Origin of the sequence: Acinetobacter sp. YH01025, from assembly GCF_013420185.1 — a bacterium.
Lineage (GTDB): Bacteria > Pseudomonadota > Gammaproteobacteria > Pseudomonadales > Moraxellaceae > Acinetobacter > Acinetobacter indicus.
On the sequence record NZ_VOYR01000003.1, the window covers coordinates 57,672 to 115,342 of the forward strand.

A 57,671-nucleotide genomic window follows, 5' to 3' on the forward strand; every position below is an offset into this window, starting at 1 on the left:
CCGCCTACCTTGCCATAACCAATCACGGTAAAAGCCATATGATCCAGCGTACAGCGCTGGCCTTCAGCATCCAGCGGGAAACCATGTTTTTTCGCGGTAATCTGATAAGCCAGATGCAAAGCAGCATTGACTGACACTTCGGCAATATCGGTGAGCGCATCGGAAACTTTCATCAGCGGACTTTCGGCCAGCACATCACTGGCTGCCACTGCCAGTACATTGGATTTTTTAAACAGGCGCAGTACCCGCATCTGGTCTTCGACCTGATCGACCTCAATCCGTAGCAATTGCTGACGCAAGGAATCTTCCAGATCCTGACGTTTCGGCAATTCAAAATCCATCGACAGAAATTCATCCAGCAGCACCGGATAATGGGTCAGCTCTTCACAAATCCATGGACTGACGGTGGCCATTTTTACCAGACGTTGCAATGCGCCTTTGCTTTCAATCAGCATCACCAGATACACGGTACGGCGCATTACCGATTCCACCAACGGCATCAACCGTACCAGCGCAACTTGCGGCATATCTGACTGCAACACTGCTTCGACCAGATGCGGCCAGAAGGTTTTCAGACGCTGTACCGCTTTGGCCGGTAATTTTTTCAGCGCATGTCCATACCAGAATTCATGCACCAGATTTTTGGCCTGATCATCCAGCACTTCATTCAGGCGCTGTTCCAGCTGGCTAAAACTTTCGACCAGCGGATCAGGTTCTTTTTCTTTAATTAAATGCTCAAACTGATAGATGACCTTGGCGCGTTTTTCATCTAGAAAAGCCATAAAATCTGGCCAGCTCGCAAAACCTAAAGTGCTGATCAAACGCTGACGCAATTCTGGCTCGGTCGGTAAGGACTGGGTTTGCTGGTCATTCAGCGCCTGAATCGCATGTTCAACCCGGCGCAGAAATAAATAGGCATCTTCCAGCTCGGCCACGGCTTTGCTGTCCAGCAATTCAGCTTCATCCAGATGATTCAGGCTGACCAGACATTGCCGGTCTTGTAGCTCCAGCTTGTACCCACCATAAATCAGTTGAAACACCTGCACAATAAACTCAACTTCACGAATCCCGCCAGCGCCGAGTTTAATATCATCTTCCAGATGACGACGCTGCACTTCGCGCTCAATCATGGCCTTCATTTCACGCATGGCTTCAAAGGCAGTGTAATCAACATATTTGCGGAATACGAACGGCCGGGTCATCTCCAGCAGTTCATCCCCTTCTTTGCCTCCGGTGACAATGCGTGCCTTGATCCAGGCATAGCGTTCCCATTCACGGCCGTGCTGGCTTAAATATTTTTCCAGCGCCACATGGCTAATCGCTAGGGCCGAACCATCGCCCCAGGGACGCAGGCGCATATCGACCCGGAACACAAAGCCATCGGCGGTGATATGGTCGAGCAGATAAATCAGTTTCTGTCCCCATAAAATACAGAACTGCTGCACATCAATACATTTACGACCGTTGGTTTCGCCCTGCTCATCGAAGGCAAAAATCAGGTCAATATCGCTGGATAAATTCAGTTCCTGCGCGCCATGTTTACCCATGGCAATCACAATCAGGTCCTGTACTTTACCGTTATAGCCCACCGGCTCGCCATGCTTGGCCACCAAGGGAGCCCGGGCAAAATCTTTGGCTGCTGTTACACAGACATCGGCGAAATCGGACAGTTCACGGGTTAGGGTGACCACATCGGTTAACTGGTTGGCATCTTGCCAGATCCAGCGAAACATCAACCGGGCACGTAAGATCCGCAGACTACGCATCCACTCGGTTTCATCCTGAATATCCTGCAAGGTCGTTTGCACGGTGTGCTGAATCTGCTGGGTGCTTAAAGGGGTTAAAAACCGGTCAACTGCATAATCTTGTTCTAAGAGGGGTTGGTGCTTGGCCAATACCTGTTCTGCATATTGGCTGGCACCTAAGGTTTTGCGCAATTGTTCCGTATTCATTCACACACCCAAAGCTGACTGTTTTTTCTAGTTATATCAGGAGTCTGGCTAGAGGGGAAAAGAAAATTGCGTTTTCTACATTTTTACTTTTTCGAACTGTATATCTTCCGGCATTAAAGCCTGATGCGCGCTGGTGGCCTGCGGCAAGGTCACAATAAAGGTGGTTCCTTCGCCTTCATTAGATTCCACCACAATTTCGCCTTTGTTCAGGTCGACAAAACGTTTACACAGTACCAGGCCCAGACCGGTACCTTTTTCACCCGCCGTACCTTTACTACTGGCCGTGACCGCAGCCTGGAACAGCTGATCCATTTGCGACTGGCTCATGCCCAGGCCGGTATCCTGAATATAGATGTGTACGCTATCGTCTGCCTGTTCGGCGCGTAAAGTCACCTTGCCGGTACCATCTGTCGGGGTGAATTTCAGCGCATTCGACACCAGGTTCTGGATAACCGAGGTAATCATATTAATGTCGGCATAGACTTTAATGTCATCATCAATCTGGTTAATCAGCTGAATATTCTTTTTCACCGCCAGACTGTTCAGCACATCACAGACAATTTTCGACGACTGTTGCAGCTTAAAGTTAATTGGATGATAGATAAAGCGGCCGCCTTCTGCCATGGCCCAGTTCAACAGGCTTTCCAGCAGGTTATAGGTCGATTGCGCAGTATCATATAAATAGTCGGCAATATTCTGCACACTGGAATCATCTAGCGTTTCGCGTTCTTGTGCCAGAACTTCGGAAAAACCGAGCAAGCCATGAAACGGCGCTCTTAAGTCATGCGCAATAATCTGAAAAAATTTGGTTTTACTGAAATTCAGTGCAGCCTGCTGCTCATACATTTCTTTCAGCTCGGTATGGTCGGCTTTTAACTCCAGATAATTCACCAGGTTGGTGGCCAGATCACTGAGAATTTCAATCGCCTGTAGCGAAAAAGACTGCTCGTTCTGGTCGAAAAACAGAATCTGTCCAATCGAGCGACCATCGGACATTTTCAGATCAAAGGCCATAAAGCGTTTTGCTTCTACGCCTAAAGAGCCAACACGCTCAACCAGTTGTATATAGTGGGGATGCTCGGTATGAATGCAGTCCTGACCATCAAACAGTTCGACAATCTGGATATGATCGGGTGCAATAAAGGCTTTAAAACAGTCCTGATGGGCATACCATAAATAGGGTTCGCCCTCGAAGGCCAGTGCGGAATGCTCTACCCCTAAAATTTTACGGGCAGATGATAAAAAACGCTCAATCTGATTGGTGGCAGTAAATACCCCCAATAACAGAGACAACCTGCATGCACTCAGCTGTTCAGTTTCTGAACCTATTTCAAGCAACTGCAACTTCATATCTGCCTCATCCGAGATCCATTCTTATAGAATATTTAGGCCATTTTTAAAGCCGATTGCTCAGCCCGGTTAACAAACTTTAACAGAGAATATAACACCAAACCCAAAAGAATAAACCAAACTCCTTCATTAATTTGTAACCTGAAAAAATTTTAAAAAAAGGTATATTTTCATTACATTTATTAAATAAATTCACTACTTTTTGTTTATCTCTTTTTAAACAGCAAGCTACTTTAACTGATTTTGGTTAAAAATAAATTGGCACATTTTATACACTTTTTTCAGTGTTATGATAGGTATGATTTCTGTAAATTCATCGGATTTTTAAGGGAATTTCCTGGTTAATTTTCACCGGATAATGGGTTTACCACGTTACTTTAGTTTTACATCTTCTGTTCATGTTTTTGGACGATAATATATCCGCCTGATCAGTGAATCGTCATCACATGATCAATCTGTCTTATTGGTATTGAAAAAATCAGGTTAATCATTCAAATCTAATACGCAGATGTGCTGGATGGAATGATCGAGTTTGAAGGAAAAAAGGCGGCTCTTTGAGTGTTTTTCTTCCCCAAACAGGCAAGTGTGGATTCAAATCAGGCACAAATATCACGAATTAAAATGCATCATTTTTCAGCGAAATGTCGTTATCACGGATATTACGTTGACTGAAAAGGCTTGAGGGTCGATACTCTCAAGGTTTTACTTAAGCAAACCGGTTCGCAGGGGCTGATTCATCACTTTCACCCCCTCAAAACTCAATCAACGCAAGGGGCTATATATGGCTGGTGGAAAGTCAACCATCATTTACACACTGACTGACGAGGCGCCATTACTGGCGACTTATTCGCTGCTGCCGATTATTGAGACCTTTACTAAGCCGGCCGGCGTAGAGATCGTTAAAAGTGACATCTCCGTGGCCGCACGCGTGCTCGCAGAATTTTCTGACTACCTCACCGACGAGCAAAAGGTCACTGACAACCTCGCAGAGCTAGGTCGTCTTACACAAGATCCAGATACGAACATCATCAAACTTCCAAACATCAGTGCTTCTGTTGCTCAGTTGACTGCATGTATCAAAGAACTTCAGTCTAAAGGCTATGCGGTTCCTGATTACCCTGAAAACCCGACCACTGAGGAAGAAAAGGCAATCAAGACCCGTTATGGCAAATGCCTGGGCTCTGCAGTAAACCCGGTATTACGTGAAGGTAACTCTGACCGTCGCGCACCAACTGCAGTAAAGAACTACGCGAAGAAAAACCCGCACTCAATGAGCGAGTGGAAACAGTGGTCACAAACTCACGTTTCTCACATGGACGAAGGCGACTTCTACCATGGCGAAAAGTCCATGACTTTAGACCGCGCGCGTAACGTGAAAATGGAACTGATCACCAAGTCAGGTGAAACCATTGTTCTGAAGCCAAAAGTTGCGCTGCAAGACGGTGAAATCATCGACTCGATGTTCATGAGCAAAAAAGCGCTTTGCGACTTCTATGAAAAAGAATTGGATGACTGTAAAGAAGCCGGCATCCTGTTCTCTTTACACGTAAAAGCGACCATGATGAAAGTTTCACACCCGATCGTATTCGGTCACTGTGTGAAAATTTACTACAAAGATGCTTTCGAAAAACATGGCAAACTGTTCGACGAGTTAGGCATTAATGTCAATAATGGTATGGCCGGTCTTTACGAGAAGATCGAAACCCTGCCAACTTCTTTACGTGAAGAAATCATCGAAGACCTGCACGCGTGTCAAGAACACCGTCCTGCACTGGCGATGGTGGATTCTGCAAAAGGCATCACTAACTTCCACTCTCCGAACGACGTAATTGTTGACGCATCTATGCCAGCAATGATCCGTTCTGGCGGTAAAATGTGGGGTGCTGACGGCAAGCCTTACGACTGTAAAGCAGTAATGCCAGAATCGACTTTCGCGCGTATTTACCAGGAAATGATCAACTTCTGTAAATGGAATGGTAACTTCGACCCACGTACCATGGGTACTGTGCCTAACGTTGGTCTGATGGCGCAAAAAGCGGAAGAATACGGTTCACACGACAAGACTTTCGAAATTCCTGAAGCGGGTGTTGCCAACATCACGGATCTGGAAACAGGTGAAGTGTTGATGTCTCAAAACGTGGAAGAAGGCGACATCTGGCGTATGTGTCAGGTGAAAGATGCACCAATCCGCGACTGGGTGAAACTGGCTGTTACACGTGCACGTAACTCTGGTATGCCAGCTATCTTCTGGTTAGACCCGTACCGTCCACACGAAAATGAACTGATCAAGAAAGTACAAAAATACCTGAAAGATCACGATACAGACGGTTTAGACATCCAGATCATGTCACAAGTCCGTGCAATGCGTTATACGCTTGAGCGCGTTGCTCGTGGCCTGGATACCATTTCTGTAACCGGTAACATCTTACGTGACTACCTGACTGACCTGTTCCCGATTATGGAACTAGGTACATCTGCGAAGATGCTGTCAATCGTGCCGTTAATGGCTGGTGGCGGTATGTACGAAACAGGTGCTGGTGGTTCTGCGCCGAAACACGTACAACAGCTGGTTGAAGAAAACCACTTACGTTGGGATTCTTTAGGTGAGTTCCTGGCACTGGCGGTATCTCTAGAAGAGCTTGGCATTAAAGAAGACAACGCGAAAGCGAAACTTCTGGCGAAGACTTTAGATGCTGCAACAGGCAAGCTGCTGGACAACGACAAGTCTCCATCACGTCGTACTGGCGAGCTGGACAACCGTGGCAGCCACTTCTACCTGGCAAAATTCTGGGCAGAAGAACTTGCTGCACAAGACGAAGATGCTGAACTGAAAGCGAAATTTGCTCCACTTGCACAAGCTTTAGCTGCAAATGAAGAGAAAATCGTGGCTGAACTTGCAGAAGTCCAAGGCAAATCAGTAGATATCGGCGGTTACTACGCGGTAGATCAAACGAAAGTAAATGCCGTGATGCGTCCAAGCGAAACCTTGAATGCAACGCTGGCTTCATTACAAGCTTAAATTGAATTTGACTGACCTTTGTTAGTCAGCTCATAAAAAAACCGGTGCTAAGGCGCCGGTTTTTTATGTTTAATACCATTAGATTAACAAGCGATCAGGGATGAATTTAACCATTCAGTGATGCCGTAAAAGGTGGAGCTATTTACTTATATCTTGATAGGTATCTTGATTATTCATCCTTTCCACGTTACGACACCCGAACATTTTTTAGAATAATCTGATTCTTCTTATTTTTCAGGCAATAAAAAACCCCAAGTCTGAATATGCTTGGGGTTCTTTAGAATCTGTGGTCCCGAGGGTCGGAGGTTTTGTAATTTTAGCCATCTGATTTCACCATGAAAAACAAGGGAAAATCAGGTACTCATTTAGGGACTTATTTGCCAGAATGACCACCTGAAATCAGGCTAATGAAGTCATTGAGTTTTGAACGAATGGTTAACGCAGATTATTTATTTTAAACAATAAAAAAAGGCTCTAAGTCTTAATGTGCTTAGAGCCTTTTTAGGTAACTGGTCCCGAGGGTCGGACTCGAACCGACACGTCATCTCTGACAGCGGATTTTGAGTCCGCCGCGTCTACCAATTTCACCACCTCGGGAAGGTGTTGATGCGTATAATAAACTGTTTCACCCGCTTGTCAACGCTCGCCTCCCATATTTGTTTAAAAATAAATCAACCCGATTTTTTTTGTCTTATAATTAGGCAATTTCAGCGATAAAACCAAAAAACGCATATACTACGCCCAATCCTGTTATTGTTTTGCGCATTTATTTAACCATGCAACTTTCTGATTTTAATTTCGATCTCCCTGATGAACTGATTGCCCGTTACCCGCTGGAACAGCGCAGCGCCTCACGCCTGCTGCATGTCAATGCCGAAGGTCAGTATCAAGACCATCAATTTACCGATCTTGTCGACTTACTTGAAGCTGGCGATGTGCTGGTCTTAAATGACACCAAAGTCATGAAAGCTCGCCTGAGAGGGAAACGTGCTACCGGTGGTGCTGTGGAAGTGCTGGTCGAACGCATGCAAGATCAGTTTATTGCGCATTGTCATATTAAAGCCAGCAATTCTCCAAAAGCCGGTGCTGAACTCTTCATTGGTCCAGATGAAGTGAAAGTCACGGTACAAGGCCGGCATGAGAACCTGTTTATTGTCGAGTTTTCCCAGCCCATTCTAGAGGTGCTGGATCGCTACGGCGCCCTGCCCATTCCGCCGTACTTTAACCGTGAAGCAGAAGCGATTGATACCGAACGCTATCAAACTGTATTTAATGATCCAACCAAACTGGCCAGTGTTGCCGCCCCGACTGCCAGCCTGCATTTTGATGCCGAACTGCTGGCCAAGCTTGAAGCCAAAGGCATTCAAAAAACCTTTGTAACCTTGCACGTGGGCGCTGGAACCTTCCTGCCGGTACGCACCACTGATATTGAAAACCATATCATGCACAGCGAATGGTGTGATGTACCAGCCGCCGCTGTGGAGATGATCCAGCAGGCCAAAGCACGTGGCAATAAAGTCATTTCAGTTGGTACCACAGCCACCCGTGCGGTCGAAAGTGCAGCACAGGCACATGGCGGCACACTGGCCGCCTGGACCGGTGATACCCAGATTTTCATTTATCCGGGCTATAAATTTAAAGTGGTGGATCGTTTGATCACCAATTTCCACTTGCCTGAATCCACCTTATTAATGTTGGTGTCTGCGCTTTCGAGCCGTGAAAATGTCATGCGGGCGTATCAACATGCTGTGGCTGAACGCTATCGTTTCTTTAGTTATGGCGATGCCATGCTGATTGATCAAGCTCAGTCTTAATTTTCAAACTGTAAAAGATATCGCCATGCCGCTCGATACCGTGAAACACTCCATTCATATTCGACGTAAGAAGAATCAGCGGGTATTTCGCAATATCGCTCGGTTATGGGATATAGGAAAAAAAGCGCAAAGCCATCAAGAAATTTTGGATGGTTTGCACCCTTGGCAAGATGACATCACCCTCAAGTTTGAAAATGTTTTGCCTATTTTGCTTGGTATTATAGGGGTGTTGTTCTGCTTATTGCTCTTGATTCAACCGAGCAATATTTGGCTGCAATTTTGTTTACTGATTGGTGTAGTCTGTATTTTTTGGGCATTTATTACCTATGAGCAAGACGACCCCATTGAAGAAGTTATCACTTTTTTAGAACAGGAAAGCATTGCGCAACGCTATCAACTGGCATGGCAGCAACCGCCGCAACATCTTTCCCGCACCTTACAACCCGTTTATTTGATTGCTCATTTAAAAAGTCTGTTTCCCTTATTTAATTTAGGGAATCTGTCTAATGAAATTCGCCGTTACGCCAGTACTGTTTGGCAAGATGAACAAGGCAAGCAGCATCAGGTTTTGGTGTTTGAATATCGCTATGTCAGCGAAACCCGCATTAAAGATCAAAATGGCAATGACTACAAAGTTCGTGAAGTCGTGCGCTATTTATCGGGCGTATTTGTCTTTGATGTGCAACTACAAGGTTTAGCAGTGACCTCAAACAATAAATCCTTTGGTGCGCCTTATCATGTGCCGTGGCATACCAGTGATATTTGTCTAAATCAAAAACTCAATTTTTTTGGTAGTGATGCAATTCAACTGGCGCGTACGCTCAGCCCTGCAATGGTGTTAAAACTAGATGATTTTTTTCAGCATCAACAAGGTGATTTGTTATTTCACCCTGAGCGTAACACGCTGTGTTTTTTAGGCAATCGCAACCTGTTTGAAATTTCCAGTAGAGCAAAAAATATTCAAGATATTTCCGCATTGCGTGGACACTTACGCACTTTTAAATTACCTTATTTAGAACAATTACAGACAGATCTGGTCGATTTTCTAGACTAAGAAAATCATCTTGGGGCAAAGCATGGGTATCGCAATTTTTCTTTTGGTTGTTATCATATTGGTGATTCTAGGTATCATGATTCGTAACAATATCGTACGCCACCACAACGCTACTATCCGCGCTTGGGCAGATGTGACAAGTTTTGAACGACAGAAATTAAAAACACTCGAAGAACTTGCGCCAGTGGTCGAACAATATGCAGGCATGGAAAAAGGTACTTTAGAAAAAGTGACTGAACTGCGTCAAAATATTATGAACCTAAACATCACCAATGCTGATGTTCATCAATTACAACGTGTTGAAGCCTTAAGCAAAGAATTGATGCGCAGCTTGAATGTGGTGGTCGAAAATTATCCTGAGTTAAAAGCCGATCAACTGTATTTAAAAATGATGCATGAAATTGATGAGCAGAATGAAAATGTCGGTGCTGCAATTACTATTTATAACCGCAATGTCGAACTATTTAATAATTATATTCAGGTCTTTCCTAACAACATGATCAATACGGCAACCACAGCCAAAAAACCAGTGCGCGCTTTTCGTGATAACAGTGCAGCGCAAAGTTTTGATTATCGTCCAAACTTTTAAGTTATTTTTGATAGGTCAATAAAACAGCAAGCACGAAGCTTGCTGTTTTTTTCAGATTTCAACTAAACACTTGACTGTGTCAGATACTGCACCTGATTACGCCCCTTATTTTTTGCCAAATACAATAATTCATCGGCTGAATGCAGAAAATCGACCACATTGTGATACTGCTGATTTTGATGATAGCTATTTGCGCCAATACTCACAGTGACTTGGGTGATTTCCCCCGTCTTGGTATGTGGAATTTCCAGTGCATATACTGCCTGCCTAAAGTTTTCAGCAAGTTGCACGGCATCTGCCAGCGGCGTTTCAAGCAATAGCACCACGAATTCTTCACCACCAAAGCGAGCCACAAAGTCAGATGCACGCGCAAAGTGTTGTTTAAGCAACTGCGCCACGCTAATCAAACAGTGATCACCCTGCAAATGCCCATAATTGTCGTTATAAGGCTTAAAATGGTCGATGTCGATAAACAGCATAGACAAGGCATGTTGATGACGTGAAGCTCGTTTAAATTCATTCTCTATACACTCGCTGAGCGCCTTTCGATTAGCAACCAAGGTCAGCGGGTCTTGTAAGCTCAAAGCCAGATTTTTACGACTCAATGCTTCGAGTTCCAACTCCATCTGTTTACGTGCAGAAATATCAAACATAAACTCGATAATCGCTACAGTTTCATCATTTTCACGAATCACATGCACCACATCACGAATCCAGACATAATCTCCTGTAGCGGTTAAGGCACGATAATCAGCTTCGTGGTCTGTACCTTGATCAGACAAACTCACACACATATTTACGGTCTTATCTCGATCTTCAGGATGCATCCGATCAATCCAATCTTGTGCAGTTTTCCAACTGTCTTGCGTCCAACCCAGTAAAGGCTCAATTTGTGGACCGATGTAGCTAAAAGCTTTGGTTTTCCAGTTAATCTGCCAGGGAATTGCATTCGTGGTTTCCAAAAGCGTTTTATAGAATTGGTCTTCTTTTAATGCACTGTTTATTTCACTCATAGCCCACCCTATGAATTTATTTTAATTACAATGTAACAACTTAAGTGAGCTTTGACTACAATTTGTTCTGTCTTATTGACATTTTCTTCTTCAGCTTTGACACAACCATGTAGTTGAGCAAAAATAAATAAAACTTACTCACAATATAAAATCAAAATAAAGTAAACCAATAAAGAAGAAATTACCCGCATATTCAGAAATTTACGCCATATAAGCACAATGAATTTGAGCAAAATATTCACTCGTAATTTTTACCAAGGAAAACGTATCTCAACTGGTAATTCCGTGCATAATCTAGGAAAATAGTCCACTTTTAGCATGAACAATCAGCGAACTGTTTTTTCGCCTTGATTTGGAACATATATGAAGTTTGAGAAATTAGGTCAGTCGGGGCGCGCCCGTCGTGGTCGTTTAACTCTTGAACATGGTGTGGTGGAAACCCCTGTGTTTATGCCTGTCGGCACCTATGGCACCGTTAAAGGCATGCTCCCGCGTGATATTGAAGACATTCAAGCACAAATTATTTTAGGCAACACCTTCCATCTGTATTTGCGTCCAGGTCTGGATGTCATTAAAGAACATGGTGGCCTGCACGAATTCATGAAATGGGACAAGCCGATTCTGACCGATTCTGGCGGTTTCCAGGTCTTTAGTCTGGGTGCCATGCGCAAGATTAAAGAAGAAGGCGTGACTTTCCGTTCACCAATTGACGGCTCCAAAGTATTCCTTTCTCCAGAAATTTCCATGGAAATCCAGAAGGTTCTGAACTCAGACATCGTCATGATTTTTGATGAATGTACGCCGTATCCAGCGACCCATGAAGAAGCACAGAAATCTTTACAGCTGTCGTTACGCTGGGCCAAACGCTGTAAAGAACATCATCACAATGTCCTTGAAAATAAAAATGCCCTGTTCGGGATTATTCAGGGCGGGATGTATGAAGATTTACGTGATGAGTCTTTAAATGGTCTGCTAGAAGTCGGTTTTGATGGTTATGCCATTGGCGGTCTGTCAGTCGGTGAACCAAAAGAAGAAATGATCAAGGTACTGGATTATCTGCCGAACAAAATGCCGGAAGATAAACCACGTTACCTGATGGGTGTCGGCAAACCGGAAGATATCGTGGAAGGGATTCGCCGCGGTGTCGATATGTTTGACTGCGTAATGCCAACCCGTAATGCCCGTAATGGTCATTATTTCGTGACCGATGGTCTGGTACGGATTCGTAACAGTAAATACCGTCATGACCAGAGCCCGCTCGATCCGCACTGTGACTGCTATACCTGCAAGAACTTTACCCGCGCCTACCTGTTCCATCTGGAAAAATGCGGCGAGATGCTCGGTTCAATGCTCGGTACCATCCATAACCTGCGCTATTACCAACGCTTTACCCAAGATATCCGTAATGCCTTGGACAATGGCACTTTTGATGACTTTGTACAGGACTTTTACGCCCGTCGCGGTCTGGATGTGCCGCCTTGTCCGCAAGATTAATCTTTTCAGTATTTGCGCTGAAGAAAAAGACAGGGTAAATTGCAGAACAAGTCAATTTATTATCAATGTTATTGATTCCAGTTTTTAGTTTAGGAAAATGAAATGAGCCTTTTTATTTCTACTGCTCACGCAGCAGGTGAAGCTGCACAACAACCAAGCATGGTTGCTAACCTTTTGATGATTGCAGTATTTATTGCAATTTTCTACTTCCTGATTTGGCGCCCGCAATCAAAACGTGCCAAAGAACACCGCGCCCTGATCGACAGCCTGGGCGTAGGCAGCGAAGTGGTGTTTGCTGGTGGCCTGATGGGTAAAATCACCAAACTTGAAGGTGATTTTGCAGTGGTTGAACTGAACCGCGGCGTAGAAGTAAAAATTCAGCGTGCCAGTGTGATTTCAGTTCTGCCTGAAGGCACATTAAACAACCTTTAATCAAAAATTAGTCGTGCGCCCGCACGACTTTTTCATTTTAAGAAGAAAATTAAATGCGTTACCCAGCATGGAAATATCTACTCATCCTTGTGGTTCTGGTGGTGAGTACATTATATGCCCTGCCAAGTTTGTATCCAGATGAACCTGCGGTTCAGATTTCTGGGGCCAAAGCCGGTACCCAAATTGACCAAAGCATCGTACAAAAAGCAGAGCAAATTCTAAAATCAGAAAATATTGCCAGCCATGACAACAGCTTTACCAATAACGCAGCCCTGTTGCGTCTGGACTCAAGCGAAGCACAGCTTAAAGCCAAAGATGCATTACGTCAGGGCTTGGGTGATGATTATGTCGTGGCCCTCAACCTGGCGCCAACCACTCCTGAATGGCTACAGAAAATTGGCGCCAAGCCAATGAAACTGGGTCTGGACTTGCGTGGTGGTGTTCACTTCCTGCTGGAAGTGGATATGGACAAGGCCATCAGCCAGCGCCTGGAAACCTCTGCGACTGACCTGCGTCGCCAACTGCGCGACAACAAGCTGAAATTCAACAGCCTGTCTTTGAATAACAACACCATTACCGTGCAGTTCGCCAACAATGATGACCGCTCAGCCGTAATGGACTTCTTGCGCCGTAACGGCAACGAGTTTAACCAGCAGGCACTGGCCACCACAGATGGTGCCATGTTGCGCCTGACCTATACCGACACGCGCAAGCAGGAAATTGAATCCTATGCCGTGAACCAGAACTTGACCACGCTACGTAACCGTATTAACGAGTTAGGTGTGGCCGAAGCGCTGGTCCAAACCCAAGGCAGCAACCGTATTGTGGTGGAATTGCCGGGTGTACAGGATACCGCTGAAGCCAAGCGTGTTCTGGGTCGTACTGCGAACCTGGAATTCCGTCTGGTCTCTGACCTGAATGATCAGCACATTGACCCGTATACCGGTCAGCTCAGCAGCCAGACCTTACCACCGGGCACTGAAGCCTTTGCCTTTGAATCGCTCGACAGTGGCCGTCAGTTGCTGCTGAACCGTAGCCGTATTTTAACCGGTGAGCGCGTACAGAATGCATCGAGTGGCTTTAGTCAGGATACTGGCGGCGCCGAGGTAAACATTACCCTCGACTCTGCAGGCGGCAAGCTGATGGCAGACGCGACCCGTAATGCGGTCGGCAAACGTATGGCGGTACTGTTCATTGAGAACAAGCAGCGCATCAGCTATGTAACTGATCCGGAAACCGGCGTCCAGACTGAAGTGCGTACCCCATACACCGAATCAGTCGTGATTAACGCCGCAACCATTCAGGCGGTATTAGGTTCACAGTTCCGGATTACCGGTCTGGATTCACCGCAAGAAGCGGCTGAACTGGCATTAATGCTACGTGCCGGTGCCCTGGCTGCGCCAATGTACTTCGTTGAAGAACGTGTGATTGGTCCTAGTCTGGGTCAGGAAAATATCGACAAGGGCGTAACCTCGACCCAGATCGGTTTTATTCTGGTTGCGATCTGGATGGTGGTGTTCTTCCGTCTGTTTGGTGTGATTGCCAACTTCGCGCTGGTGTTTAACCTGGCGATGATCCTGACAGTGATGTCATGGATTGGTGCTTCTTTAACCTTACCGGGTATTGCCGGTATCGTCATTACCATTGGTATGGCGGTCGATGCCAACGTCCTGATTTGTGAGCGAATACGGGAAGAGATCAAATGGGGGGCCTCACCGAAACAGGCCATTGTGGCTGGTTATGACCGGGCCTATAACACCATTTTCGACTCGAACTTAACCACCTTCCTGGTGGCGTTCATTCTGTTCGCGATTGGTACCGGTCCGATTAAAGGCTTCGCCGTGACCCTAATGATTGGTATTGTCTGCTCGATGTTTACGGCCATTACCGTAACCCGTGCGATTGTACAGATCATTTATGGCAAACGCCGTAACCTGAAAAAGTTGAGCATTTAAGGAGATCGATGATGACTGAGAATACTCAACTGAATCCGAAAAAATACGGCCGTCCGGATGATGAGCGCGTCATTCCGTTTATGAAGATTGCGTTGCCGGCGGCATTGCTTTCGATCATTTTAACCGTGGCCAGCATCTTCTTTATTGCCACCAAAGGCTTAAATCTGGGTCTGGACTTTACCGGCGGTATTGCCGCAGAGCTGAACTACAGCAATCCGGTGAAAGCCAGCGATGTCTCTTCTGCCCTGACGCAGGCCGGTTTCCGTGATCCGGTGGTACAGACCCTGGGTTCTGAACGTGACCTGATGGTGCGTATGCCGGTGCAGGACGAGATTGAAGTCGAAGACCTGACCCAGACCATTACCGCCGCGGCACAATTGCCGGGCAACAGCGCTGATGTAACCAAGGTTGATGTGGTCGGCGGTCAGGTCGGTAACGAGCTGTATGTACGTTCTGCAGGTGCCGTAGCACTGGCACTGATCCTGATGCTGATTTATGTCACCATCCGCTTCGAGTTCAAACTGGCGATGGGTGCGGTACTGTCCCTGTTCCACGATATTATCGTGACGGTGGGTATTTTTGCGATGATGCAATGGCCATTTGACCTGACCGTTTTGGCAGCCCTGCTGGCAATTATCGGCTTCTCGCTCAACGATAACATTGTAGTCTCGGACCGTATTCGTGAAAACTTCCGTAAAATTCGTGGCGCTTCGCCGCTGGAAGTGGTCAATATTGCCTTAACCGAAACCTTACGTCGTACCATCCACACCTCGATGACGCTGTTACTGGTGGTGGTGGCGATGATGCTGATGGGTGGTGATGGCCTGAAATGGTTCTCGATTGCCATGTTTGTCGGTGTCTTTGTCGGAACCTATTCTTCGATTTATATTGGTACCGCCTTTGCACTGTGGCGTGGACTGAACCGTCAAGACTTTATTGTGCAGGTGAAGCCGGAATTTGAAGAGGAAGAAATTCCTTAATTCTTATCCCTCCCATACCAGCAAAAGCCCATCTCCGGATGGGCTTTTTTAATGGCGGATCAGTTGCAGCTTGGGAAACTGAAATCCCTTGCAGGAACGTTCAGAACGCCAGGCTACGGTCAGCATACAGCCACCAATCTTCAGATGCTGATAGGCAAACGTACCCAAGCCCTCATGATGGCAGAATCCACCCTGCTGATGCGGATGAACCCCGCTATTCAGCTGGTTCAGGCTCATGCGAATACCCAGCCCTGACGCTTTCAGAACAGCCTCCTTGGTGGTCCAGACCTTAAACCAGTAATCTGTCTCCTGGCCATAAGCCTGCCACAATTCCCATTCAGCCGGATGAAACATGTGCCTGGCCAGACTCTCAAAGCGCACCTTGCGATCCAGATCTTCAACATCAACCCCAACATCTTGAAGCTGCTCGCTATAGGCCAGTGCATAGTGCTGACGGCTGTGACTATGATTCAGGGCCAGCTGCGGATACGCAGGCAAAAACGGCTTGCCATACGCAGTACGGTCAAAATCTTCCAAGCAGATTGGCGCGTTTAAATAGGCCGATAGGCGCTGGTTACGAAAAGCATAAATGGCCTGCTTCTGCTGCTGGATGTACGCTTTACGCTCCAGCGCCGGCTGCTGCGGTGCAATCTGTGCCAGACGGGCCAATTCTAAAATGATCTGTGCGCTCATATGTGCACGCATTCCATGCATAAACAAAAACCAGCGATCAAGATCACTGGTTTTTTCAAAGATAAGAAAGAAAGTTTAATTGCCCTGTACCAAACGACGTGCGCTGATAATCCCCGGCTGCTGCTCCAAACGTGCCAGCAGACGTGACAGTTGCGCCAGCCCTTTGACTTCAATTAACAGCTTCATATTGGCAATACCATCATTTTCGGAAATGGTATTCACCTGACGAATATTAATCTGATCAGAGAAAATCACCTGGGTCAGATCTTTCAGCAGACCACGGCGATCATAGGCTTCCACTACAATCTGCACGCTTTGACCACGGGTTGGCTGCATTTCCCAGTCGGCTTCGACCGCACGTTCTGGCTCCTGGCTGATCATGCGTACATAATCCGGACAAGCCACCTTATGAATGCTGACGCCGCGATTCAGGGTAATATAACCAGCAATGGATTCACCATGTACCGGCTGGCAGCACTGAGCAATATGCAGCTCAACGTTATCCAGACCATCAATCAGAATACCATGCGCCGACAAGGTATGGCTGGCTCGCGGATTCAGGGTCGGTTTTAATACCAGTTCCGGTTCATCCTGATCCAGATGCATATGCCGGTTAACCTGGTTAATCAGCGCATGCAGGCTGATTTCACCATTGACCAGACCAATCAGAATGTCTTCACCGAGTTTGACATTAAAGTGATTGCAGTAATCATTCAAGTCGATACTTTTCGGGTGAATCGCCAGACGCGACAATTCCTTATTCAGAATATCACGGCCAATTTCCAGATTCTTGCTGCGGTCCTGCTGTCTGAACCAGTGGCGTAACTTGTCACGCGCCCGCGCAGTCTTGATATAACCAAGTGAGTTCACCAGCCAGTCACGGTTTGGTTCACGGTCTTTCTTGGTCAGAATTTCGACCTGTTCACCGGTTTTTAAGGTATAGGTCAGCGGCACATAACGCTGATTGACCCGCGCGGCATAACACTTGTTACCGACTTCGGTATGTACATGGTAGGCAAAGTCCAGCACGGTCGAGCCACGCGGTAATTCTTTAATATCCCCATCGCGGCTAAACACATAAATCTTTTCAAAATCTTCAAACTCTTGCAGCTGCTCGAAGTTTTCAGTTTCATCATAGGACTTATGCGCACTGGCATCATTACGTTCCTGATAATGTTCCAGCACCGCACGCAAAGAATGCAAACGATGATTGAAGGAATGATCGGTGGTTTTGCTGCCTTCTTTATAGTTAAAGTGCGAACACACGCCAAGTTCTGCTTCTTCATGCATTTCCATGGTACGGATTTGCACTTCCAGCGACTTGTTTTCAGCAATCACTGCAGTATGCAGCGAGCGATAACCATTGGCTTTCGGATTGGTAATGTAGTCATCAAACTGATGCGGAATATGCCGCCACAGCTGATGTACGATACCGAGCGAGTGATAACATTCCGGAATGGTTTTGACCAGTACCCGCACTGCACGAATGTCATAGAGCTGGTCGAAGCTCAGGTCTTTGCTCTTCATTTTTCGATAAATCGAATAAATGTGTTTGACCCGGCCGGTAATTTCCGACTCAATGCCATGCGCCGCCAGTTCACTCTTGAGCTTATCAATCACAAACTGGATATATTGCTCACGTTCTAGCCGCTTTTCATTCAGTAAAGACGCAATTTCTTTATAACGGTCCGGCGCCAGATAACGAAAAGCCAGATCTTCCAGCTCCCATTTTAACTGGGCAATGCCCAGACGGTGCGCCAGCGGCGAGTAAATGGTCAGAATTTCACGCGCCACCCGCTCCTGACGCTCTTTGGACGCTGTGGTCAGTTCACGTAAGGCATAAGTACGTTCAGCCAGCTTGATCAGCACCACACGCACATCTTCAGTGACCGAAATCAGCATTTTGTAGATACCGGTCAGATGCTCGCGCTGGTTGTTATTGAAGTGATCTTCCAGCCGTTTATTCTTTTCAATCAGCTCGGACAGCTTACCCATCGACAGGGTACCTTTGACCAGGGTATGTACGCTGTCACCGAAATGCTCACGCACTTCTTCCAGAGTCATCACCCCTTCACGCACACTGCGGTACAGCATGGCAGCCGACAAGGTATCTTCATCGACATGCAAATGCGCCAGAATATCGGCCATTTCAATTCCGGTATACAAGGTATTGGACCGGTGCTTGACTGTCGTTTCCAGCTCTTTTTGTAACGTATAGGTGGCAACTTCTTCGAGTTTTGCTAATGCTGCCCCATCTAAGATGTCACGAACCCGGTCCAGCCATTCTGCCAGATCCTGTCGTGCTTGCTCGGCATGTTCTACAGTCGTTTCCTCAGACAATTCGTTTAATCGTCCAGGAAGTTGTTCACGTACTGTGACCATACCCTACTCCTACCTCTATATACTTCATTTTCTATAAATCGTTTATTGATTTTTCTTGCTCAAATAAGGCAATCGATTCTACATGACCGGTATGGCTAAACATATCCATCACCCCGGCTTTGCTTAAACGATAGCCCTGTTGCACCAGCATCCCCGCATCCCTTGCAAGTGTAGCCGGATTACATGACACATAAACGATTCTTGCCGCACCAAATTTGGGCACATAATGCATGACTTCCTCGGCACCGGAGCGCGGAGGGTCAATCAATAATGCATCAAATCCTTGATTTGCCCAAGAATGATGCGAAAAATCTTTTGTTAAATCTTGTGAAAAGAATTTCACCTGAGTTAACCCGTTCAGCTGGGCATTTTCCGCACCACGATGCACCATTTCATCTGAACCTTCCACGCCAACCACCGTACCACTTTCGCCGACACAGCGCGCCAAAGGTAAAGAGAAATTGCCTAATCCACAAAACAGATCCAGCACACGCTCACCTGCCTGCAACTGAAGCAAATCACATGCCAGCTTGACCATTTGCGGATTCACGGTGGAATTTACCTGGGTAAAATCCAGCGGATGGAAAGCAAATTTCAGCTCAAATTCCGGCAGTGCATAATGCAGACGCATGGCCTGATCAGGTTGATCTACACGTTGCACACTGTCTGGTCCCGCAGGCTGCAGATACAGTTGCCATTGTTTCTGTAACGCAAATTTGAGCAGTTGGTTGACATCTGACTCAGATAATTTTTCCGTATGCCGGACCAACAGAGCAATTTCCGTGTCACCCATTGCCAATTCTACATGACCAATGTCGGCTTTGCCTTTTAGACTTTGGAGTAGTTGTTTCAGGCGGGTGATTGAACCGAGTTCACGGTCCAGAATCAGACAGCGGTCAATTGAGGTCAGCCGGTTGCTCTGGCGCTCCCGGAAACCGACCACCAGTTTGTCTTTATTCGGGAAATAACGCACCCCGATCCGGGCACGGCGGCGATAATCCTCCCGGGTTGAACGTAACGGTGTCAGCCATTCATCCGGTTGAATGCCGGCAAAATGCTGCAGGTGCGACTTGAGTACATCCTGTTTTAAACGAATCTGCTCATCCAGCTGGATATGCTGCATATTGCAGCCGCCACAGACACCAAAATACGGACACGGCGGCTCGACCCGCATCTCGGCAGGTGCAGATAACAGTTCGATACAGTCGGCTTCTTCTAACCGTTTGGTGACATGATGAATCCGTGCTTTGACTGTTTCACCCGGCAAGGCACCCTGAATAAACACCTTCTTGCCGTGTTTATCCTGCGGATGTTCAGGCTGTGAACCATAGTGTGCAATCCCGCGCCCTTCATGGGACAGCGACTCAACCTGAAAGGTATGGATCAGGGGTTGAGCTGGACGAGCGGATGGACGATGTTTCATGAGCACCTAAAGTGTGGAAGATGGGAAGTCTGCAGCAGTAAAGTATGTGGCTTGTGCATTCTGGCGCCAGGCTGCGAGGAACTCGCCATGCTGTGGCAGGCTGGATAAATACTGGATGGTGGTCTGAACCCACAGGCGATGATCATCCAGCTGCAACTGCCCTTTCAGCAAGAGCCAGCGCAGATAGATCAGCCAGGTATTCAGCACATCACCTTCACAATAGCTGGTGAGTTTGAGCCATTCACCGGCGCGGATATATTCCGGCACATGATAACCGGCTTCACCGCGTTTACCCGGAAAACCCAGCAGATGCGCCATATCATCCAGTTTCTGGAAATTCCGGCCATTAAACATGGCCATCACATCCATCAAGTCAATATGCCGCTGATGATAGCGGTTCTGGTAGTTATTATAGCGCTTTTGCGTGTCAATTTCGCCCTGATCAAACAGACTTGGCGCAGACAGGCCATGATACATGGCACGATATAAAATCACCGGCAAATCAAACTGCGAACCGTTCCAGCTCACCAGAGTCGGATGACGCTTGTCAAAAATCGACAGAAATTTTTTCAGGATTTCGGCTTCGGTATACTGTTCCCGGCTAAAAGAAAACAGGGTCATTAAGCCGGTTTCATCAATCCACAGACCGGAAATACAGACAATTTCATGCAGCGGCAAACGCTGAAAATCCATGCCCGATTCCTGACGGCGCAGCTTCATCAGCGCCTGCTCCAGATCTGCCTCAGGCAAATCCAGACCATACAGATGCGCCCCCGACTTCAGGTCAGTCCATGTTTCAATATCAAATACCAACACCGGTAGACGCATAATTTTCTCTACAGCTTGAAAGTGGTTTATTCAGGATCTTGAACTGAAAATAAACCGGTCGATAAATAACGGTCACCCCGGTCGCAGATAATACAGACAATCACCGCACCCGGGTTTTCTTCTGCCAGTTTCAGCGAAGCCCAGACCGCACCACCCGATGACGTCCCGGCACTGATACCTTCTTTTTGTGCCAGTTTACGCATGGTCCGCTCGGCTTCAATTTGCGGAATATCAATAATCCGGTCGACACGACTGCGGTCAAAAATGGTCGGTAAATATTCTTCTGGCCAGCGGCGAATACCGGCAATGCTGGAACCATCTGAAGGCTGTAACCCAACAATCTGAATATCCGGATTCATTTCTTTCAGGTATTTGGATACCCCCATAATGGTGCCAGTGGTCCCCATCGAGCTGACAAAGTGGGTAATTTTACCGCCAGTTTGCTGCCAGATTTCCGGCCCGGTGGTCAAGTAATGCGCTTCGACATTGTCCGGGTTGCCAAACTGGTTCAGTACCAGACCTTTACCTTCGGCCTGCATTTGCAGGGCCAGGTCACGTGCTCCTTCCATGCCCTGTTCTTTGGTCACTTCAATCAGTTCGGCGCCATAGGCACGCATGGCATCTTTACGTTCCTGACTCATGTTATTCGGCATGATCAGTTTCATCTGATAACCACGCATGGCAGCCACCATGGCCAGTGCAATCCCCGTATTTCCGCTGGTGGCTTCAATCAAGGTATCACCCGGTTTGATCTGACCGCGCTTTTCCGCCTGCATAATCATGTTATACGCTGGGCGGTCTTTGACTGAACCTGCCGGATTGTTGCCTTCCAATTTGGCCAACACCGTGGCTTGGGTATGACTTGCAAGACGCTGCAAGCGTACCAATGGCGTTTTGCCCACATAATGATCTAATAGAAATTCATCGGCTTGGAAATCAGGGGTGGTATTACTCATTATTTGCACCTTTCTCTAGGTGCGCATATTGTATGAAAAAAACCACCCGCCTGCACTCTTTTCACCAGCTTTTTCGTGAAAGTGCTTAAAGCACAGTCAGTTTTAAAATAAAGCGTGCTAAACTGCTCGGCAGAACGAATAAACTGCTTTAACCATGTCAAATATCAATAAAAAGTTATTTAAGCGCCTACATTTAAATCATGCTTATGGGCAACTGATTGCCCTGATATTTGTGCCCATTATGGTGCTGGCGGCAGTCGGTGCAGGGCTGGTTCTGACCGAAACCTCGAATGCAGCGCGCGCCCAGCAAAAGCAGATGGCGATTGCGATTTTAACCCGCTATGAAATGCTGTCTGAAGTGGCCTTGCAGCAGCTCAACACCTTTCCCTGGCAATATGAGCAGGCGCGCAGCTATATGCAAAACCTGCTCAATGAAAAGCATTTACTTCGGACTGCCATTATTGATTCCCAAGGCCGTAGTCGCCTGAGTATGGGCTATCAAGATCAGGCCGGCTGGCCCAGTTTTCCGCGCGATGCCGCCTTCTTTGGCCCCATTCAGCATAAAGACAGCCATGTCTATGGTTTACGTATTGATGAAAGCCAGAGCCAGTATGCCTGGCTGCTAATCGAACTAGACAATCAACCCCTGGAAATTGCCCGTTATCGGGTCATGACCGTGCTGATTACCACCGGCCTGCTGACCCTGATGCTTCTGTTGCTGTGTCTAAATTTCTATTCGCGCCGCTGGATTGCGCCAATGTACGAAATCCGTATGCAACTGCAACGCCTGAATGCCGACACGCTAGATCAGCACATGGTAATTAACAGTACCGGCGAGCTGCGTTTATTGCAGCGTGATATTGCCAATGTGGTCAAGCGTCTGCATTTCAGCTTTCTGGAACTAAAAGAACATACCGAACAGACCGAAGATGACTTGCGCCGCACCCTAGATACCTTGGAAGTCCAGAACATTACTTACCGTCAGGCACGTGACCAGGCGATTTCAGCCAACCAGTCCAAATCGGTCTTCCTGGCCAATATCAGCCATGAATTACGTACTCCGCTGAACAGTATTGATGGCTTTATCCATTTATTACTGCGCCAGGGTAATCTCAGCAATGAGCAGAACCTGTATCTGCAAACCATTCGCAAATCCTCGGCGCATCTGCTGGCGCTGATTAACGATGTACTGGATTTCTCGAAAATTGATGCCGGCAAACTGGAACTGGAAACCGCACCTTTTGATCTGGAAGAAGCCATTTATGATGTAATGGACATGCTGTCGCCGCTGGCCGCGCAGAAGCAGATTGCGATGGCCTTTTATTATGCTGACAACGTGCCAAAGCATGTGATTGGCGATGCCCTGCGCTTTAAGCAGGTGCTGACCAACCTGATTTCCAATGCCATTAAATTCACCCCGGATGGTGAAATTATTGTACGTGCGCGCATTGAACATGAAGATATCGGTCAGAGCATGATTCATTTTAGCGTGCAGGACAGCGGTATTGGTTTAAGCGGCACCGACCGGAAAAAACTGTTTGAATCCTTCTCGCAAGGCGATGCTTCTGTGACCCGTCAGTTTGGCGGGACCGGTCTGGGTCTGGCGATTTCCAAGCAGCTGGTACATTTAATGCAGGGCCAGATTGGCTTTGAAGACAACCAGGAACGCGCACCGACTGAAAAAGGCTCGACCTTCTGGTTTACTGCCGTATTCAGCATTGATGAGGATGAGATTATTGTGCACCCACGCTTTGCCAACAAGCATGTGGTGTCCTATCTGGCGCATCCGGCAACCGCCAATGTGCTGCGTCACTATCTGGAAAATTATCAGGTCCAGCATACCGAAACCACTTCGATTCTGGACTTATTCAGCCGACTCAATCACCTGTCTACACCGGAAGAAGACACCTGGTTAATTGTCGATCATAGCGGTGACACCGAAGCCTTACTGAAAGAAATTCGCAGCCGCTATCAGGGCAATCTGGCCATTTACGGCTACCAGATGGCGCTTGATCCAAGCATGCTGAATGAATATCGCACCCGCCCGCTGTATCAGCCTTTAAGCCGTGGCGCGCTGATTCAGTTACTGAACAATGAAAATCCGTTTGAAGATACAGGCACCGAAGTCTTTGATGGACAGGGGCTGCATGTGCTGGCGGTAGATGACCACTTGCCAAACCTGATTGTTTTAGAAGCCTTGTTAGGTGAACTGAATGTCACCACCACCAAAGCGCTGAGCGGTCAGGAAGCCCTGAATATCCTGCAAGAGCGGATTGAACAGGATGCCAAACCGTTTGATCTGGTGTTTATGGATATTCAGATGCCGGTGATGTCCGGGATTGATACCACCCGCGCCATCCGCTCGCTGGAGTCCACCCTCGACAAGCATAAACGCCTGCCAATTATCGCCCTGACCGCGCATGCGCTGGCCGATGAAAAACAGAACCTGCTGAAAGTCGGCATGGATGATTACGTCACCAAGCCAATCCAGATTGAACAGATCATCCAGATTCTGACCCACTGGACCACTGAAAACTTTAACAAGGTACCGGCAGTGGAAAAAGCCGTGGTGATTGAAGCGCTTGATCCGCTGGTTCTTGACTGGCAGCAAAGCCTGATGCTGGCCGCCAACAAGGAAGATCTGGCACTGGATCTGCTGCGTATGCTGCTCGACAGCTTTGCCACCGAACTGCATGAAATGCAGCAGCTGATTGAACTGGAAGATTTCCCGCAACTGGAGCATGTGCTGCATCGCCTGTATGGCGCCACCCGTTATGTCGGCACCCCAAGCCTGCAGGAAGCCACCGGTTCTTTTGAGCAGTTTGTTTCGACCTTACGTAAAGAACGCCGTAAAGCCGATGATGCCTTTATTCAGGAAGTGCTAAGACGCTTTGATGAATTACAAGCTGTGATTGCTCAGGTTGAACATGCCGCCGAGCAGATTCTAAACAAGCACACGCAGTAGTCTGACTCGACTAAAGTCAGGGTCTTGAAAGATGGATGTGACTGCCCTGTCATGTATCATGCGTATCTGCATGCTATGCTCAACAGAGGAAAAATAAGAGTTTAGACCATGACCATAGTACAGGTAGAAAAAAATAACGGCATTGCCATTGTGCGACTGAATCGCCCGGAAAAACGCAATGCCATGAGCTTTGCATTATTAAAACAGCTGGTCAAAACTGCCAGGCAGCTAAAAAAAGACCGTAGCTTGCGCTGCGTCATTCTGACTGGTGAAGCCGAAGTGTTTAGTGCCGGTATTGATCTGGCCGATTTAAACAATCCGCAAAATCGTGCCTTTGCCGCCTGGGAATTACTCAAACCCGGCCAGAGCCTGTTTCAAAAAGCCTTTCTGATCTGGCAGGAATTGCCCGTCCCTGTGATTGCTGCGATTGAAGGTTACTGTTTTGGAGCCGGGATGCAACTGGCACTGGCAGCAGATATTCGTATTGCCCATCCTAAAACCCAGATGTCAATTATGGAAAGCCGCTGGGGGCTGGTACCGGATATGGGTCTGAGCCGCTCTTTAAAAGGCCTGATTGGCCTGGACCTGGCCAAAGAACTGACCCTCACCGCCCGTATTTTTGAAGCGCAATATGCCAAAGAAATTGGCTTAGTCACCCACTTAAGTGACACACCACTGGATCATGCCCAGATTCTGGCGCAGGAACTGGCGCAGCGTTCTCCGGATGCGCTGGCTGCGGCCAAACAGGTGCTAGATGCCATGGAACATAATCCACAAAAATCCTTACGTCTGGAAAAAATCTGGCAGCTGAAATTACTGCTTGGCAAAAACAGTCAACTGGCGCGTAAAAAAGACAAGCAACCTGACACCAGTTTTTTACCGCGTCAATTTAACTAAGCACAGAGCATCAAGATCGGGAAGAGAAGCATGAGTTTTGATCGCAATACGCCCATCGCCTTTCTGGGTATGGGCTTAATGGGCACACGCATGGCAGCACGTCTGATTCATGCCGGTTTTCGGGTCGCGGTCTGGAACCGCACTGCTGCTGCCTGTGAGGAACTGCTGGACATGGGTGCTGAAGCACTGGCCCTAGAAAAGATTGGTCAATATCCGGTAATTTTAAGCTGCCTGGCCGATGACAATGCAGTCCAAGCCGTTTTTGAGCAGATTCAGCCGCATTTACAGGCCAAGCAGGTGATTGTGGATTTCTCCAGCCTGTCTGTGGATAAAACCCTGACACTGGCTGAACAGGCAGCCCGTCAGCAGGTGGAGTGGATTGATTCACCAGTGTCGGGCGGCACAGCGGGCGCAGAACAAGGCACCCTGGTTATCTTTGCCGGCGGTGATGCCGCCACCATTGAAAAACTGACCCTGATTTATAATGTGCTCTCACAGCGCGTGACCCGTATGGGCGCCAGTGGCACCGGACAGGCCACCAAAATCTGTAACCAGCTGATTGTCGCGGCCAACAGTACCCTGATTGCCGAAGCTGTCGCGCTTGCAGCTCAAGCTGGGGTAGACACCACTTTACTGGCACCCGCACTGGCCGGTGGATTTGCTGACTCCAAACCGTTTCAGATTCTAACCCCGCGCATGGCCAGTCATAGCTTTGAACCGGTGCAGTGGAAAGTCCAGACCCTGTCCAAAGACCTGAACAATGCCCTGACCCTGGCTGCGCATTATCAGCTGAATATTCCGGTGGCACAGCAGGCTTTGCAACAACTGCAAGCGCATCAGGCCAAAGGCTTTGCGGAAGCAGATTTATCCACGGTCATTCAACAGGTGGAACAGACCACTTAATTTCACCCTTTGCACAGGGAATGCAGGACATTGTTTATGACGAAACTTGCCGTAAATCTTTCTATGATTTTTACTGAAGTGCCGCTACTTGAGCGCTTTGCACTGGCCAGACAACACGGCTTCCAGCATGTTGAAATCCAGTTTCCGTATGAACTGAGCATTGCGCAGATTCAAAGCCAGCTAACCTTGCATGAACTGACGCTGTGCCTGATTAATGTTCCGGCCGGAGATTTAATGCAAGGCGGCAACGGGCTGGCCGGTGTGCCGGGCAAGGAAATCGAGTTTCGTCATGCCGTTGAACAGGCCATTGAATACGCGGTTGCACTCAAAGTGCCAAGTGTCAATATTCTGGCTGGTAAACAGCCCCAGGATGCCGATCTGCTGCCTTGCCTCAGAACACTGGCCGAGAACCTGAAAATGGCCAGCCATATGCTTAGCAGCCAGCAGATCCAGCCGGTAATGGAAATGATTAATGGCACCGACATGCCGCACTTTTTAGTACAGAACATTGCCCAGGCCCAAGAGATGCTTGAAGCGGTGCAACATCCGGCGCTAAAAATGCAGTATGACTGCTATCACATGGCCATGATGGGTGAAAACGTACTGGAAGGACTGATCGAGAATATCCAACAGATTGGCCATATCCAGTTTGCCGACTGCCCGGGTCGTCATGAACCGGATACCGGCGACATTGCCTTTGCGGAAGTGTTTGACTGGCTCAAACACAGTAACTATGCAGGCTATGTGGCGGCGGAATATCGACCGAGCAAAGATTCAGCAAATTCCTTTGCGTGGAAAAACAAATACTTTGCCGAATATCAATAATTCGGCACTGTCATAGATTTGAAATTTAGGCTCAAAGCCGCTATATTAGACAATGAATAATTGTCAGGAAATTATACCCTTTATGAATTTAGAACCATCGCCCGGCGCTTCTAATTCTCACGATCTCGCAATGACTTCCCCAAACAATGACGTACACGCTTGCCTGCAAGTTGTGCGCGATGCCCTTGAAGATGTAAAAGCCAAAGAAATTGTTGAGCTTGATGTTAGCAGCATCAGCAATGTTGCAGATGCTATTGTGATTGCTAGCGGCACCTCAACCCGTCATGTTAAATCTCTTGCTGATAACGTTGCTGAAGAAGCACGTAAAGCAGGCTTCCGCCCGATTGGTATGGAAGGTGAACGCGATGCTGAATGGATCTTGATTGATCTGGGTATCGTGGTGGTACATGTCATGCTTCCAACTGCCCGTAAGTTCTACGACCTAGAAAGCTTATGGCGTACAGCACCTGAATCTGTAAACTAAGATTTCCCAAAAAGCGACCTGAAGGTCGCTTTTTTATTGGGTCAAAATAAGAGCTGGTCACAGCTGAATCCAGACACCGACTGATTTTTCCACTTCCCAATAGCTGAACTTAAACCTCTCGGCAGTGCTTCTCGATCTCCCCCCAACCCAAAGATTGAATCGTATGTAATAAAAGATTCTATTTAGTCACAGATATTAAAAAATCCCCCTCAATCGAGGGGGATTTTGAACGCGGGTATCGGACGTCTTAGTGACCCGTACCGTTAATCGCTTTGGTCATGTCTTCAACCACTTTCTTGGCATCACCGAAGACCATCATAGTCTTGTCGTTATAGAACAGGTCATTGTCCAGACCTGCATAACCAGTCGCCATTGAGCGCTTGATCACCATAATGGTACGTGCTTTATGTGCTTCCAGAATTGGCATACCGTAAATTGGCGAGTTTGGATCGTCTTTGGCTGCCGGGTTGACTACGTCGTTGGCACCTATCACCAATACCACATCCGTTGCCGGGAAGTCCGAGTTAATCTCGTCCATTTCCAGAATGTCTTCATACGGCACGTCGGCTTCAGCAAGCAAGACGTTCATGTGACCTGGCATACGACCCGCCACCGGGTGAATCGCAAAACGCACCGTTACACCCTGCTCTTTCAGCAAGTTGGCCAGTTCTTTCACCGCATTTTGCGCACGGCCTTGTGCCATACCATAACCCGGCACAATCACCACGCTGTCCGCATTGGACATTAAGAAGCCAGCATCATCTGCAGAACCTGAACGGTAGTTACGCTGTACCTGCTCACCCGCACCTGCGGTAGGCGCTGCCGCCCCACCCATCGCACCACCAAACAAAACGTTGATGATTGAACGGTTCATGGCTTTACACATGATGTACGACAGAATTGCACCTGATGAACCAACCAGTGAACCCGCCACAATCAGCATGTTGTTTTCCAAGGTAAAACCAATCCCTGCTGCCGCCCAGCCCGAGAAGGAGTTGAGCAGTGATACCACCACCGGCATGTCGCCACCACCGACTGGGGCAATCCAGACCCAGCCAAAGGCTAAAGCCAGTGCGGTCATGGCCCAGAACGAGGTCATGCTACCGCTTAAGAAGAAGTGAATCCCAAAGCCCAGCATGGCAATGAAAATCAGTGCCTGAGCCGGTTTAACCCAGCCACCCGAAATGGTCTTGGCCCATTTTTTCGCTGCCAGTTTACCGTAAGCAAATACCGATGCAGTAAAGGTAATCGCACCAACAAAACAGCCCACGAACAATTCAAACAAATGCACTTTGCTCATTTCATGGAAGCTGACGCCATTGGCTGCCAACAGCTCTGGACCCAGTTCAACCAGCTTGTTGTTATGAATAATCGCTGCAATCGCAATTAACACCGCTGCCAGACCGACCAGTGAGTGCATCAGTGCTACGGTTTCTGGCATTTGCGTCATCGGTACGGTACGCGCACGGGCAATCCCGACAATGGCACCCAGAATCATCGCCCCCACAATCATCCAGATAACCGGATGATCCGCCACAAAGAAGGTAGTCAATACGGCAATCGCCATGGCGATCATGCCGTAACGGTTACCAGCAATCGCCGTTTTTGGCCCAGACAGGCCTCGTAAAGTTAAAATAAAGAGGACAGCCCCAATCAGGTAGAACCAATCCGCATAGTCTCGAATAAATTCCATCAATTAGCCCTCTTTTTTCTTTTGTTTTGGTTTAAACATTTCCAGCATACGCGCAGTCACTGCGAAGCCACCGAAAATATTAATACTGGCCAGGAATACTGCAATCGCACCAAGTACGCTCACCACATTAATGCTCTGAAACTGCACATTGGCATCCACACCTAACACAGGCAAGCCAACCGTTTGAATCATCGCCCCCACGATAATGATCGAAGACAACGCATTGGTTACTGCCATCAGTGGCGTATGCAATGCAGGTGTAACCCCCCAAACCACGTAGTAACCTACGAAAATGGCCAGGACAAAAATTGTAATTGTTTCAACCATGACTGTTCTCCTTAACCTCGTTTCAACAGCACTTGGCCGCCGTGCGTAACCAGTAGGGCTTTTTGAATCTCATCTTCCTGACTGATGGCAAAGTTCTTTTCACTATCAAAAAGGGTTTCCACAAAATTCAGCACATTACGTGCATACAGCGCCGATGCTTCAGTAGAGACCGTCGACGGAATATTTGGAATACCGAGAATTTTCACGCCATTTTCAGTGACAACGGTTTCACCACATTGAGAACCTTCAACGTTACCACCCGTTTCTACCGCCATATCCAGAATGACTGAACCCGGTTTCATCTTGGCCACAGTTTCTGCCTTGATTAAACGTGGTGCATCACGACCTGGTAACAACGCTGTGGTAATCACGATGTCAGCATTGGAAACAGCTTTATCGACAATAATGGCCTGATCTTTGATGTACTGTTCGCCCGGCATCCAGCCATAGCCGTTTTTGGCGGCATCAGCAGCTTTTTGCTGTTCTTCTTCAGACATCGGCACGTCTAGCCATTTCCCGCCCAGAGATTCAACCTGATCTTTGGCAGTTGGACGCAGGTCAGTGGCTTCCACCACCGCACCCAGACGTTTTGCGGTCGCAATCGCTTGCAAGCCGGCAACACCCACCCCCATGATCACGACACGGGCAGGTTTGACTGTCCCTGCTGCGGTCATCAGCATCGGGAACATACGCTGGTATTCAGCTGCAGCCAGCAATACCGATTTATAACCGGCCAGGTTGGCTTGTGAGGACAGCACATCCATGTTTTGCGCACGGGACAAGGTTCGTGGCAATAATTCCAGGGCAAATGCAGACACCTGCTGTGCAGCAAATTGGTCAAGTTCAGTATTGCGGTATGGGTCAAACATTGCCACTACGGTAGAGTTAGGAGCAAGTTTTTGAATTTCTTCACCTTTCGGTGCGCGAACTTTCAAAATTATTTGACTGCCGGTATAGGCATCATCCGTAATTTTGGCACCCACGTGCTCATAGGCGCTATCGATATAGGCAGCTTTTAAGCCTGCACCACGTTCAATAACCACGCTATGACCCGCGTTGATCAACTTCTTTACTGTCTCTGGCGTTGCAGCGACACGATTTTCACCGACGACAGTTTCGGTTGGGATTCCGATCTGCATGAGCGTTCCTCAAGCTAATTTTTCTTAAGTAAACATCGCCAAAACGATGCTTCCCCTCAGGTTATGTTCTTGTTGAATTTTTGGATTCTAATTGAACTTTTTTAAATTACCACCCAATATTTATTTAATAAATACCCATATTTTGAACTGATGATTCATAAAAAGAAGGGTGGCAGATATAATTGATCAATTTGGCTTTATATTCTTCATGGCCCTGCTCTGAAAATAATATGTATAAATTTTCAGCACAGCTCCTGACTTTTTACAGCGAATTACGTCCTGTTCTGTTTTTTCTTTCCTTAAAATTGATTGTTTTGACAAATCTTATCGTGTAGAGCCGGCTTACAACAGGCTGATAAATACCAATAATGAACGGCTTTTTCGCAGCAAAAAATGAACATCCAGTTCATGATTGGCTGAAATGACATCTTAATCACAGAAGAATCCGGGATAAATTGGTCAAAACTGCCCAATGTTCGGGCAGAAAAGTAAATCCTGCGGCAAATGCACCGATTGGCTAAATGATTTCCTGCCCGCTGATCTGGACTTAACCCATACATCTGGCGGTGAAAGCGCGATAAAAAATTAAAAGTTTTTTTATTGATCATTTTGCCTGATGATGAATAAAGCAGCGCAACTGCTTAAATTTGCGTATTTTGCACTATTTTTGTGCAACAATTGCCCGCAAGACATCAATAGATCTTTGCCTGAAATAAACCATCTTAAAATTTTCATAAAATGAGAATAAAGCCTATCTTTACACATTCATTTCTTCGAGCAGACAGCTTATACTCAACGCATGAAAATATGGTGACACCTGCCCTCTTGATTAAATTGCTCTGAATATGTCCATTTCCTTGACCAGAACGCAGTTAGGTTCACTGTTTGCACTATGCGCGGCCTTTTTATTTAGCACCAAAGCTATTTTTATCAAGCAAGCCTACGCACTTTCACCTCTGGTGGATGCCACCACCTTAATGACCCTGCGGATGGCCAGCGCACTGCCGTTTTTCCTGCTGATCTGCTGGTTTAACCGGCATCGCAATACCCAGATTCAGCTGCGCGAATGGATACTGCTCGTGGCTGCCGGGCTGCTCGGCTATTATTTTGCCAGCTGGCTCGACTTTCTGGGGCTCATGTTTATTAGCGCCTCACTGGAACGGATTATCCTGTTTCTGTATCCCACCTTAACCGTTCTAGCCAGCAGCCTGATCTACAAGCAGCGCTTAAGCCTGAAAACGATACTGGCCTTGCTGCTCAGTTATGGTGGAACGGTACTGGTGATGTTACAAGAACAGCAAAACATGCCAGATGGCCATTCCTTCTGGCTTGGTGCCAGTCTGGTATTTGCCAGTGCGGTGGCTTTTGCCGCCTATTTACTGGTGACGCCGCGGCTGATCCAGAAATTTGGCAGCTGGAATTTTACCGGCCTGGCGCTAAGTGTGGCCTGTTTCGGCACCTTACTGCATTATCTGCTGGCCGTACCGGAGCCACTACAACGGCTGAGTCAATTACCGGGCAGCGTCTATGCCTATGGCATTGGACTGGGTATTCTGGTCACGGTGTTGCCAACCATTTTATTAATGCAAAGTATCGAACGCCTGGGAGCCGCTCATTCGGCCATGATCGCCTCTATCGGCCCGATTCTGACCATTGTGCTGGCCACCCTGTTTTTAGATGAATATTTAAATGCCTGGCAATGGCTGGGTTGCGCCCTCAATATCATTGGGGTGATGATGATTAGCCTGTCCAAGAAAAAGCTGATGGCCTGATCCATGATCAGTCAGCTCAGCCTGTTCCGGACTGCTGTGCATGTGTCTTGCACATGCAAAAAGGATGTTGCAAATGGTGGTCTTTGGCCGTCATGCTCAGTATTGCCGAAGATGCGATTGAATGAATTAACCTGAACTGGACCTTGTATGAATACCTCTCCCGATATTAGTCAGGATAAAACCCTGCTCTGGCTTATGGCGCTGGCTTGTGGTCTATGTGCAGGGGCCAACTATTATTGCCAGCCGCTGATTAACTCGATTCATACTTATTTTCAGGTGCCGGAATCCCAAGTCGCGCTCACGGTGACGTTTGCCCAGGTGTCCTATGCGCTGGGGCTGTTATTTATTGTGCCGGTTGGCGATACCGTCAATAAAACCAAATTCATTCCACTGCTGATGTTTCTGGCCGCGTTTGGCCTGTTTCTATGTGCTTTTTCAGTGAATCTGCCAATGCTCTGGATTGGCACCATCATGACCGGACTATTTTCCGTGGCCGCGCAGATTCTGATTCCGTTTGCCACCATGTCGGTCAAGCCGGATAAAATGGGCGAAGTGGTCGGACTACTGATGAGTGGTTTACTGGTCGGGATTTTACTGTCGACCAGTCTGGCCGGACTGTTGTCCAATTTATATGGCTGGCAGCTGATTTATATCATCAGTGGCGTGTTGATGATGGGACTGGCGATTATTCTGAAAAAACGCTTGCCACATATTCCGACGGTGCGCATGGCCTATGGCAAAATCCTGCATTCGATGCTGCAACTGATCCGCCAGGAAAAACGGCTGGTCTATCGCGCCCTGATTGGTGCCAGTGCCTTTGCCGCCATGAGCGTGCTGTTTTCCACCATTGCGGTGTTACTTGGCTCCTCTTTTGGCCTGCCAGATGTCGCAGTCGGTTTAGTCACTTTAATTGGGGTATTCGGCGCACTCTCTACCAAAAAAATTGGCAAAATTGCCGACCGGGGTCATGGCAAACTGATCACCTGGGCCGGACTCTCTTTATTGGCGGTCAGCTGGAGTTTCCTGTATTTCGGCGCGCAGTATTTATGGAGCTATATTATTGGTTTTGGCCTAATTAACCTGGGACTGGCCAGTGTGCATACCAGTAACCAGAACGTGATTTTCCATTTACGCCCCGATGCCAAATCACGCCTGAACGCAGTCTATATGACCAGCTATTTTATTGGCGGCGCCTGCGGTTCTGCACTGGGCATTTACGCCTGGCATCATGGCGGCTGGAGCATGAGCTGTCTGGTTGGTTTAACCCTGGTGCTCTGCTCGGCCTGTTTTGCCTGGTTAGATCAGCAACATCTGCGCCGCCAGCAACTGGCTTAAAACTGTATAAATCGTGCAGGCAGGTTTAAGACACCTGCACCATCGGATAATGTGGCTGGGCCGAATCAATACTGGCCGGATATTCCAGCAGAATCTGAATAAAGGATGGAATTAAGGCAGCAAAAATACTGGTTGCCCCAGCCAGAATGTCACGGTTTAACAGGCTGTTATAGTTGGCACCGCCGCTGGTAAACTGGTGACGCAGACTGTCAAAACGTTTAAACACCGCCATTAGCAAGGCCACCGACTGTTTATTTTGCAAGGTCTGTTGCAGATCAATCTGCTCTTGGGCAGCGCGCTGCTGCCATTCATCGCGCGTGAGCTGTAAATGCTGATAGGCCCAAAATTCCGGATGGGTATACGGGTGCGCCAACAGGGCCTGAATCTGCTGCTGGTATTTTTCCCATAACACATAATCAATTTTTCGGGTTTCATCCTGCTGGTGCAGAAGCTGAAAAAACTGCTGTAACTGCGCAGCGGATGGACTGGCCGCATCTTCACGGTAAATGGCCTGAAAGGCAATCCATAAACTCATAAACTTGAAATCCAGCTCCTGATCCAGACTCAGGGCTTTTTTAAACCAGCTCAGGCTGCGCTGTATTTTCAGATTAAAATGCACCGAATTTTCATTCTTTTTACTGCGGTAAATTTCCTCAACCACCAGCATCTTTGTTATCCTTTTTCTTGTCTTACTGCATCAATGTAATGGTTTTTTTATTTTGTCTCAACCTTTTGATCCTTCAATTTATTTATTACCCGTCTATTTTCCAGCATAAATAAATCCGAGTATTTTCCTTTTATTTAAATAAAATAAATAAAAAATCTGAAAGCTTAAAATATATTTAAAACACATTTTATCTAGCAGCTACTTAAAATAAAGAAATGTAAAGTTATATATAAAATCACGAAAAATGTAATTACACAAAAGATTACATTCTTAAAAATCCTATGTAGGACAGCCAATTAAAAATGCCGGCTTAAAATCACCGCTTACAACTAAATAAGATGTAACAGAGCCAGGGTTTTTCATGAGATGTTTCATGTTAAAAAGAAGCTATCTGTTTTTCTCAGATGATTTCAGCGCGCTAGCGATAGCGTCGATATCTATAAAAGAGGTGTTCAAATGCAAAATCAAAACAATGGTTTAAACCAACAGCAACAGCAGCCTCAACAGCAAGGCAATCAGCAGCAACAAGACCGTCTGCAGCAACAGCAACCTCAACAACAGCAAAATAACCAGCAACAAGGCAATCAGCAACGCCAGCAAGATCAACAGCAGCAACAGCCTCAACATCAGGGCAACCAGCAGCAACAACAAAACCAGCAACAGCAACAGCAACAACCGCAGCAATATGGTCAACAACGCCATAACCAGAATGCGCAGCAGCAAAACAATCTCTTAGATGATGAAGATATGTAAAACCATTTTTTGTTTTTCACTTATTTTTATTATAAATAATCGAAGGAGATGATCATGGTCAACAATGCAAATGATCCACATGGGTACTGGCGTGACAACCATGCAGACCGTCCTTACTACAATGATTTTAAAAGAGATATCCCAGATATTGATTATGATCGGGACTTATCTTCTGCTTATGACCTCGGTACACGTGCCCGCAGTGAATATGGCACAGATCGCGACTTTGAAAGTTCTGAAGGCGACCTGAAACAGCGCTGGGAAGAGTTTAAAGCAGATTCTCGCTTAAAATGGGAACAGGCCAAGCACGCGATTAAAGATGCCTGGGATAGAAACTAGATTGCCCTCAGTCTGGTTCTGATACGGTTCAGAGTTATAGGTCATTATGACCTATAACTTTTTTATATCTAAGGGTTTTATCTCTGCAGATTTTCTATTTTGGGTTGTCTATTTGATTTATATATTCCTATTATTTTTGCTTGACTACTTCAATAATACTCTGACTAATTGCCCGCGACAGCTGTTCCAGTTTTTTCTTTTTGGTGCCATTAAATACACAGCGATAATGATGCAGTTTATTCTGATACGAAATACAGTAAAAAAATGTTCCGACCGGTTTTTCCTTAGTTTCAGAGCCACCACGTTTTAATAAACCGGTACAGCCAACAAAAATATCAGAATCAATGATCTGTTTGGCTTTTAAAACCAGCTGTTCTGTCACTTCGGCAGATTCAGGAGAGTATTTCTCCAGGAATTTCTTTGAAATTTTTAAAATACTGACTTTTAAATTGGCGTCATAACAGACCAGGCTGCCATTTAAAATATCGCCTGAATTTTTATTTAATGAAAAACGATAGGCCAGATACCCTGCCGAAGCACTTTCAATAAAGGTGACTTTTAATTTCTTTTTGGCAAGTAACTGGCAGCATTTATTCATTTATACCCATCCTGAATATAATTATTCCTTCCGATTTAAACATAGCTCTTTTTCAGTGCTTTTTTCTGAAAAGTAACATTTCATTTATTTTTTAAAACTAAAAATATAACCCTCTGATTTTTATACCTATAGGTTAATTGCCCATATACATACTTTACATGAAGCCACACAACTCAGGCTTAAGTTTACAGCCAACTAGATTACTGTTTTCTAGGGTTAAATCATGGAGCAGAATAATGCCAACGGTCGTCAAACAAAGATTATTAGACATACTCAATGATGTGCCTGAAAGCTATTTTGATCTGGTGTCCTTTTATTTAGATGCCGATATTGCTCCCACCGCCAAACAACAAAAAGCCCTGTTCAGTTTAAAAAATGAAATTGAAACCCTGCCGTTGGCCCTACCCGATTTCCCTAGCCAGCTGGATCAGCTGGAGCACTGGATGATCCAGCATGAACAGCAAGCCCAGCTCGAATTTGAATATTATTTAAAGCACCGTGCCTGGGGACAGCCACGCGAATATTTTCACTGCCTGTCCGATGCTTATGAGTTTCTGATCAAGATTGCCCCGACCCAGCGTGCGCAGGCAGCCTGGCTCTACAGTTTTAGCCAGCACTGGGATGACCGGCGCTATACCGAGCTGATTCAGCTGTATCTGCAAGCTCTGGCCTATGGTCACACGCAGCAGCATCAGCTGTATCAGTTCAATGCACTGCTTGAAACCCTGCAGCTAGATAACTTTGTACTCGGTCTGGAAGATGGCTATTTTCATCAGGCTGCAATTCAGCTGGCACTGGCGTACTGCCCTACCGATTTCATGCCTTTGACCTTAGGGTTTCATATTGGCAAACACCTGTGCTCGCTGCATCAGCTGATCATTGCGCATGAACTGAAAGAACTCGGTATTCACACCCGCTGTTTTCAGCCACAGCAGCGTTCAACATCACGGCATACGCCTGTGCTACATGCCATTGCCAGTCTGGCCCCGGACGAAAAACAGCAGGCTCAATATCTGCGCCTGATTCAGCTGGGCTATGCCTTAAGCCAGCAAGGCATGAACGAAGAAAAAATCCTGCAGCGGCTGCATCTGCACGACATTATCCAGAAAATTTTCCAGCATAAAGCCCTGATGGGCAAATTCATTCATGACAATAAATGTATTTTTACCAACCGCAGCATCAACCAATGGCTGGAAACCGTCGAAGGCGTGGATGGTTTTATCCAGCAGCTGCTGGAAACCGACTGGATCCGTTTAGGTCAGGACCCGGAGCAGAGTAAATTCTGGCGTCTGATTCATCAGCAGGAAAGCCAGATGTTCGGGCTGTTTAACCGTACCGAACAGCAGTTTATTTATGACTGGATTCTGGGAGATGCCGCAGTACAGCATCCTGCCCCATCTGCGCTGCAAAGCACGTCGGACCATTTTAAAACCAGCGACCACTTTAATTATATGGCCGAGCTGGAGCTGGAAGAAATTCAGCTCAAATACGCCCAGGCCTCATCTTTTGACGACAAAATCCGGCAGCTATTGCCTTATTTGGCCCCGCATAAATCTGCCAGCGATGCCGGACGCTGGTGTACCCAGCAATACAGCCAGGCCCTTTTCCCGGCGCTGTCGCAGGCGCTCGACCCAATGCATCATAAAAGTTAATTACGGAGAACAGCAACAATGAAAAAAGATCAACAACCGAGTGAAATGGCCGGCGCAGATGCGGCAAACCGACAGAACAGTAATGATAAATCCGTTCAATTAGACCCGTATCGCAGTGATGCGACACAACAGGCGCTCACCACCAATCAGGGCGTTAAAATTGCCGATAACCAGAACAGCCTCAGAGCTGGCATTCGCGGGGCCACCCTGCTCGAAGATTTTATTTTTCATGAAAAAATGACCCACTTTGACCATGAACGGATTCCGGAGCGTATTGTGCATGCGCGTGGCACCGGTGCGCATGGTTATTTTGAAGCCTATCCGGGCAATGAAAAATATACCAAAGCCCATTTTCTAACTACCCCAGAACATAAAACGCCAGTCTTTGTACGCTTCTCGACCGTACAAGGGCCGCGCGGCTCGGCAGATACGGTACGCGATATTCGCGGCTTTGCCATCAAGTTCTATACCCAGGAAGGCATTTATGACATGGTCTGCAACAATGCCCCGGTGTTCTTTATTCAGGATGGCATGAAATTCCCGGATTTTGTGCATGCCTTAAAACCGGAACCGGATACCGAAATTCCAACCGGTGCCAGTGCACATGACACCTTCTGGGACTTTGTTTCGCTGGTGCCAGAAAGCTCACATGCGGTGATCTGGGCCATTTCCGACCGTGGTATTCCAAAAAACTTCCGTAGTATGCAGGGCTTTGGCGTACATACCTACCGCTTTATTAATGCCGAAAACAAATCGGTGTTTGTGAAATTCCACTGGACCCCGAAACAGGGTATGGCCGCCTTGGTCTGGGATGAAGCACAGAAAATTGCCGGGAAAGACCCGGATTATCATCGCCGCGATTTGTATCAGGCCATCGAGAACGGTTTCTATCCGGAATGGGAACTGGGTGTGCAGATTGTGGAGCAGGAAGATGAAATGAGCTTTGACTTCGACCTGCTTGATCCGACCAAGCTGATTCCGGAAGAACTGGTGCCGGTCATTCCGATTGGCCGGATGGTGCTCAACCGCAATATTGACAATTTCTTTGATGAAACCGAACAGGTCGCCTTCTGTCCGGCGCATATTGTGCCGGGAATCGACTTCACCAATGACCCACTGCTGCAGGCGCGGATTTTCTCCTATACCGATACCCAGCTCAGCCGTTTAGGGGGTCCGAACTTCCATCAGCTGCCGATTAACCAGGCGGTGTGTCCGTTTCACAATAACCAGCGCGATGGCATCCATCAGAGCCGGGTTCATCGCGGTCAGGCGGCGTATCAGCCCAACTCGATTGACAATGACTGGCCACGAGAAACCCCACCCGCAGCCAAAGGTGGCGGTTTTGAAAGCTATCAGGAACGCATTGACGGGCATAAAATCCGTCAGCGCAGTCCATCCTTTAGCGATCACTTTTCGCAGGTGCGTCTGTATTTCAAAAGCCTGAGCCTGCCTGAACAGAAACACGTGGTCGATGCCTATGTCTTTGAGCTGAGTAAAGTGCAGCGCAAACCTATCCGTGAGCGTGTGGTGCACAATATGCTGGCCAATATTGATGCCAATCTGGCCAAAATGGTCGCCGATAAACTCGGCATTGCACTAGATGAAAGCCAGCTGCCGCCTGATCTACCCGAGGAAAAAACCTCAGCCAAGTTATCCATGACGGCATTTTTACCGCCGAATATTGAAGGCCGTAAAATCGCGGTACTGGTACATCCCCATGCCGCCACCGACAATATTGAGCCGATTCATCAATGGGCCTTAAAAGAAAATGTGATGCTGGATTTTCTGACGCCCACCCCTGCCCCAACCACCACCATTGAAGATGACATGATTCCATCCGATGGGATGCAGCAGGCCGAACCTTCAGTGCTGTATGATGCAGTGATTGTGCTGGATGGCAACAATCTGGATGCCTTTAAGCGCGATGGTGTGGCCTGCCATTATGTGATTGAAGCCTATAAGCATTTAAAACCGGTGGTACTGTTAGGCGATAAAGCCGAACTGCTGGAGCATCTGCGTCTACCACCAGATGAAGGCGTATTTAGCGATGCCAGTTTCCAGAATGTGGCGGAAGGCTTTAAAGAAGCGATTCGTCACAACCGGGTCTGGGCACGTGAAGCCATTGCAGAATCTATTCCGGCTTAATTGTTCTGCACTCATACAAGCTGAATCAACAAAAGGGAAGCCAATGGCTTCCCTTTTGTTTGAATAGATGGATGAGATTCAGATTAAAACTTGATGTACATAGTGCTTTCCTCTCACCTTAATCTGCAATCTGCGCCGTTTGATACCGCTCCAGCTCCTTGTCACTCGAGATCTGTGGAGGGGCTGCAATATCCAGCGGTTCTAAGCTCATTAAGGACACTTTGATCTTCTTTCCCTTTGGGGTCTTCGGCTGATCTTCATCAACGGTAATTTTCTGAATAAATGTCGCCAACCAGAGTATAAACTCTTCTTTATTGCTGCTTTTCGGCACAATGCTCAAGTCCAGTTTCAGCTCGTTGGCATATAAAGGGTTGACCATCAGCTCATTAAAGTCGATGCAATTGACCAATAATTTAAGACGTGTTTTTTTGATTTCAGCACGCAGCTCAATCATTAACATATTTAAATCATTGATAATATCTCCTCTAAAGTCCTTATTTCGCTCGACATTTCTATAGATTATTTCAGAAAGTTTAATATACTGGGGCATACGATCATCCATTTATTATTCTGAATATAGTGATATTGAAGGATTTTACGTAATTTTATGTAGTATTTAATAGATATTTTGCAAGAAAAGCGCGTCTTGTTACATTGGAATTACATATTTTTTTAAACAAATCAAAGAATAACTATAATTTGCGAACTGACTGTCAATTTTTCCAGTGAATTAATTTTATTATTTTTATTTTGCTTAAGAGGATTATATGTATTTTGATTATATATTCTAATTGAATTTAAAGATCATTTTCGGGAGTATTCATTTAATTTATAAAATAACTTAAACTTAATATCAATAATTATAATTTATATTTTAACAATATAACAGTTAAAATAGCAGCAAGCTAAAATATGGATATTCACCCGCACGCCTGCGGACAGCCAATAACAATCTTTTTTCGTCAGCCGGATTTTGTGCTACTATCTCGCCCCTGCACGCCCGGTGGATGTGAGTAAAACCCTCTGCCTTGTGCTGCCCGATCTGTGCGAATAGCGCCTCAGTTTTGTTTCCCGTCGTTGCAAGGTTTGCTGTTGAATGTCAAATGTAAATACGCTTGAAAATATCCAACTGCCAAGAATTTCCGTGGCCCCCATGATGGACTGGACCACCCGGGATTATCGTTTCTTTGCGCGTCTGTTTAATCCAAACGTGATTTTATACACAGAAATGGTCACCACCGGCGCCATTATTCATGGTGATGCCAAACGCCATCTGGAGTTTAATCAGGAAGAACATCCAATTGTGCTGCAACTCGGCGGCTCCAATCCTCAAGATCTGGCCACTTGTAGCAAAATGGCGCAAGACTGGGGCTATGATGAAGTTAACCTGAATGTCGGCTGCCCAAGTGACCGCGTGCAGAACAATAAAATTGGTGCCTGCCTGATGGCCGAGCCTGATCTGGTGGCAGAATGTATTGCAGAAATGCGCCATGCGGTGGATATTCCAGTGACGGTTAAACACCGGATCGGGATTGATGACATGCATTCGTATGAAGAAATGCTGCATTTTGTCGATACCGTTGCCAAAACCGGCTGCAATAATTTTATCGTGCATGCCCGGATTGCACTGTTACAAGGCCTATCACCCAAAGAAAACCGTGAAGTGCCACCTTTACGCTATGAAGATGTTTACCGTTTAAAGCAGGATCGCCCGGAGCTGATCATTGAAATTAACGGCGGCATTAAAACCCTGGCAGAAACACAGGCACATTTACAGCATGTCGATGGGGTGATGATTGGCCGCGAAGCCTATCACAATCCGTATTTACTGGCCGAGCTGGGACATTTCTGGAATCTGCCCCTCCCGGACCGTTTCGAGATTATGCAGCAGATGATGCCATATATCGCACAGCGCGTGGCTGAAGGTGCACCGCTGTCGATTATCACCCGTCATATTCTGGGCCTGTTCCAGAACTTACCGGGCGCACGCAAATGGCGTCAGGCGCTAAGTGGTGGTAATGCCAAGACCTTAAAAGATGTAGAAGTGGCTATTCAGAATATTCAGGCCGCGATGCAGCGTACTGAAAACTATCTGCAGGAACACGCTGTTCAGCCTTAAAAGATCAACAAAAAGCCCTCAATTGAGGGCTTTTTTTAGAATCAGATCGTAACCGGATTATGCCTGTTTGGCTTTTAGCTGATCGAGTTTTTTCAGAACTTCGGCCACGGCCACCATCGCAAAACTGGAAGTAACCACCACCGCCGAACCATAGCCACCACAGCGCAGCCCGGCACTGGCACAGACATCGGCACTGGAAAACGGATTATCAATTGAATAGACGCAGGTAATCCCGAACTTCTCTTTCGGCTTTTTACAAATGCCTTTGCTACGCAACTGGGCACGCAGTTTGGCCAGCATCGGGTCCTGTTCGGTTTTAGATAAATCAGCCACACGAATTTTCAGCGGATCGAGTTTACCGCCGGCACCACCAGACACAATCAGCGGCACTTTATTAAAGCGGCAATGCAGCATCAGCGCCAGCTTGGCTTTGACATCATCAATACAGTCCAGCACCACATCGGGCGTATGCGCCAGCAGGTCTTTGACATTGTCCGGGGTCAGGTAATCATCAATCAGGTTGATCTTGATGCGTGGATTAATAGCACGGCAACGCTCGGCCATAATTTCAATTTTTTCATGGCCCAAAGTGCTGCTCATGGCCGGTAATTGCCGGTTGATGTTGGAAGCGGCCACCACATCCATATCCACCAGGGTCAGCTCACCAATACCGGTTCGCGCCAAGGCTTCAACCGCCCAGGAACCGACCCCGCCGATACCAATCACCATGACATGACTGTTGGCATAATACTGAAAGCTGTCCTCACCATAAATTTTAGCAACACCGGCAAAACGGCGGTCATATTCATCATCTTGGAGCAGTTCAGTCATTGCACAATCAAATCTTATACAGGAGGGCTTATTTTAACGGTTTTTTCACATGGCGTGTGAGATTGGAGGATTTTTGCACGGCGCAACATCAGCGAGAGATTTAAATTTTAGGCCAGATGTAAAGCCTGTAACGAATTTTGCCAGATCATCTCAGCCAGTGCTGTCTGCTCCATCTGCAGGCTTTGCGCCAGCCCTTCAAGTACATAAGGCAAATTGGCCGGCGTATTGCGGGTGCGCTGCTCGGTCGAGGACTGGCAGCACAGCGGTGTCATATCCGGACAATCGGTTTCAAGCACCAGATGTTCTGGGCCTAATTCCTGCACCACCCGATGCAGTTTCTTGGCATTCGGATTGGTAATTTGTCCGGTCACGCCAATTTTAAAACCCAGTTTGATAAAGGCTTTGGCTTCTTCAACACCGCCACTAAAGGCATGGGCAATTCCGCCATAGCTAAAATTCTGCTGTTTTAGCAGCGCCAGCACATCGGCATGGGATTTACGAATATGTAGCAATACCGGACGCTGAAACTGGTGTGCCAGCTCCAGCTGGGCGGTAAAATACTTTTGCTGTTTCTGATACAGCTCGGGCTGTTTATGCTGCTTTAAAAAGGTATCCAGGCCAATTTCACCAACCGCAACGCAGTCCTGTTCACGCAATAACTGTTCTACATCCAGCAGATGTTGCGGCTGATGCTGCTCGATATAAAACGGATGTAATCCCGGTGCCAGATGGCTTCGCGGCGCTTGGCTTAACCGGTTCAGCCATTGATGGGTATTCAGTAACTGCTGAAAACGCGACTGCACAAAGCCAATTAAAATCAGCTGTTCGACACCCGCCTGCTTCGCCTGATAGGCCAGTTGCTCCCGATCGGCATCAAAATCCGCCACATCAAAGTGGGTATGGGTATCAAACAGTGCCAATGCCATTAGATGGTTTTCGCGTCAGCGCTGGACGCAGCTGCTGTAGTGGCTTCGCTGGCTGGCGCTTCGGGTGCCGGCAAATACGGTTTTTTCAATACCTGCTGTAGCTCTGTATAAGGAATCATCAGCCGTGGCAAACCGACCACATACGGACCAATTTCATATTCAGCATATTGCAGAATCAGGCCCTGCTGCCCCAGATAGAAATTATCCGACAGCTTGAATTTCCAGGCCTGCTCGTACTCGGCAACATTATTGGCCAGTTTGCTGTCTACCACCCATTGCTTAAAGGCTTCATAGGCGGCAGCTTCCAAAGCGGCTCGTTGCTTCGGCTGCAAGATGTCAGCCAGTTTGACCTGCTTTTTCTGCTCCAGATCAAAATTAAAATAGGTTTGCGCAGTAGCGCCATGTGCACCGCCCAGATAGCTGCTGCTATTTACCACCACGGTGGCCAGCGGCCCTTCCGAGTTTAAAATTTTTGGTTTAATCATCAGGCTAATCTGATGATTGGCACTCAGCGCCTTGATTTCCTGATCCAGACTTAAGAAGGCCGCAATAAAGGGCTGCACCTGCTGTTCCAGTTTCTGTTTTGGCGTTGGAATTTGCGTCAGTGCCTGTGCCGAGGAAGCTGGCTCTGCCGCAGAGGCTGGTGCTTCAACATTCAGAGGTTTATCTGCCGGGGCAATTTCCAGGGTCTGGTTCAGTTCTTTAAGAATGTACTGATCAATCTGCTCATCGACAAAAGGCTGGTTACTCTGCAAGCGCTCAACAGAAAGCTCGGGGCAGTTCTTGCCTTCACATTCCGGCAAGTTCAGCTGCAGCTTTTCCGGCTCGCCAATCAGTTTTAGCGCCTGCTGTTCAACTTCTGCAGCCTGCGCCTGCTGTTCCTGTTTCGGTTCATTATTTTTGGGCTGACATGCGGTCAATGCCATGGACACGGCCAAGACACTCATCACCCATGCTGTTTTTTGCTTTAACATTGAATAACCTTTATTGCCTTTTGTGCATCCCAGATTCAAAGCGGATGTTCTGATTATTAAAACATGCGCGAATAAATTTCAGCTTTTACAACTTGTTGAGTTTGTGCTTTCGTTAAGTAAATATCAAGCTGTGTTCCATCTTTCACAATTTCATGGGTGCGATAATGCAGCCCCATGCCTTCATGATCAAAGAACCAGTCGGCCTGTCCCCAATATAAGGTTTTCGGTGCCGTGTTTTGTACCTCTGCACTCTGTTCTTTCAGCCATTGCTGATAGGCCTGCTGCACGATTGCATGCATCGCAGTTTGCTGCTCGGGCTGAATAATATCCAGTGCGGTTAAAGCCTGCTGCTGTTGACGATCAGCCACGAAAAAATAATAACGCTCTTTAACTTTTACTGTTTCCTGATGGCTATCCACCCCAATCTGCAATAACACATACTGGTTGCGCTGATAGGCTAGCCGGGTATACAGCGCCAGTTCATAGGCCGGATTTTTGGCAAACTCGGCCTGCCAGGCATCAGATTTTTTTACATAGGCATTCACCGCCTGCTGCAGGCTCATGTCCTGTTTCAGCCCGATCTGGTCCTGAATCACCTTGGCCTGACTTTTGGCAATCCACTGGTTCAGCCATGGATCCTGCGTCTGAATGGTTTGAATATCCAGATCAATACAGTTTTTCTTTTCACAAAATGGCAAAGCAATCTCTGCCGGCTGCTGCTTAATCTGCAGGAATGGCAGCACCTCGGCTTTTTCCTGTTGGAAGATATTTTTTTCAGGACGCGCATCTTCAGCCGATTCATTGTTCTGGGAAGATGAGTCGCAGCCCCCCAAAGACAGTGCCAGCACGGCACAAGCGATAAAACTGATTTTTGTTTGCATTGTGGTTCTCTCTTCCTGAAATTTTCCCCATCCTAGAAAAACAGCTTCACGAAGAAGCTGTTTTAACGGCGATAACCCTTTAGTGTTCGCGGGTGTTACGGAACACGATGTCCGGATAACGCTCCTGCATCAACTGCAAGTTGACGCGGCTTGGCGCCAGATAGGTCAGATGACCGCCACCATCAACCGATAACTGGTCATGGGCTTTTTTCTTGAACTCGTTGAATTTCTTCTCATCTTCACAAGAGACCCAGCGTACCGTGTTGATGCTGACCGGCTCGTAAATACAATCGACCTTGTATTCTTCTTTCAGACGATAAGCCACTACTTCAAACTGCAGCACACCGACCGCACCCACGATCAGGTCATTGCTGTTTTGCGGCATAAATACCTGGGTCGCCCCTTCTTCCGACAGCTCTTTTAAGCCTTTTTGCAGCTGCTTCGATTTTAGCGGATCTTTTAAACGTACACGGCGGAACATTTCCGGTGCGAAGTGCGGAATACCGGTAAACTGCAAGTTTTCGCCCGAGGTGAAGGTATCACCAATCTGGATGGTACCGTGGTTGTGCAGACCAATAATATCGCCCGGCCATGCTTCTTCCAGATGCTGACGGTCACCGGCCAGGAAGGTTAAAGCATCAGAAATACGCACATCTTTACCAATACGCACATGCTTCATCTTCAGGCCTTTTTCATATTTGCCTGAACAGATCCGCATAAAGGCAATCCGGTCACGGTGTTTCGGGTCCATATTGGCTTGGATTTTAAAGACAAAGCCCGTGAAACCTTCTTCAGTCGCTTCGACCACACGGTCCTGAGTCGGATGTGCTTTTGGTGGTGGCGCATAGTCGCTAAAAGCATTCAGGACATGGTCAACACCGAAGTTACCCAGTGCAGTTCCGAACAGTACCGGGGTTTGACGACCCGCCAGGAACTCTGCACGGTCTAACGGTTCATTGGCCATTTGCACCAGTTCTAAAGATTCTTCAAATGCCGCCCAGGCCAGTTCACCGACTTTTTCACGCAGGTCAGCATGGTCATAGCCATCACGCACTTCAATTTCAGGAATAGTCGAGCCAAAACCGGCTTTATAGACGTAAAATTTTTCTTCCAGCAGGTTAAACACGCCAGCAAAATCACGCCCGGTGCCCAGCGGCCAGGTAATCGGTACACATTTAATTTTCAGGACGTTTTCAATTTCATCCAGCAGCTCTAAAGGCTCACGGATTTCACGGTCCATTTTGTTGACAAAAGAGATAATTGGCGTGTCACGCATACGACACACCTCCATCAGTTTGATGGTCCGGTCTTCGACACCTTTGGCCCCGTCAATCACCATAAGTGCCGAGTCTACTGCGGTTAAGGTCCGGTAGGTATCTTCCGAGAAGTCTTCGTGCCCCGGGGTATCGAGCAGGTTGATCATCTTGTCTTTATACGGGAACTGCATGACCGAGGTGGTAATCGAAATCCCACGCTCTTTTTCCATTTCCATCCAGTCCGAGGTCGCCGCCCGATCCGATTTACGACTTTTCACCATCCCCGCCACCTGAATCGCCTGCCCCCATAACAGCAGTTTTTCTGTCATGGTGGTTTTACCGGCATCGGGGTGGGAAATAATCGCAAAGGTCCTGCGCGCCGCGACTTCTTTCGCGAGTTGATCTTTAAACATAAGGGAAATCTTCAATATATACACAGTTTGCGACACACATTTTCATGTGAATCCAAGCCGTGAAGGGATAACTTAAAATTGGCGCAATTGTAGCAGATTTCAGCCAACAATCATTAGAGCACTTGGGCCGGAATCGGTTTAAATTTTAAGTGGAAAATAAAAGTATCTGGAGATCGCGACTTTGCGATAAAAGTTTTCAAAATCACCATCTATTTAGTTTTAAAAGACTTAGGCTTTTCACCGCAGAACAGAACTCCCCATATTTCTTTATCATTTGGAAAAATCAGGGAAAATCAGCATCCTCTCTGCGGATATTTTTGATTTAAATATCTCATTAAAGCCAATTAAATAATAATTATTATCAATAGATAGTGATATTCAATATCATTTACAGCAGACTGTTTATTCCCCACACTGCATGCACTTTTTCGGGGTCCATCCAGAGCATGTTATGAAATCTTCTCTTTTTTTGCTGTCTTCACTCAGCTTGATGACAGCGCAAGCCTTAGCCTGAAAACGCAAGTAGAGCAAGCCTCCACCGCCAGCAAAGGTATGGTACCACTGAAAGATATTCCTCAGATTGTGAATGTGGTTCCGCAACAAGTCTTAAAAGAACAGAATGTGACCTCCCTTCAAGGCGCATTGCAGAATGTAACAGGCTTAAGTTTTAGCGTCGGAGATGGCCAGCGTGATCAGGTCATGATTCGCGGCTTTTCGGCTATTTCCGATCAGTATGTCGATGGGGTACGCGATGATGCGCTGTATTATCGTGATCTGTCGAATGTAGAACGGGTGGAAGTGCTAAAAGGGCCGGGTTCGGTGTTATATGGCCGGGGTTCAGCAGGCGGCCTGCTGATCAACCGGATCAATAAAAAGCCCCTGGATGAAGCACTGCATGAAATCAGCCTGATCGGCAGCAGCTTGGGGCAAAAACGTGCCGAACTTGATTTTGCCGATGCTCTCAATGACCAGCTCAAAGTCCGTCTGACCGGTGCGCTTGAACACTCAGATGGCTATCGCAATCAGAGTTTCGTCAATCGGGAAACTGTAGCACCGTCTGTGCAATGGGATATTTCAGATCGAACCACTCTGCTCTTGCAAGCCGATTACCTGCACGATGACCGTTTGGCCGATCAGGGCTTTCCCATGGACCCGCTGACCGGTAAACCGGTACGTACCAATCCAAAAACATTCTATGGCGCATCCAACGCAAAAGATGTAGGCAATGTCGATACTGAAGTGTCCAGCCAGACGGTTACGCTAGAACATCAGTTCAATGATCAGCTGAAATATCGCGGTGTCGCCCGGCATTATAATTATGCCTTGGACCGGGAATACAGCAACGCCAGTCCGGCAGTAGATCAGGTCACGCTCAGCCAGATTAAACGCATGCGCGATGAAGATGGCATCTTCTTGCAGAATGAATTATCTGGCGTCTTTCATACTGGTCAAATCAAACACGACACCTTAATCGGCACGGAATACAGCCAGCAGCACAAAGATGAAATATTCTGGTTAGGGTCAAAAGCCACGACCGATTTGTATGATCCGGTCTTGCCGCACTGGTCACCGGTCGATACCTCTGCCACTCCAAGAGTCAATACCGCCAGCGAATTTGAAAATTATGCCGTCTATGTACAAGACCTGATCAGCCTGAATGAACAGCTCAAGGTTTTGGCCGGGGTACGTTATGATCATCTTTCCCAATACAGGCATGATCAGAAAAATAACAGCAGCATCCAGCGCAATGACCAGACCCTCTCCCCTCGCCTGGGCGTGGTCTATCAACCGACCAAAAATTTATCCTTATATACCGCCTATAATCAGTCCTTCCAGCCACTTGCAGATTCATTCGTGTTTTATAGCAACAGTGCTGACCTGAAACCAACCAAAACCAGAAACCTGGAAGTCGGGACCAAATGGGACATCAATGATCGACTGAATATGACTCTGGCCGTGTTTGAAATGACGCAGAGCAATATCCAAAATAAAATTCCGGACAGTAATCCGCCGCTGGCGATGCTGGCTGGGGAACAAAGCACGCAAGGCGTTGAAATGTCCTTGACCGGTCAGCTCAGCGATCAATTATCACTGTTGGCGGGTTATGCCTATATGGATGGAAAAATTGAAAAATCGACCATCGGTCTGGCCGGCAAACAGGCCGCGTTAACGCCCAAAAACAGCGCCAATCTCTGGTTAAAGTATCAACTGGATGAGCACTGGTTTGCTGCGGTGGGTGGCCGGGCAGAATCCTCCCGCTTTAGTGCGCCGGACAATAAAAATGTCTTGCCGGGCTATGCGGTTTTCAATGCCGCGCTGGGTTATCAGACCGCGCAGTATGATGTAACACTAAATCTGAATAACCTGTTTGACCGTGATTATTTTGTCTCAGGACATGGTGAGGGGAACGATTCCAATATGATGAGCGACCCACTGAATGCACAGCTCGCGCTTCGTTATCGTTTTTAATATGTGAGGTAAATAGATGTCATCTGGCATCCATTTTTAAACCATTTTTTCTTGCAACATCGACCGTGATTTTTTAAACATCTGGCTATCTAAAAACAGTACCTTAATCAGACCCGATAATTTCATTTTGTACTTGCGGCAAGTCTTCCAAACGCTCGACCTCAACCGGCATCGACAGCAAATAACCTTGTAATTGCTGACAACCCAAACGCGCCAGAATTTCGGCCTGTAATGGCGTTTCCACCCCTTCTGCGGTAACCGTCAATCCCAGTTTGGTCGCCAGCTGGATAATACTTTCCAGAATCATTTCTTCTTTGGAATCGCGATACAGGTCTTTAATAAATGCGCGGTCAATTTTTAGCTCATCCACCGGCAGGTCTTTTAAATACAGGAAACTGGAATGGCCCGTGCCAAAATCATCAATCGCCAGTTTCACGCCCATTTCTCTTAAGCGCCTAAAACTGCGAATACTCGATTCCACATGATGCATGGCAGTGGTTTCGGTAATTTCAATCATGAGATGACTCGGGTCAATCGCATAACGGCAGAATAAGGTTTCCAAGGTACTAAACAAATGTTTATGCTCGAACTGCACCGCCGACAGATTGACTGCCAATGGAAACAGGTTCAGTCCCTGCTGTTCCCATTGCTGAATCTGTTTGCAGGCCTGCTCGAGGGCCCAATAGCCCATCTGGATAATCAGGCCGGACTTCTCCGCACCTTTAATAAACATATTCGGGGTCAGCAGACCATGCACCGGATGCATCCAGCGAATTAATGCTTCAACGCCACAAATCTGCTGGGTGCTGGTGGTAAATTTGGGCTGGTAAAACAGAATAAACTGCTGTTCATCGACAGCTTTATATAAATCATTTAACAGCTTGGTCTGGCTTTTGGTTTCCTGCTGGTCAATGCTGTAATTAAACACCGAATAGGTGTTACGGCCCTGATATTTTGAAGTCAGCATGGCGGCATCGGCATTCATCAGTACATCTTGCAGGTTGTTGCCGTGCTCCGGGTACATAGCAATACCAATACTGGCCGAAATATTAATACTCTTGCCGGCAATCAGGAAACTGTCCTGTACACTGTGCAGCACATTTTCTGCCGCCTGAATCGCATCCTCAACCGTGGCCTGCTCCAGCACCAGCAAGAATTCATCACCGCCGATTCTTAATAATTTTTCCTGCGATTTCAGCTGCTGATGCAGTCGCGTGGTCAGCTGAATCAGCAACTGATCACCAACATGATGGCCAAATACATCATTCACCGCCTTAAAACGGTCCAGATCAATATATAAAAACGCGACATTCTGCTGATTGATGCGCTGGGCACTAAACAGCAAATGCGCATATTCAGCCAGATATAAACGGTTCGGTAATTTGGTCAGATTGTCCTGCACCGCCTGATTGGCCAGCTCACGGTTAACCAGCGACAGCTGGCGGTTACGTTCTTCCAGACGCTGCTCCAGCACGGCCACACTAAAGGCGGCAACCATCACCAGACTGGTCACAAAAATCACGGTAAACAGCAAGATGCCATTACCGGTTTTATAGATCGCATCCAGACGTTCTGTATCAATCGGATAGTAAGACACCGAGGCCATGCCGGTATAATGCATCCCGACAATGGCCAGCGACATCATAATGGCAATCATCACCTTATAGTGACGATGGTAAAGCAAGGTATTTTTAAAACGAAACGCCAGCCAGAAGGTCAGGCCGGAACCACTAATGGCAATGAGCACCGAAAACACCACCAGTAGCGGATCATAATAGGTCCGATGATTCTCTACGACCATGCCCAGCATACCGGTATAGTGCATGCCGGAAATGCCGAGTCCCATTAACACCGCCCCAATCACCAGACGGGCAAAAGGCAGGGTGGGTTTGGTGGTCAGCAAGATGGCAAAGGTGGAAGCAATAAAGGCAATAACACCAGAAAAAATGGTTAGCGGCAGATTAAACGCGTAATTGGCTGGTAACTGGCAAGCCAGCATCCCGACAAAATGCATGCCCCAAATAGCAACGCCAAGGCATAGGCCACTGAGCAAGAGCATGGCTTTTTCAGATTTCTGGCGGATTCCCCCGAGCAGGAACTGCTGGGTTGAAATAGCCAGATAACTGGCCAGAATTGCAACCGCAATTGAACCTACCACCAGGCTAAAGTCATAATGAATATGAACCATAAAAAGCTTCCGTATAGGTTATTTTTTTGTTGTTACTATACTCAACGCTAAATACTCATGAATTTGCCGCTTTAAAAGATAACAATAAAACAAGGAATTAAAACTCAAACTAGAATCTTATACTATCGCATTGAGGTCAAGCCTAAATGCGGTTTTTCCGCCCTGAAAACCGTCATTTTTTATGTTGATTTGCCGGCTCATCTGCCTTTTGAGCCATTCAACTCAAGCGCATCAAAAAAGGCCAGTACATCTACCGGCCTTTTTCTCACATCCAAGGTCTTATTTGGCTGTGCCTGATTGTAACTGACTATAATCCAGTAACACATTGGCCGCTTCGCTCACAAAGACTTCTTCTTCCGGCAGTGGTGGACGCTGGTTGGCTTTCATTTTGGCCCGTGACTCGGCTTGCGCTTCCAGTGAGGCCTGATAGCTTTCCCAGTTTGGATACGGTGCCAAACCGGTCGCCTGACGACGTACGTTTTCAGCGGCTAAGGTTTTACGCTCCAGCTCAATCAGCTCGGCACGGCGCTGATCTAAATCCAGCACCGCCGTTTTGCGCTCTTCTGCCTGTTTGGCAATATTTTTACGCTCAGTCAGATACTTGAACTGCGGATCAATACTGACCCGGGTCTGCGAAGATTTGGCCAGTTGCGGCACATAAGACTGCACCACACCCTCACGTTTAAATGGTGCGGTGGCAATGGTGTCCCACTTCAGCGCATTCTTGGCCTTACGCTCACCAAATTCTTCATTGTAGATATCTACCAGTTTAATGTCCGGAATCACCCCTTTGTTCTGGGTACTGCCGCCGGTAATCCGGTAGAACTTACGCTGGGTGAGCGTGGCCTGACCATAGGCCAAGGTATCCAGCTGCACCTGTGCTGTCCCTTTACCGGTGGTTGTGCTACCAATCACAATACCGCGCTCATAATCCTGAATCGCGGCTGAATAAATCTCGCTGGCAGAAGCCGAGGCCAGGTTAATCAGGACTGCTAGCGGGCCAGCATAGGTCTGTTCACCGCCATCATTGTCTTCAAACACACTCACGTTGCCATTGCCATCACGGATTTGTACTACCGGACCCGATTTAATCACCTGACCCAGCATACGTGCCACCTCTTCAAGTGAGCCGCCCGGGTTATTGCGTAAATCGACAATAATCCCGTCGACATTTTTGGCAGCCAGCGTTTTCAAGGCATTGTTGGTGTCTTCCGATACCGAACGGTATTCCACCCCGGCACGGCGCGCCCGATAGTTCAGATAAAATGATGGAATTTCAATCACGCCATAGGTATAGGTTTTGCCATCACGTTGAATTTGCACGGTTCGGTTACGCACCCCGGCATCTTCTTCCTGAATAATGTCACGTACCAACGTCACGGTACGTGCCTGACTCATCGAGGCACCCGGACCGAGTAAACGCAAGGTCACTTTGGTGCCACGTTTACCGCGAATCAGACCGACCACTTCATTGCTTGGCCAGCCAATCACATCCACAATTTTCTCGCCATCCTGACCGACACCAATAATCCGGTCGCCAGATTTGACCTGACCAGATTTACTCGCCGGTCCGCCTTCAACAATGGTTTCAATCTTGGTGTAATCTTCATTGCTGCGATCCGGACGAATCGACACCCCAATCCCTTCCAGCTGCAAGGTGGTCTGACGGTTCAGCTCCATTGCATCAACAGGCGGGAAATAGTTGCTGTGCGGATCATAGGTCAGCATCATCGCATTTAAGGTTTTGTCCAGCACATCGTCGCTTTTCAGACGGCTCATGCGTTCCAGCTGACGAGTATAACGCTTGGTCAGGGTTTCCACCGGCGTCATATCTTCCGGGCCGGATAAATCTTGCCCATTGGCCAGTTCTGGATTTTCCTTGAGGGCTTTTTGTTTGGCCTGCTCTTCTTCTTTGCTGATGGTCAGGTTAATCAGCTGGGACACCAGCATTTTTTGCCAGTGGGCACGCTGCTCGGCCTGGGTCTTAAAGAACGGCGCTTTTTCACGATCCAGCTCAATGGTGACATTCGGCTGTTTTAAATTCTGCGGTTTTTTCAGCTCGGCCAGCATAAACTGATAGAAGGCCTGCATGCGTTCACGATAATGCGCATGAATCTGATACGGGCCCGATAAATCACCGGCTTTTAAGGCGGCTCCAAAATTGGCGCCATATTTTTTCTTGTACTGTTCGACTTCATCGGCCAGGAACAAGGTGTGCTCCGGGTCCAGACTATCGATGTAAAAATCAAAAATGCGATTGGAGGTGTTGCTGTCTAAACGCTGGTTCAGGTAATGCTGACGGTCAACCAAGGTCGCTAACTGGCGTGACACCAAGGCCTGTTCCCGGGTTGGAACAATGGTATTGGAAACAGCAGCAGTATTATTGGCAGCAATGGCTTCGTTGATTGCGTGACTAAAGAAGAATCCCCCAGTTGCCACGGCAACTGCACAAGCTATCGTTTGAAGTTTCATAAATAATGTGTATTTCCTTGGTTTTCGACCAGTAGTACAAGGTTGCTTAGCGACGAATCAAGCAGATTCAAAATCTTAAACAACTTAATCTGTTTATGTCGTGTAGTTTTATCATATTCTGTGCTGACAAAATGTAGCAAATCATTGCAGAATTCAGGTATTGTTTTTCGATAAAAATTTGAATCCGGAACCGATATGATTGGCGCATTGATGCTCGACATCGCTGGCACAGCACTTACTCAAGAAGATATTCAACTCTTACAAGCTCCGCAAGTCGGTGGCGTCATTTTATTTGGTCGAAATATTGAATCACCGCGGCAGGTACGCGCCCTGACCGATCATATGCGTCAGGTACGTCCGGATATTTTAATTGCAGTCGATCAGGAAGGCGGCCGGGTGCAGCGTTTAAAACAGGGTTTCACCCTACTGCCGGCCATGGGCCGTTTTGGCGAGCTGTATCAGCAGCAGCCGGAACTGGCGGTCGAGCTGGCTGAACAGTGCGGCTGGCTGATGGCCACCGAAGTATTAGCGGTCGGTATTGATTTCAGTTTTGCCCCGGTGCTGGATTTAAATGACATCAGCGATGTCATTGGCGACCGCAGTTTTGCCCGCAATATGGACGATATTATCGTACTGGCACGCGCCTTCTTAAGTGGCATGCAGCGTGCTGGTATGGCCACCACCGGCAAGCATTTCCCCGGTCATGGCTCGGTCAAGGCCGATTCGCATGTGGCCGCTGCGATTGATTCACGTTCTTATGCAGAGATTCAGCAAAAAGACATGCAAAGCTTTATCCAGCTGCAAGCCCAACTGGATGCCCTAATGCCTGCGCATGTAATTTATGATCAGGTCGATCCGAACCCGGCCGGTTTCTCTCCGTACTGGATTCAGACCGTGCTACGTCAACAGCTGAATTTTGATGGCGTGCTGTTCTCGGATGATTTAAGCATGCAGGCCGCCTGTGTGGCAGGTGGTGCCGATGCCCGCATTCAAGCGGCCTTAAACGCCGGTTGTGATATGGGACTGGTCTGTAATGACCGTGCCGCCGCCTGTCTGGCACTGGACGGCATTCAGGATTTACCGTTACCAAATCAGGCCCGTTTAGCCCGTATGCGTGGCCAGATTCCAGAAATTCAAATTGGTGATGTACTCGAGCTCGGCCCGGAATGGCAAGCAGTACGCGACCGTATTGTCCGCTTTAAAGACAGCGGCCAGTAATACCGACAAAGGAACAGGACAAGCTGTTCCTTTTTCTTTATGATGCAAATACATAAATCCACCCCGAATAAATAAAAAGAATAGAGGACCTTGCATGAGCCAACCGCTTTCCGAACATCGCCATATATCCTTTACTGCCCACTATACCGGCTATATCTGGTTTCAAATGGGCATCTCGCATCCGGTATTTGCTACTTCAAAAGGCAAGTTTCTGGCCAAATTGGTCCATCCGCTGGAAAGCTGGGCCGAAAAATATGTCGGTGGCAGTATGCGCACCACCCTGAAAGAACGCCACACCATTATTGACCAGCAACTGACCGAGCTGATTGCCCGCAATCCTCGTACCCAGGTGCTGGAAATTGCCTGCGGCCTGTCCCCACGGAGCTGGAATTTCCGCCAGAAATATCCGGAACTGAATTACCGCGAGCTGGATTTACCGGATATGGCCAAGGTGAAAACCGCCGCCTTGCAACAACTGGACCAGCAGGCACCGGAAGTCTTGAGTGCCGATATTTTCAGTGAAGAATTTGCCCAGATTTTTCAGCATTTTGACCCGCAGCAACCGCTGGTAATTATTAGTGAAGGCTTAATCAATTATTTCGACAAGCCGATGCTCAGCAAACTGCTGCATGGGATTTATCAATATGGACAACATTTTCAGGAACTGCATTACTTGAGTGATATTTATCCTGAACCGGTGAAAAACAAACTGGCCAGCTTTATGTGGACCAGCAGTAAATTACTGAAAGTCATGTCTCGCAGCGCCTTTAGTTTTCATTTTCAAAGTCCGGGTGAAGTCCGTGACTTTGTTAAAGCCAGCGGTTTTGAGCGGGTCGATATTCTGCAGCCGCAGCACTATTTCCACACTCCGGACCTGCCCGCCCCTGAAGAACATTTGGGTGATATTGTCTGGGTGCTGCACGCCTGCCATAAACAGCCCAGTGCCTAAAAGAGAGTTCTGAGCCTCATCAGCCCATAAAAAAACAGCGCCTTTGCGCTGTTTTATTTTTAGACACCTCAATTTAGGCAATTGCTGCCAGACAACCTTTTTGACGCTGGATATAACGCAGCAAACGCTCGGCAATATCAAAGCTGCCATGTTTTAATAAAGCGCGAATCTGCTGATCCTGCACTTCAAAAATCAGGCACTCAATCTGGAAACTACCCTCTTCATCTTCTAATGTCAGGGCTAAATCACGCTCATACTGCGCGGCCCGTTCTGCCTCTCCGTCTTCAAAACGTAGCAATACGCCAAAAAAGTTCAGATCGACAATTTCCGTGGCAAAACTTAAATCGGAATGACGGTGTGTTAACTGACTAAATGGCTGCTGCACGGCAATGCGTTCTTCTCCACGGCGCTCCATGGTCAAGAGCTGGGCACGGGTCATGGGGATAATACCTTCTAGCGACTGAATTGGTTCATCTCTTAAGAAGGTGGCAAACAGGCGCATGGTTTCTTTACGGCGCTGCAACTGCGGCACATGGTCGGCATTGGC

At 47.4% G+C, this 57,671-nt stretch carries 44 protein-coding genes, 1 tRNA gene and 1 pseudogene (2 of these 46 cut by a window edge); 23 read left to right on the forward strand and 23 right to left on the reverse strand.

The genetic code is table 11. From position 1 onward, the window contains the following. Both glnE and FTT89_RS04390 read right to left on the reverse strand, forming a co-directional pair. Window positions 1–1,952, reverse strand: the 5' portion of a protein-coding gene (gene glnE, locus FTT89_RS04385) for a bifunctional [glutamate--ammonia ligase]-adenylyl-L-tyrosine phosphorylase/[glutamate--ammonia-ligase] adenylyltransferase (RefSeq protein WP_180057621.1). It extends 799 nt beyond the left edge of the window; 1,952 of the gene's 2,751 nt are visible here — the first part of the coding sequence; the start codon lies at window positions 1,950–1,952; its stop codon lies off the left edge, out of view. 75 nt (window positions 1,953–2,027) lie between these two features. Beyond that, window positions 2,028–3,302 carry a sensor histidine kinase KdpD gene (locus FTT89_RS04390; RefSeq protein WP_104490084.1) on the reverse strand — a complete coding sequence of 425 codons (1,275 nt, stop codon included), beginning with the start codon at window positions 3,300–3,302 and terminating at the stop codon, window positions 2,028–2,030. A 781-nt stretch (window positions 3,303–4,083) separates the two neighbouring features. On the opposite strand from FTT89_RS04390, the gene FTT89_RS04395 reads away from it, so the two are divergent. After that, window positions 4,084–6,321 carry an NADP-dependent isocitrate dehydrogenase gene (locus FTT89_RS04395; protein WP_180006611.1) on the forward strand — a complete coding sequence of 746 codons (2,238 nt, stop codon included), beginning with the start codon at window positions 4,084–4,086 and terminating at the stop codon, window positions 6,319–6,321. Window positions 6,322–6,831: 510 nt separating this feature from the next. Here FTT89_RS04395 and FTT89_RS04400 read toward each other — a convergent pair. After that, a tRNA-Leu gene (locus FTT89_RS04400) sits at window positions 6,832–6,918 on the reverse strand. Window positions 6,919–7,097: 179 nt separating this feature from the next. Here FTT89_RS04400 and queA point away from each other — a divergent pair. Genes queA through FTT89_RS04415 form a run of 3 tightly spaced genes read left to right on the forward strand, consistent with a single transcriptional unit; the run spans window position 7,098 to window position 9,778 of the window. Further along, on the forward strand, window positions 7,098–8,135 hold the full coding sequence (gene queA / locus FTT89_RS04405) for a tRNA preQ1(34) S-adenosylmethionine ribosyltransferase-isomerase QueA (protein WP_180006610.1): 1,038 nt from the start codon (window positions 7,098–7,100) through the stop codon (window positions 8,133–8,135). A gap of 25 nt (window positions 8,136–8,160) precedes the next feature. Further along, the gene (locus tag FTT89_RS04410) at window positions 8,161–9,189 is read left to right on the forward strand and encodes a hypothetical protein (protein ID WP_160240993.1); all 1,029 of its coding nucleotides are present in this window, start codon (window positions 8,161–8,163) and stop codon (window positions 9,187–9,189) included. Window positions 9,190–9,211: 22 nt separating this feature from the next. Beyond that, window positions 9,212–9,778, forward strand: a complete 567-nt coding sequence (locus tag FTT89_RS04415; RefSeq protein WP_075174849.1) for a LemA family protein — start codon at window positions 9,212–9,214, stop codon at window positions 9,776–9,778. A 62-nt stretch (window positions 9,779–9,840) separates the two neighbouring features. On the opposite strand, the gene FTT89_RS04420 is transcribed toward FTT89_RS04415, so the two are convergent. Then, window positions 9,841–10,791, reverse strand: a complete 951-nt coding sequence (locus FTT89_RS04420) for a sensor domain-containing diguanylate cyclase (protein ID WP_180006609.1) — start codon at window positions 10,789–10,791, stop codon at window positions 9,841–9,843. A gap of 363 nt (window positions 10,792–11,154) precedes the next feature. Between FTT89_RS04420 and tgt the strand changes: the two genes are divergently transcribed. The 4 genes from tgt (at window position 11,155) to secF (ending at window position 15,652) form a co-directional block, all read left to right on the forward strand. Next, window positions 11,155–12,285 carry a tRNA guanosine(34) transglycosylase Tgt gene (gene tgt, locus FTT89_RS04425; RefSeq protein ID WP_045796613.1) on the forward strand — a complete coding sequence of 377 codons (1,131 nt, stop codon included), beginning with the start codon at window positions 11,155–11,157 and terminating at the stop codon, window positions 12,283–12,285. A gap of 102 nt (window positions 12,286–12,387) precedes the next feature. Next, on the forward strand, window positions 12,388–12,717 hold the full coding sequence (gene yajC, locus FTT89_RS04430; protein WP_005180065.1) for a preprotein translocase subunit YajC: 330 nt from the start codon (window positions 12,388–12,390) through the stop codon (window positions 12,715–12,717). Window positions 12,718–12,770: 53 nt separating this feature from the next. Beyond that, window positions 12,771–14,672 carry a protein translocase subunit SecD gene (secD, locus tag FTT89_RS04435; RefSeq protein WP_180048495.1) on the forward strand — a complete coding sequence of 634 codons (1,902 nt, stop codon included), beginning with the start codon at window positions 12,771–12,773 and terminating at the stop codon, window positions 14,670–14,672. 8 nt (window positions 14,673–14,680) lie between these two features. Beyond that, window positions 14,681–15,652 (forward strand): protein translocase subunit SecF, encoded by a 972-nt coding sequence (gene secF / locus FTT89_RS04440; protein WP_171065090.1) that lies wholly within the window; start codon window positions 14,681–14,683, stop codon window positions 15,650–15,652. A 48-nt stretch (window positions 15,653–15,700) separates the two neighbouring features. Here the strand turns inward: secF and FTT89_RS04445 are convergent, their stop codons facing one another. The 5 genes from FTT89_RS04445 to cysM all read right to left on the reverse strand — a co-directional run bounded on the left by FTT89_RS04445 (window position 15,701) and on the right by cysM (window position 21,934). Further along, the gene (locus FTT89_RS04445) at window positions 15,701–16,345 is read right to left on the reverse strand and encodes a 4'-phosphopantetheinyl transferase superfamily protein (RefSeq protein WP_257226641.1); all 645 of its coding nucleotides are present in this window, start codon (window positions 16,343–16,345) and stop codon (window positions 15,701–15,703) included. A 75-nt stretch (window positions 16,346–16,420) separates the two neighbouring features. Then, window positions 16,421–18,727, reverse strand: a complete 2,307-nt coding sequence (locus tag FTT89_RS04450) for a bifunctional (p)ppGpp synthetase/guanosine-3',5'-bis(diphosphate) 3'-pyrophosphohydrolase (protein ID WP_168380005.1) — start codon at window positions 18,725–18,727, stop codon at window positions 16,421–16,423. A 31-nt stretch (window positions 18,728–18,758) separates the two neighbouring features. Further along, window positions 18,759–20,150, reverse strand: coding sequence for a 23S rRNA (uracil(1939)-C(5))-methyltransferase RlmD (gene rlmD, locus FTT89_RS04455; protein ID WP_005180076.1), 1,392 nt, complete (start codon window positions 20,148–20,150; stop codon window positions 18,759–18,761). A 6-nt stretch (window positions 20,151–20,156) separates the two neighbouring features. Continuing rightward, window positions 20,157–20,978, reverse strand: coding sequence for a 3'-5' exonuclease (locus FTT89_RS04460; RefSeq protein ID WP_005180079.1), 822 nt, complete (start codon window positions 20,976–20,978; stop codon window positions 20,157–20,159). A gap of 26 nt (window positions 20,979–21,004) precedes the next feature. Continuing rightward, entirely contained in the window at window positions 21,005–21,934 is a 930-nt protein-coding gene (gene cysM / locus FTT89_RS04465; protein ID WP_160240986.1) for a cysteine synthase CysM, read from the reverse strand. Window positions 21,935–22,088: 154 nt separating this feature from the next. On the opposite strand from cysM, the gene FTT89_RS04470 reads away from it, so the two are divergent. The 5 genes from FTT89_RS04470 to rsfS all read left to right on the forward strand — a co-directional run bounded on the left by FTT89_RS04470 (window position 22,089) and on the right by rsfS (window position 28,008). Beyond that, window positions 22,089–24,899, forward strand: a complete 2,811-nt coding sequence (locus tag FTT89_RS04470) for an ATP-binding protein (RefSeq protein WP_180087767.1) — start codon at window positions 22,089–22,091, stop codon at window positions 24,897–24,899. Between the two features lie 108 nt (window positions 24,900–25,007). Beyond that, window positions 25,008–25,796, forward strand: a complete 789-nt coding sequence (locus FTT89_RS04475) for a crotonase/enoyl-CoA hydratase family protein (RefSeq protein ID WP_016658615.1) — start codon at window positions 25,008–25,010, stop codon at window positions 25,794–25,796. Window positions 25,797–25,826: 30 nt separating this feature from the next. Beyond that, window positions 25,827–26,699, forward strand: coding sequence for an NAD(P)-dependent oxidoreductase (locus tag FTT89_RS04480; protein WP_160242819.1), 873 nt, complete (start codon window positions 25,827–25,829; stop codon window positions 26,697–26,699). Window positions 26,700–26,735: 36 nt separating this feature from the next. Further along, window positions 26,736–27,524, forward strand: a complete 789-nt coding sequence (locus tag FTT89_RS04485; protein ID WP_180087768.1) for a hydroxypyruvate isomerase family protein — start codon at window positions 26,736–26,738, stop codon at window positions 27,522–27,524. Window positions 27,525–27,606: 82 nt separating this feature from the next. Further along, on the forward strand, window positions 27,607–28,008 hold the full coding sequence (gene rsfS / locus FTT89_RS04490; RefSeq protein ID WP_005180097.1) for a ribosome silencing factor: 402 nt from the start codon (window positions 27,607–27,609) through the stop codon (window positions 28,006–28,008). A gap of 247 nt (window positions 28,009–28,255) precedes the next feature. Here rsfS and FTT89_RS04495 read toward each other — a convergent pair whose 3' ends face one another. Genes FTT89_RS04495 through FTT89_RS04505 form a run of 3 tightly spaced genes read right to left on the reverse strand, consistent with a single transcriptional unit; the run spans window position 28,256 to window position 31,167 of the window. Then, a complete protein-coding gene (locus FTT89_RS04495; RefSeq protein WP_180087769.1) occupies window positions 28,256–29,701 on the reverse strand; it encodes an NAD(P)(+) transhydrogenase (Re/Si-specific) subunit beta in 1,446 nt (481 codons plus the stop codon). A gap of 3 nt (window positions 29,702–29,704) precedes the next feature. Further along, window positions 29,705–30,028 (reverse strand): proton-translocating transhydrogenase family protein, encoded by a 324-nt coding sequence (locus tag FTT89_RS04500; protein ID WP_005180100.1) that lies wholly within the window; start codon window positions 30,026–30,028, stop codon window positions 29,705–29,707. An 11-nt stretch (window positions 30,029–30,039) separates the two neighbouring features. Then, window positions 30,040–31,167, reverse strand: coding sequence for a Re/Si-specific NAD(P)(+) transhydrogenase subunit alpha (locus FTT89_RS04505; protein WP_075174856.1), 1,128 nt, complete (start codon window positions 31,165–31,167; stop codon window positions 30,040–30,042). Between the two features lie 845 nt (window positions 31,168–32,012). On the opposite strand from FTT89_RS04505, the gene FTT89_RS04510 reads away from it, so the two are divergent. Next, window positions 32,013–32,939 carry a DMT family transporter gene (locus FTT89_RS04510; protein ID WP_005180104.1) on the forward strand — a complete coding sequence of 309 codons (927 nt, stop codon included), beginning with the start codon at window positions 32,013–32,015 and terminating at the stop codon, window positions 32,937–32,939. A 147-nt stretch (window positions 32,940–33,086) separates the two neighbouring features. Then, window positions 33,087–34,274: an MFS transporter gene (locus FTT89_RS04515; RefSeq protein ID WP_075167480.1), complete on the forward strand. Its 1,188-nt coding sequence runs from the start codon at window positions 33,087–33,089 to the stop codon at window positions 34,272–34,274. A 25-nt stretch (window positions 34,275–34,299) separates the two neighbouring features. Here FTT89_RS04515 and FTT89_RS04520 read toward each other — a convergent pair whose 3' ends face one another. Then, window positions 34,300–34,941 carry a hypothetical protein gene (locus FTT89_RS04520; RefSeq protein WP_180006607.1) on the reverse strand — a complete coding sequence of 214 codons (642 nt, stop codon included), beginning with the start codon at window positions 34,939–34,941 and terminating at the stop codon, window positions 34,300–34,302. A gap of 456 nt (window positions 34,942–35,397) precedes the next feature. On the opposite strand from FTT89_RS04520, the gene FTT89_RS04525 reads away from it, so the two are divergent. Both FTT89_RS04525 and FTT89_RS04530 read left to right on the forward strand, forming a co-directional pair. Further along, window positions 35,398–35,694, forward strand: a complete 297-nt coding sequence (locus tag FTT89_RS04525) for a hypothetical protein (protein WP_180061454.1) — start codon at window positions 35,398–35,400, stop codon at window positions 35,692–35,694. 54 nt (window positions 35,695–35,748) lie between these two features. After that, window positions 35,749–36,033, forward strand: coding sequence for a hypothetical protein (locus tag FTT89_RS04530; protein ID WP_005180111.1), 285 nt, complete (start codon window positions 35,749–35,751; stop codon window positions 36,031–36,033). A gap of 130 nt (window positions 36,034–36,163) precedes the next feature. Here the strand turns inward: FTT89_RS04530 and FTT89_RS04535 are convergent, their stop codons facing one another. Continuing rightward, window positions 36,164–36,631 (reverse strand): CinA family protein, encoded by a 468-nt coding sequence (locus tag FTT89_RS04535; protein WP_160242814.1) that lies wholly within the window; start codon window positions 36,629–36,631, stop codon window positions 36,164–36,166. A gap of 236 nt (window positions 36,632–36,867) precedes the next feature. Here FTT89_RS04535 and FTT89_RS04540 point away from each other — a divergent pair, with 236 nt between their 5' ends. Both FTT89_RS04540 and katE read left to right on the forward strand, forming a co-directional pair. Further along, window positions 36,868–38,283, forward strand: coding sequence for a hypothetical protein (locus FTT89_RS04540; protein WP_180172725.1), 1,416 nt, complete (start codon window positions 36,868–36,870; stop codon window positions 38,281–38,283). Window positions 38,284–38,301: 18 nt separating this feature from the next. Next, window positions 38,302–40,428 (forward strand): catalase HPII, encoded by a 2,127-nt coding sequence (katE, locus tag FTT89_RS04545; RefSeq protein ID WP_016658604.1) that lies wholly within the window; start codon window positions 38,302–38,304, stop codon window positions 40,426–40,428. A gap of 118 nt (window positions 40,429–40,546) precedes the next feature. Here the strand turns inward: katE and FTT89_RS04550 are convergent, their stop codons facing one another. After that, window positions 40,547–40,978, reverse strand: coding sequence for a hypothetical protein (locus FTT89_RS04550; RefSeq protein WP_168384215.1), 432 nt, complete (start codon window positions 40,976–40,978; stop codon window positions 40,547–40,549). 546 nt (window positions 40,979–41,524) lie between these two features. On the opposite strand from FTT89_RS04550, the gene dusA reads away from it, so the two are divergent. Next, entirely contained in the window at window positions 41,525–42,547 is a 1,023-nt protein-coding gene (gene dusA, locus FTT89_RS04555) for a tRNA dihydrouridine(20/20a) synthase DusA (RefSeq protein ID WP_168407025.1), read from the forward strand. 57 nt (window positions 42,548–42,604) lie between these two features. Here dusA and FTT89_RS04560 read toward each other — a convergent pair whose 3' ends face one another. The 5 genes from FTT89_RS04560 to FTT89_RS04580 all read right to left on the reverse strand — a co-directional run bounded on the left by FTT89_RS04560 (window position 42,605) and on the right by FTT89_RS04580 (window position 47,828). After that, complete coding sequence (locus FTT89_RS04560) at window positions 42,605–43,378, reverse strand: ThiF family adenylyltransferase (protein ID WP_160240966.1); 774 nt, start codon at window positions 43,376–43,378, stop codon at window positions 42,605–42,607. Window positions 43,379–43,485: 107 nt separating this feature from the next. Further along, entirely contained in the window at window positions 43,486–44,304 is an 819-nt protein-coding gene (locus FTT89_RS04565; RefSeq protein WP_180006604.1) for a TatD family hydrolase, read from the reverse strand. Then, entirely contained in the window at window positions 44,304–45,278 is a 975-nt protein-coding gene (locus tag FTT89_RS04570) for an RsiV family protein (RefSeq protein WP_168382350.1), read from the reverse strand. Before FTT89_RS04570 ends, FTT89_RS04565 begins: the two co-directional genes overlap by 1 nt. Window positions 45,279–45,334: 56 nt before the next feature. Next, window positions 45,335–46,159, reverse strand: a complete 825-nt coding sequence (locus FTT89_RS04575; RefSeq protein WP_075174642.1) for a hypothetical protein — start codon at window positions 46,157–46,159, stop codon at window positions 45,335–45,337. Window positions 46,160–46,238: 79 nt separating this feature from the next. Beyond that, complete coding sequence (locus tag FTT89_RS04580) at window positions 46,239–47,828, reverse strand: peptide chain release factor 3 (RefSeq protein ID WP_005180132.1); 1,590 nt, start codon at window positions 47,826–47,828, stop codon at window positions 46,239–46,241. 504 nt (window positions 47,829–48,332) lie between these two features. Between FTT89_RS04580 and FTT89_RS04585 the strand changes: the two are divergent. After that, window positions 48,333–50,297: pseudogene (locus FTT89_RS04585) on the forward strand (TonB-dependent receptor); the annotation flags it as partial. A 103-nt stretch (window positions 50,298–50,400) separates the two neighbouring features. On the opposite strand, the gene FTT89_RS04590 reads toward FTT89_RS04585, so the two are convergent. Together FTT89_RS04590 and FTT89_RS04595 are read right to left on the reverse strand one after the other, a co-directional pair. Next, on the reverse strand, window positions 50,401–52,485 hold the full coding sequence (locus FTT89_RS04590; RefSeq protein WP_180172727.1) for a bifunctional diguanylate cyclase/phosphodiesterase: 2,085 nt from the start codon (window positions 52,483–52,485) through the stop codon (window positions 50,401–50,403). A gap of 279 nt (window positions 52,486–52,764) precedes the next feature. Next, entirely contained in the window at window positions 52,765–54,957 is a 2,193-nt protein-coding gene (locus tag FTT89_RS04595; RefSeq protein WP_016658575.1) for a carboxy terminal-processing peptidase, read from the reverse strand. A gap of 195 nt (window positions 54,958–55,152) precedes the next feature. Between FTT89_RS04595 and nagZ the strand changes: the two genes are divergently transcribed. Both nagZ and FTT89_RS04605 read left to right on the forward strand, forming a co-directional pair. Further along, window positions 55,153–56,175 carry a beta-N-acetylhexosaminidase gene (nagZ, locus tag FTT89_RS04600; protein WP_016658574.1) on the forward strand — a complete coding sequence of 341 codons (1,023 nt, stop codon included), beginning with the start codon at window positions 55,153–55,155 and terminating at the stop codon, window positions 56,173–56,175. A 94-nt stretch (window positions 56,176–56,269) separates the two neighbouring features. Beyond that, complete coding sequence (locus FTT89_RS04605) at window positions 56,270–57,124, forward strand: class I SAM-dependent methyltransferase (protein WP_075167439.1); 855 nt, start codon at window positions 56,270–56,272, stop codon at window positions 57,122–57,124. A 73-nt stretch (window positions 57,125–57,197) separates the two neighbouring features. On the opposite strand, the gene FTT89_RS04610 is transcribed toward FTT89_RS04605, so the two are convergent. Continuing rightward, window positions 57,198–57,671, reverse strand: partial view of an alpha/beta fold hydrolase gene (locus FTT89_RS04610; protein WP_168384211.1) — the 3' end only. 849 nt of this gene lie beyond the right edge of the window; only the last 474 of its 1,323 coding nucleotides appear in the window; its start codon lies off the right edge, out of view — the gene reads right to left on this strand; the stop codon is at window positions 57,198–57,200.

Excerpts from the sequence above, each read along its gene's own strand:
- FTT89_RS04560 (WP_160240966.1), bottom strand. The coding sequence starts at position 43,378 with ATGACTGAACTGCTCCAAGATGATGAATATGACCGCCGTTTTGCCGGT.
- dusA (WP_168407025.1), top strand. The coding sequence starts at position 41,525 with ATGTCAAATGTAAATACGCTTGAAAATATCCAACTGCCAAGAATTTCC.
- FTT89_RS04480 (WP_160242819.1), top strand. The coding sequence starts at position 25,827 with ATGAGTTTTGATCGCAATACGCCCATCGCCTTTCTGGGTATGGGCTTA.
- FTT89_RS04415 (WP_075174849.1), top strand. The coding sequence starts at position 9,212 with ATGGGTATCGCAATTTTTCTTTTGGTTGTTATCATATTGGTGATTCTA.
- yajC (WP_005180065.1), top strand. The coding sequence starts at position 12,388 with ATGAGCCTTTTTATTTCTACTGCTCACGCAGCAGGTGAAGCTGCACAA.
- rlmD (WP_005180076.1), bottom strand. The coding sequence starts at position 20,150 with ATGAAACATCGTCCATCCGCTCGTCCAGCTCAACCCCTGATCCATACC.
- tgt (WP_045796613.1), top strand. The coding sequence starts at position 11,155 with ATGAAGTTTGAGAAATTAGGTCAGTCGGGGCGCGCCCGTCGTGGTCGT.
- FTT89_RS04550 (WP_168384215.1), bottom strand. The coding sequence starts at position 40,978 with ATGCCCCAGTATATTAAACTTTCTGAAATAATCTATAGAAATGTCGAG.
- FTT89_RS04580 (WP_005180132.1), bottom strand. The coding sequence starts at position 47,828 with ATGTTTAAAGATCAACTCGCGAAAGAAGTCGCGGCGCGCAGGACCTTT.
- secD (WP_180048495.1), top strand. The coding sequence starts at position 12,771 with ATGCGTTACCCAGCATGGAAATATCTACTCATCCTTGTGGTTCTGGTG.
- FTT89_RS04475 (WP_016658615.1), top strand. The coding sequence starts at position 25,008 with ATGACCATAGTACAGGTAGAAAAAAATAACGGCATTGCCATTGTGCGA.
- FTT89_RS04410 (WP_160240993.1), top strand. The coding sequence starts at position 8,161 with ATGCCGCTCGATACCGTGAAACACTCCATTCATATTCGACGTAAGAAG.
- FTT89_RS04565 (WP_180006604.1), bottom strand. The coding sequence starts at position 44,304 with ATGGCATTGGCACTGTTTGATACCCATACCCACTTTGATGTGGCGGAT.
- nagZ (WP_016658574.1), top strand. The coding sequence starts at position 55,153 with ATGATTGGCGCATTGATGCTCGACATCGCTGGCACAGCACTTACTCAA.
- FTT89_RS04420 (WP_180006609.1), bottom strand. The coding sequence starts at position 10,791 with ATGAGTGAAATAAACAGTGCATTAAAAGAAGACCAATTCTATAAAACG.
- cysM (WP_160240986.1), bottom strand. The coding sequence starts at position 21,934 with ATGAGTAATACCACCCCTGATTTCCAAGCCGATGAATTTCTATTAGAT.
- secF (WP_171065090.1), top strand. The coding sequence starts at position 14,681 with ATGATGACTGAGAATACTCAACTGAATCCGAAAAAATACGGCCGTCCG.
- FTT89_RS04460 (WP_005180079.1), bottom strand. The coding sequence starts at position 20,978 with ATGCGTCTACCGGTGTTGGTATTTGATATTGAAACATGGACTGACCTG.
- FTT89_RS04500 (WP_005180100.1), bottom strand. The coding sequence starts at position 30,028 with ATGGTTGAAACAATTACAATTTTTGTCCTGGCCATTTTCGTAGGTTAC.
- FTT89_RS04595 (WP_016658575.1), bottom strand. The coding sequence starts at position 54,957 with ATGAAACTTCAAACGATAGCTTGTGCAGTTGCCGTGGCAACTGGGGGA.
- FTT89_RS04570 (WP_168382350.1), bottom strand. The coding sequence starts at position 45,278 with ATGTTAAAGCAAAAAACAGCATGGGTGATGAGTGTCTTGGCCGTGTCC.
- FTT89_RS04445 (WP_257226641.1), bottom strand. The coding sequence starts at position 16,345 with ATGAGCGCACAGATCATTTTAGAATTGGCCCGTCTGGCACAGATTGCA.
- FTT89_RS04540 (WP_180172725.1), top strand. The coding sequence starts at position 36,868 with ATGCCAACGGTCGTCAAACAAAGATTATTAGACATACTCAATGATGTG.
- FTT89_RS04520 (WP_180006607.1), bottom strand. The coding sequence starts at position 34,941 with ATGCTGGTGGTTGAGGAAATTTACCGCAGTAAAAAGAATGAAAATTCG.
- FTT89_RS04510 (WP_005180104.1), top strand. The coding sequence starts at position 32,013 with ATGTCCATTTCCTTGACCAGAACGCAGTTAGGTTCACTGTTTGCACTA.
- FTT89_RS04395 (WP_180006611.1), top strand. The coding sequence starts at position 4,084 with ATGGCTGGTGGAAAGTCAACCATCATTTACACACTGACTGACGAGGCG.
- FTT89_RS04535 (WP_160242814.1), bottom strand. The coding sequence starts at position 36,631 with ATGAATAAATGCTGCCAGTTACTTGCCAAAAAGAAATTAAAAGTCACC.
- queA (WP_180006610.1), top strand. The coding sequence starts at position 7,098 with ATGCAACTTTCTGATTTTAATTTCGATCTCCCTGATGAACTGATTGCC.
- FTT89_RS04530 (WP_005180111.1), top strand. The coding sequence starts at position 35,749 with ATGGTCAACAATGCAAATGATCCACATGGGTACTGGCGTGACAACCAT.
- katE (WP_016658604.1), top strand. The coding sequence starts at position 38,302 with ATGAAAAAAGATCAACAACCGAGTGAAATGGCCGGCGCAGATGCGGCA.
- FTT89_RS04515 (WP_075167480.1), top strand. The coding sequence starts at position 33,087 with ATGAATACCTCTCCCGATATTAGTCAGGATAAAACCCTGCTCTGGCTT.
- FTT89_RS04485 (WP_180087768.1), top strand. The coding sequence starts at position 26,736 with ATGACGAAACTTGCCGTAAATCTTTCTATGATTTTTACTGAAGTGCCG.
- rsfS (WP_005180097.1), top strand. The coding sequence starts at position 27,607 with ATGAATTTAGAACCATCGCCCGGCGCTTCTAATTCTCACGATCTCGCA.
- FTT89_RS04505 (WP_075174856.1), bottom strand. The coding sequence starts at position 31,167 with ATGCAGATCGGAATCCCAACCGAAACTGTCGTCGGTGAAAATCGTGTC.
- FTT89_RS04605 (WP_075167439.1), top strand. The coding sequence starts at position 56,270 with ATGAGCCAACCGCTTTCCGAACATCGCCATATATCCTTTACTGCCCAC.
- FTT89_RS04575 (WP_075174642.1), bottom strand. The coding sequence starts at position 46,159 with ATGCAAACAAAAATCAGTTTTATCGCTTGTGCCGTGCTGGCACTGTCT.
- FTT89_RS04525 (WP_180061454.1), top strand. The coding sequence starts at position 35,398 with ATGCAAAATCAAAACAATGGTTTAAACCAACAGCAACAGCAGCCTCAA.
- FTT89_RS04450 (WP_168380005.1), bottom strand. The coding sequence starts at position 18,727 with ATGGTCACAGTACGTGAACAACTTCCTGGACGATTAAACGAATTGTCT.
- FTT89_RS04590 (WP_180172727.1), bottom strand. The coding sequence starts at position 52,485 with ATGGTTCATATTCATTATGACTTTAGCCTGGTGGTAGGTTCAATTGCG.
- FTT89_RS04390 (WP_104490084.1), bottom strand. The coding sequence starts at position 3,302 with ATGAAGTTGCAGTTGCTTGAAATAGGTTCAGAAACTGAACAGCTGAGT.
- FTT89_RS04470 (WP_180087767.1), top strand. The coding sequence starts at position 22,089 with ATGTCAAATATCAATAAAAAGTTATTTAAGCGCCTACATTTAAATCAT.
- FTT89_RS04495 (WP_180087769.1), bottom strand. The coding sequence starts at position 29,701 with ATGGAATTTATTCGAGACTATGCGGATTGGTTCTACCTGATTGGGGCT.